Origin of the sequence: Enterobacter cloacae complex sp. SYL001 (assembly GCF_049237025.1) — a bacterium.
Lineage (GTDB): Bacteria > Pseudomonadota > Gammaproteobacteria > Enterobacterales > Enterobacteriaceae > Enterobacter > Enterobacter intestinihominis.
The window spans coordinates 112,880-170,550 of sequence record NZ_JBMKJI010000008.1; the positions used below are offsets into that span (position 1 = coordinate 112,880).

49 protein-coding genes (2 of these 49 running past the window's edge) are annotated in these 57,671 nt (G+C 56.8%); 22 read left to right on the forward strand and 27 right to left on the reverse strand.

Translation table 11 applies throughout. From position 1 onward, the window contains the following. A protein-coding gene (gene cecR, locus ACOTZP_RS10545) for a transcriptional regulator CecR (RefSeq protein WP_271074928.1) crosses the window boundary here: on the reverse strand, positions 1 to 667 show its 5' portion. 11 nt of this gene lie to the left of the window's left edge; only the first 667 of its 678 coding nucleotides appear in the window; the start codon lies at positions 665 to 667; the stop codon falls past the left edge of the window. A 204-nt stretch (positions 668 to 871) separates the two neighbouring features. Here cecR and rhlE point away from each other — a divergent pair, with 204 nt between their 5' ends. Both rhlE and dinG read left to right on the forward strand, forming a co-directional pair. Then, positions 872 to 2,254 (forward strand): ATP-dependent RNA helicase RhlE, encoded by a 1,383-nt coding sequence (gene rhlE / locus ACOTZP_RS10550; RefSeq protein ID WP_017693771.1) that lies wholly within the window; start codon positions 872 to 874, stop codon positions 2,252 to 2,254. A gap of 97 nt (positions 2,255 to 2,351) precedes the next feature. Further along, positions 2,352 to 4,529: an ATP-dependent DNA helicase DinG gene (gene dinG, locus ACOTZP_RS10555; protein ID WP_038415719.1), complete on the forward strand. Its 2,178-nt coding sequence runs from the start codon at positions 2,352 to 2,354 to the stop codon at positions 4,527 to 4,529. On the opposite strand, the gene ACOTZP_RS10560 is transcribed toward dinG, so the two are convergent. The 5 genes from ACOTZP_RS10560 to ACOTZP_RS10580 all read right to left on the reverse strand — a co-directional run bounded on the left by ACOTZP_RS10560 (position 4,516) and on the right by ACOTZP_RS10580 (position 9,883). Beyond that, positions 4,516 to 5,019: a fimbrial protein gene (locus ACOTZP_RS10560; RefSeq protein ID WP_271074929.1), complete on the reverse strand. Its 504-nt coding sequence runs from the start codon at positions 5,017 to 5,019 to the stop codon at positions 4,516 to 4,518. The two genes, dinG and ACOTZP_RS10560, sit on opposite strands and share 14 nt — an antisense overlap. Before the next feature lie 5 nt (positions 5,020 to 5,024). Beyond that, a complete protein-coding gene (locus tag ACOTZP_RS10565) occupies positions 5,025 to 6,014 on the reverse strand; it encodes a fimbrial protein (RefSeq protein ID WP_271074930.1) in 990 nt (329 codons plus the stop codon). Positions 6,015 to 6,036: 22 nt separating this feature from the next. Further along, complete coding sequence (locus ACOTZP_RS10570; protein WP_271074931.1) at positions 6,037 to 8,580, reverse strand: fimbria/pilus outer membrane usher protein; 2,544 nt, start codon at positions 8,578 to 8,580, stop codon at positions 6,037 to 6,039. 22 nt (positions 8,581 to 8,602) lie between these two features. Beyond that, complete coding sequence (locus ACOTZP_RS10575; protein WP_045308539.1) at positions 8,603 to 9,277, reverse strand: fimbrial biogenesis chaperone; 675 nt, start codon at positions 9,275 to 9,277, stop codon at positions 8,603 to 8,605. Between the two features lie 69 nt (positions 9,278 to 9,346). After that, the gene (locus tag ACOTZP_RS10580) at positions 9,347 to 9,883 is read right to left on the reverse strand and encodes a fimbrial protein (protein ID WP_022647516.1); all 537 of its coding nucleotides are present in this window, start codon (positions 9,881 to 9,883) and stop codon (positions 9,347 to 9,349) included. Positions 9,884 to 10,139: 256 nt separating this feature from the next. Here ACOTZP_RS10580 and ybiB point away from each other — a divergent pair, with 256 nt between their 5' ends. Continuing rightward, complete coding sequence (gene ybiB, locus ACOTZP_RS10585) at positions 10,140 to 11,102, forward strand: DNA-binding protein YbiB (RefSeq protein ID WP_271074932.1); 963 nt, start codon at positions 10,140 to 10,142, stop codon at positions 11,100 to 11,102. 116 nt (positions 11,103 to 11,218) lie between these two features. Here ybiB and ybiJ read toward each other — a convergent pair whose 3' ends face one another. The 3 genes from ybiJ to mcbA all read right to left on the reverse strand — a co-directional run bounded on the left by ybiJ (position 11,219) and on the right by mcbA (position 12,413). Then, positions 11,219 to 11,479, reverse strand: coding sequence for a DUF1471 family protein YbiJ (gene ybiJ / locus ACOTZP_RS10590; protein WP_003858474.1), 261 nt, complete (start codon positions 11,477 to 11,479; stop codon positions 11,219 to 11,221). 285 nt (positions 11,480 to 11,764) lie between these two features. Beyond that, positions 11,765 to 12,031 (reverse strand): DksA/TraR family C4-type zinc finger protein, encoded by a 267-nt coding sequence (locus tag ACOTZP_RS10595; protein WP_022647518.1) that lies wholly within the window; start codon positions 12,029 to 12,031, stop codon positions 11,765 to 11,767. Positions 12,032 to 12,149: 118 nt separating this feature from the next. Then, positions 12,150 to 12,413: a DUF1471 family periplasmic protein McbA gene (gene mcbA / locus ACOTZP_RS10600; RefSeq protein WP_022647519.1), complete on the reverse strand. Its 264-nt coding sequence runs from the start codon at positions 12,411 to 12,413 to the stop codon at positions 12,150 to 12,152. A 242-nt stretch (positions 12,414 to 12,655) separates the two neighbouring features. Here mcbA and rlmF point away from each other — a divergent pair, with 242 nt between their 5' ends. Beyond that, positions 12,656 to 13,567 (forward strand): 23S rRNA (adenine(1618)-N(6))-methyltransferase RlmF, encoded by a 912-nt coding sequence (gene rlmF / locus ACOTZP_RS10605; RefSeq protein WP_063841935.1) that lies wholly within the window; start codon positions 12,656 to 12,658, stop codon positions 13,565 to 13,567. Positions 13,568 to 13,610: 43 nt separating this feature from the next. Here rlmF and ybiO read toward each other — a convergent pair whose 3' ends face one another. The 6 genes from ybiO to rhtA form a co-directional block, all read right to left on the reverse strand. Then, positions 13,611 to 15,821, reverse strand: coding sequence for a mechanosensitive channel protein (gene ybiO, locus ACOTZP_RS10610; protein ID WP_022647521.1), 2,211 nt, complete (start codon positions 15,819 to 15,821; stop codon positions 13,611 to 13,613). 120 nt (positions 15,822 to 15,941) lie between these two features. Further along, positions 15,942 to 16,664: a glutamine ABC transporter ATP-binding protein GlnQ gene (gene glnQ / locus ACOTZP_RS10615; RefSeq protein WP_271074933.1), complete on the reverse strand. Its 723-nt coding sequence runs from the start codon at positions 16,662 to 16,664 to the stop codon at positions 15,942 to 15,944. Next, positions 16,661 to 17,320, reverse strand: coding sequence for a glutamine ABC transporter permease GlnP (gene glnP / locus ACOTZP_RS10620; protein WP_010428919.1), 660 nt, complete (start codon positions 17,318 to 17,320; stop codon positions 16,661 to 16,663). The genes glnQ and glnP overlap by 4 nt, the downstream gene beginning before the upstream one ends. A gap of 93 nt (positions 17,321 to 17,413) precedes the next feature. Continuing rightward, positions 17,414 to 18,157 (reverse strand): glutamine ABC transporter substrate-binding protein GlnH, encoded by a 744-nt coding sequence (gene glnH, locus ACOTZP_RS10625; RefSeq protein ID WP_003858455.1) that lies wholly within the window; start codon positions 18,155 to 18,157, stop codon positions 17,414 to 17,416. 361 nt (positions 18,158 to 18,518) lie between these two features. Then, on the reverse strand, positions 18,519 to 19,022 hold the full coding sequence (gene dps / locus ACOTZP_RS10630; RefSeq protein WP_000100801.1) for a DNA starvation/stationary phase protection protein Dps: 504 nt from the start codon (positions 19,020 to 19,022) through the stop codon (positions 18,519 to 18,521). A gap of 298 nt (positions 19,023 to 19,320) precedes the next feature. Then, a complete protein-coding gene (gene rhtA / locus ACOTZP_RS10635) occupies positions 19,321 to 20,208 on the reverse strand; it encodes a threonine/homoserine exporter RhtA (protein WP_023305742.1) in 888 nt (295 codons plus the stop codon). 355 nt (positions 20,209 to 20,563) lie between these two features. On the opposite strand from rhtA, the gene ompX reads away from it, so the two are divergent. After that, on the forward strand, positions 20,564 to 21,082 hold the full coding sequence (gene ompX / locus ACOTZP_RS10640) for an outer membrane protein OmpX (RefSeq protein WP_003858450.1): 519 nt from the start codon (positions 20,564 to 20,566) through the stop codon (positions 21,080 to 21,082). Between the two features lie 115 nt (positions 21,083 to 21,197). Here ompX and ACOTZP_RS10645 read toward each other — a convergent pair whose 3' ends face one another. Next, positions 21,198 to 22,781 carry a phosphoethanolamine transferase gene (locus ACOTZP_RS10645; protein WP_022647524.1) on the reverse strand — a complete coding sequence of 528 codons (1,584 nt, stop codon included), beginning with the start codon at positions 22,779 to 22,781 and terminating at the stop codon, positions 21,198 to 21,200. A 268-nt stretch (positions 22,782 to 23,049) separates the two neighbouring features. Beyond that, positions 23,050 to 23,178: a manganase accumulation protein MntS gene (gene mntS / locus ACOTZP_RS10650; protein WP_022647525.1), complete on the reverse strand. Its 129-nt coding sequence runs from the start codon at positions 23,176 to 23,178 to the stop codon at positions 23,050 to 23,052. Between the two features lie 182 nt (positions 23,179 to 23,360). Between mntS and mntR the strand changes: the two genes are divergently transcribed. The 9 genes from mntR (at position 23,361) to ACOTZP_RS10695 (ending at position 34,013) form a co-directional block, all read left to right on the forward strand. Next, positions 23,361 to 23,834, forward strand: a complete 474-nt coding sequence (gene mntR, locus ACOTZP_RS10655; RefSeq protein ID WP_022647526.1) for a manganese-binding transcriptional regulator MntR — start codon at positions 23,361 to 23,363, stop codon at positions 23,832 to 23,834. After that, entirely contained in the window at positions 23,831 to 24,940 is a 1,110-nt protein-coding gene (locus ACOTZP_RS10660; RefSeq protein ID WP_023299650.1) for an anion transporter, read from the forward strand. Before mntR ends, ACOTZP_RS10660 begins: the two co-directional genes overlap by 4 nt. A gap of 101 nt (positions 24,941 to 25,041) precedes the next feature. Beyond that, positions 25,042 to 26,136 (forward strand): HlyD family secretion protein, encoded by a 1,095-nt coding sequence (locus tag ACOTZP_RS10665; protein WP_022647528.1) that lies wholly within the window; start codon positions 25,042 to 25,044, stop codon positions 26,134 to 26,136. Next, the gene (locus ACOTZP_RS10670) at positions 26,133 to 27,704 is read left to right on the forward strand and encodes a DHA2 family efflux MFS transporter permease subunit (RefSeq protein ID WP_271086667.1); all 1,572 of its coding nucleotides are present in this window, start codon (positions 26,133 to 26,135) and stop codon (positions 27,702 to 27,704) included. Before ACOTZP_RS10665 ends, ACOTZP_RS10670 begins: the two co-directional genes overlap by 4 nt. Further along, positions 27,704 to 29,227: an efflux transporter outer membrane subunit gene (locus ACOTZP_RS10675; protein ID WP_271074935.1), complete on the forward strand. Its 1,524-nt coding sequence runs from the start codon at positions 27,704 to 27,706 to the stop codon at positions 29,225 to 29,227. Before ACOTZP_RS10670 ends, ACOTZP_RS10675 begins: the two co-directional genes overlap by 1 nt. A 102-nt stretch (positions 29,228 to 29,329) precedes the next feature. Then, positions 29,330 to 30,370, forward strand: coding sequence for an aldo/keto reductase (locus ACOTZP_RS10680; RefSeq protein ID WP_023299653.1), 1,041 nt, complete (start codon positions 29,330 to 29,332; stop codon positions 30,368 to 30,370). 161 nt (positions 30,371 to 30,531) lie between these two features. Next, complete coding sequence (locus ACOTZP_RS10685) at positions 30,532 to 31,908, forward strand: glycoside hydrolase family 1 protein (RefSeq protein ID WP_271074936.1); 1,377 nt, start codon at positions 30,532 to 30,534, stop codon at positions 31,906 to 31,908. 51 nt (positions 31,909 to 31,959) lie between these two features. Then, positions 31,960 to 33,282 (forward strand): PTS sugar transporter subunit IIC, encoded by a 1,323-nt coding sequence (locus ACOTZP_RS10690; protein ID WP_032624602.1) that lies wholly within the window; start codon positions 31,960 to 31,962, stop codon positions 33,280 to 33,282. A gap of 14 nt (positions 33,283 to 33,296) precedes the next feature. Then, on the forward strand, positions 33,297 to 34,013 hold the full coding sequence (locus ACOTZP_RS10695; protein ID WP_015571043.1) for a GntR family transcriptional regulator: 717 nt from the start codon (positions 33,297 to 33,299) through the stop codon (positions 34,011 to 34,013). Between the two features lie 41 nt (positions 34,014 to 34,054). Here ACOTZP_RS10695 and ldtB read toward each other — a convergent pair whose 3' ends face one another. After that, complete coding sequence (ldtB, locus tag ACOTZP_RS10700) at positions 34,055 to 34,975, reverse strand: L,D-transpeptidase (RefSeq protein ID WP_003858435.1); 921 nt, start codon at positions 34,973 to 34,975, stop codon at positions 34,055 to 34,057. Between the two features lie 222 nt (positions 34,976 to 35,197). Between ldtB and ACOTZP_RS10705 the strand changes: the two genes are divergently transcribed. Next, positions 35,198 to 36,793 carry an ABC-F family ATPase gene (locus ACOTZP_RS10705; RefSeq protein ID WP_022647534.1) on the forward strand — a complete coding sequence of 532 codons (1,596 nt, stop codon included), beginning with the start codon at positions 35,198 to 35,200 and terminating at the stop codon, positions 36,791 to 36,793. A gap of 92 nt (positions 36,794 to 36,885) precedes the next feature. On the opposite strand, the gene ACOTZP_RS10710 is transcribed toward ACOTZP_RS10705, so the two are convergent. Both ACOTZP_RS10710 and ACOTZP_RS10715 read right to left on the reverse strand, forming a co-directional pair. Next, positions 36,886 to 39,249, reverse strand: a complete 2,364-nt coding sequence (locus ACOTZP_RS10710) for a glycoside hydrolase family 31 protein (protein ID WP_271074937.1) — start codon at positions 39,247 to 39,249, stop codon at positions 36,886 to 36,888. A 17-nt stretch (positions 39,250 to 39,266) separates the two neighbouring features. Continuing rightward, a complete protein-coding gene (locus ACOTZP_RS10715) occupies positions 39,267 to 40,568 on the reverse strand; it encodes an MFS transporter (protein ID WP_023299659.1) in 1,302 nt (433 codons plus the stop codon). 285 nt (positions 40,569 to 40,853) lie between these two features. Between ACOTZP_RS10715 and ACOTZP_RS10720 the strand changes: the two genes are divergently transcribed. Beyond that, entirely contained in the window at positions 40,854 to 41,927 is a 1,074-nt protein-coding gene (locus tag ACOTZP_RS10720; protein WP_032676354.1) for a LacI family DNA-binding transcriptional regulator, read from the forward strand. On the opposite strand, the gene ACOTZP_RS10725 is transcribed toward ACOTZP_RS10720, so the two are convergent. The 4 genes from ACOTZP_RS10725 to ACOTZP_RS10740 form a co-directional block, all read right to left on the reverse strand. Further along, positions 41,924 to 43,180, reverse strand: coding sequence for a DUF1479 domain-containing protein (locus ACOTZP_RS10725; protein WP_022647538.1), 1,257 nt, complete (start codon positions 43,178 to 43,180; stop codon positions 41,924 to 41,926). The two genes, ACOTZP_RS10720 and ACOTZP_RS10725, sit on opposite strands and share 4 nt — an antisense overlap. A gap of 150 nt (positions 43,181 to 43,330) precedes the next feature. Further along, the gene (locus ACOTZP_RS10730; protein WP_023299662.1) at positions 43,331 to 44,146 is read right to left on the reverse strand and encodes a Cof-type HAD-IIB family hydrolase; all 816 of its coding nucleotides are present in this window, start codon (positions 44,144 to 44,146) and stop codon (positions 43,331 to 43,333) included. A 166-nt stretch (positions 44,147 to 44,312) separates the two neighbouring features. Beyond that, complete coding sequence (locus ACOTZP_RS10735) at positions 44,313 to 46,745, reverse strand: formate C-acetyltransferase/glycerol dehydratase family glycyl radical enzyme (protein WP_421633708.1); 2,433 nt, start codon at positions 46,743 to 46,745, stop codon at positions 44,313 to 44,315. Between the two features lie 4 nt (positions 46,746 to 46,749). Then, the gene (locus ACOTZP_RS10740; protein ID WP_271074939.1) at positions 46,750 to 47,649 is read right to left on the reverse strand and encodes a glycyl-radical enzyme activating protein; all 900 of its coding nucleotides are present in this window, start codon (positions 47,647 to 47,649) and stop codon (positions 46,750 to 46,752) included. A gap of 127 nt (positions 47,650 to 47,776) precedes the next feature. Here ACOTZP_RS10740 and fsa point away from each other — a divergent pair, with 127 nt between their 5' ends. Then, positions 47,777 to 48,439 (forward strand): fructose-6-phosphate aldolase, encoded by a 663-nt coding sequence (gene fsa, locus ACOTZP_RS10745; RefSeq protein WP_022647542.1) that lies wholly within the window; start codon positions 47,777 to 47,779, stop codon positions 48,437 to 48,439. A gap of 98 nt (positions 48,440 to 48,537) precedes the next feature. Here fsa and moeB read toward each other — a convergent pair whose 3' ends face one another. Beyond that, complete coding sequence (gene moeB / locus ACOTZP_RS10750; protein ID WP_271074940.1) at positions 48,538 to 49,290, reverse strand: molybdopterin-synthase adenylyltransferase MoeB; 753 nt, start codon at positions 49,288 to 49,290, stop codon at positions 48,538 to 48,540. A gap of 1 nt (position 49,291) precedes the next feature. Further along, on the reverse strand, positions 49,292 to 50,524 hold the full coding sequence (gene moeA, locus ACOTZP_RS10755) for a molybdopterin molybdotransferase MoeA (protein ID WP_193132125.1): 1,233 nt from the start codon (positions 50,522 to 50,524) through the stop codon (positions 49,292 to 49,294). Positions 50,525 to 50,713: 189 nt separating this feature from the next. Here moeA and iaaA point away from each other — a divergent pair, with 189 nt between their 5' ends. The 5 genes from iaaA to gsiD are packed head-to-tail and all read left to right on the forward strand — an operon-like array spanning position 50,714 to position 56,936. Beyond that, positions 50,714 to 51,652, forward strand: a complete 939-nt coding sequence (gene iaaA, locus ACOTZP_RS10760) for a beta-aspartyl-peptidase (protein ID WP_045308527.1) — start codon at positions 50,714 to 50,716, stop codon at positions 51,650 to 51,652. A gap of 11 nt (positions 51,653 to 51,663) precedes the next feature. Then, positions 51,664 to 53,535, forward strand: coding sequence for a glutathione ABC transporter ATP-binding protein GsiA (gsiA, locus tag ACOTZP_RS10765; RefSeq protein WP_271074941.1), 1,872 nt, complete (start codon positions 51,664 to 51,666; stop codon positions 53,533 to 53,535). A gap of 23 nt (positions 53,536 to 53,558) precedes the next feature. Then, entirely contained in the window at positions 53,559 to 55,097 is a 1,539-nt protein-coding gene (gsiB, locus tag ACOTZP_RS10770; RefSeq protein WP_271074942.1) for a glutathione ABC transporter substrate-binding protein GsiB, read from the forward strand. A 5-nt stretch (positions 55,098 to 55,102) separates the two neighbouring features. After that, entirely contained in the window at positions 55,103 to 56,023 is a 921-nt protein-coding gene (gene gsiC / locus ACOTZP_RS10775; RefSeq protein ID WP_006809475.1) for a glutathione ABC transporter permease GsiC, read from the forward strand. 1 nt (position 56,024) lies between these two features. After that, entirely contained in the window at positions 56,025 to 56,936 is a 912-nt protein-coding gene (gene gsiD, locus ACOTZP_RS10780) for a glutathione ABC transporter permease GsiD (RefSeq protein WP_032624585.1), read from the forward strand. Positions 56,937 to 57,055: 119 nt separating this feature from the next. On the opposite strand, the gene rimO is transcribed toward gsiD, so the two are convergent. Further along, positions 57,056 to 57,671, reverse strand: partial view of a 30S ribosomal protein S12 methylthiotransferase RimO gene (rimO, locus tag ACOTZP_RS10785; protein ID WP_252054940.1) — the 3' end only. It continues 710 nt past the right edge of the window; 616 of the gene's 1,326 nt are visible here — the last part of the coding sequence; its start codon lies beyond the right edge, outside the window — the gene reads right to left on this strand; its stop codon occupies positions 57,056 to 57,058.

The window sequence follows — 57,671 nt, forward strand, 5'->3', positions numbered from 1 at the left end:
GGCTCCTTTGCGTTAAGCCTTGCAGGATCAGATCAACGTGACAGGTAATGACCTGGCTAATTTGCGCGGCTTTATCCTCATCGAATTGTGTCCAGCCCGTACGTAACAGGATGGTCTCACGCCCCAGACGGAAGGCGAGCACTTCGCCCAGCAGGGCGTGGGTATGCAAAATGGTGTCCGTATCGCTGGCGTTCCGTCCGGTATAGGCGGCAATCAGCCGGGTCAGATGGCTATGCATCGGGGCGATCACCTGATCGTGCACCAGCTGGTACGCGGCAGTGGGGGAGAGCTGCTCGCGGGAGATAAATTTGCTCAGGTTCAGCGTATCGTCGTGCGTCAGCAGGCGGATCATGTTGTGACAGGCGTTAAGGATCAGCTGGCGGATGGCAACCCGGTCCGGCTCTGGCTGGCTGAACAGCGTGTTGGCTTCTTCCACGTGCGGGCGAAAGCTGGTGCCGATAAAATCCGCGGTCCACTGGGCGCAGGCGAGGTATAGATCCTCTTTTGAGCCAAAATAGTAGGTAATGGCCGCAATATTCTGCCCGGCCTGCGCGGCGATATCCCGCGTGGTGGCATGCAGACCATACTCGCCAAACTGCGCCAGCGCGGCGGCGATAAGCTGACTTTTCGCCTGTTCGCCTTTGGTTGTCGTTGGGGTTGTATTCATAGCAGCATTAAAAATTAATCAATCGATTGATTAAGATTATGCCTGATTTGCGCAAACGTCGAGTCATCGCCGGGGATATTTTATGCGCCACGTCACAAAAGCTGCTACACTCCGCTCCTTCGCGACATTGTGGTTTTTGTCCTTCTATTCGTTATATCTCCCTGAAAACTACACCTGTGATGGTCGGGGCGGTTCGGAGTTTTTATGTCTTTTGATTCCCTTGGTCTGAACCCGGAAATTCTGCGCGCCATCGCAGAGCAGGGCTACGTTGAGCCAACCCCTATTCAGCAGCAGGCTATCCCGGCCGTTTTGCAGGGCCGTGACCTGATGGCAAGCGCGCAGACCGGTACCGGTAAGACCGCGGGCTTTACCCTGCCGCTGCTGGAGCTGCTGGTAAAAAACCAGCCACACGCCAAAGGCCGTCGTCCGGTGCGTGCGCTGATCCTCACCCCAACCCGCGAGCTGGCGGCCCAGATTGGTGAGAACGTGCGTGAATACAGCCGCTATCTCAACATTCGTTCGCTGGTAGTTTTCGGCGGGGTAAGCATTAACCCGCAGATGATGAAGCTGCGCGGCGGCGTGGACGTGCTGGTGGCAACCCCGGGGCGTCTGCTGGATCTGGAACACCAGAACGCGGTGAAGCTCGATAACATCGAAATTCTGGTGCTGGACGAAGCCGACCGTATGCTGGACATGGGCTTCATCCACGACATTCGTCGCGTGCTGGCGAAGCTGCCGACGCGTCGTCAGAACCTGCTCTTCTCCGCGACCTTCTCCGACGAGATCAAGGCGCTGGCGGAAAAGCTGCTGCATAACCCGCTGGAAGTGGAAGTCGCGCGCCGCAACACCGCCTCCGAGCAGGTGACGCAGCACGTGCACTTTGTAGATAAGAAGCGCAAGCGGGAACTGCTCTCCCAGATGATCGGCCAGGGCAACTGGCAGCAGGTGCTGGTGTTTACCCGCACCAAGCACGGCGCCAATCACCTGGCGGAACAGCTGAATAAAGATGGCATCCGCAGCGCGGCCATTCACGGCAACAAGAGCCAGGGCGCGCGTACCCGCGCGCTGGCAGACTTCAAGTCCGGCGACATACGCGTGCTGGTGGCAACCGACATCGCCGCACGCGGTCTGGATATCGAAGAGCTGCCGCACGTGGTGAACTACGAGCTGCCAAACGTGCCGGAAGATTACGTTCACCGTATCGGCCGTACCGGACGCGCGGCGGCAACCGGGGAAGCGCTCTCTCTGGTTTGCGTGGATGAGCACAAGCTGCTGCGCGACATCGAACGCCTGCTGAAGAAAGAGATCCCGCGCATTGAAACCCCGGGCTATGAAGTTGACCCGTCAATCAAAGCCGAGCCAATTCAGAACGGTCGTCAGGGTGGCGGGCGCGGTCAGGGCGGCGGTGGTCGCGGTCAGCAGCCGCGTCGTGCCGAAGGCGGCGCGCCGAAATCTTCGGGCAAACCGCCGCGTCGTAATAACGACAGCAAACCGGCCGGTGAAAACCCATGGCGTAGCGGCGAAGGGAAACCGGCAGGCGAGGGACAGCGCCGACGCCGCCCGCGTAAGCCTGCTAACCCGCAGTAATCTGGAAGCCCGGTCGTAAAGCCGGGCTTTTCTTTTTGCGGCAGCGGAGAGAAAGTGCCACAATAGTGGCTGTTTATACAGTGTTTCAGGTTTTCCGATGGCTTTAACCGCTGCGCTCAAAGCGCAAATTGGCGCATGGTATAAGGCGCTACAACAGCAGATCCCCGATTTTATCCCCCGAGCCCCGCAGCGGCAGATGATTGCCGACGTGGCAAAAACGCTCGCCGGGGACGACGGGCGACATCTGGCGATTGAAGCCCCGACCGGCGTCGGGAAAACCCTGTCGTATCTTATTCCTGGCATTGCCATCGCGCGGGAAGAAGATAAAACGCTGGTGGTCAGTACCGCTAACGTGGCCTTGCAGGATCAGATCTTCAGCAAAGATTTGCCGCTGCTGCGCAAAATTATCCCCGATTTACGGTTTACCGCCGCCTTTGGTCGCGGGCGCTACGTCTGTCCGCGCAATCTGGCGGCACTGGCCAGCAGTGAACCCTCCCAACAGGATCTGCTCGCGTTTCTTGATGACGAGCTGACGCCAAACAATAAGGCGGAGCAGGAGCAGTGCGCAAAGCTGAAGGCCGATCTCGACGGTTACAAGTGGGACGGCCTGCGGGATCACACCAACCAGGCGATCGGCGACGACCTGTGGCGCAGGCTCAGCACCGATAAAGCAAGCTGCCTGAACCGTAACTGTCACTACTATCGCGAGTGCCCGTTCTTTGTCGCCCGGCGTGAGATTCAGGAAGCGGAGGTGGTTGTCGCCAACCACGCGCTGGTCATGGCTGCACTGGAGAGTGAAGCGGTCCTGCCGGAGCCCAAAAACCTGCTGCTGGTGCTCGATGAAGGCCATCATCTGCCCGATGTGGCGCGAGATGCGCTGGAGATGAGCGCGGAAATTACCGCCCCGTGGTTTCGCCTGCAACTGGATCTGTTCTGCAAACTGGTGGCAACCTGCATGGAGCAGTTCCGTCCGAAAACCACGCCGCCGCTGGCGGTTCCGGAGCGGTTGAGCGAGCACTGTGAAGAGGTGTACAGCCTCATCGCCTCGCTGAATAATATTCTTAACCTGTATCTCCCCGCCACTCAGGAGGCGGAACACCGCTTTGCGATGGGTGAGTTGCCGCAGGAAGTGATGGAGATTTGCCAGCAGCTGGCGAAGCACCTGGAAAAGCTGCGCGGGCTGGCGGAGATGTTCTTAAACGATCTCAGCGAGAAAACCGGTACTCACGACGTGGTGCGTTTGCACCGCATTCTGCTGCAAATGAATCGTGCGCTGGGGATGTTTGAAGCGCAGAGCAAACTCTGGCGGCTGGCTTCGATGGCGCAGGCGTCCGGCGCGCCGGTGACTAAGTGGGCCACCCGCGAAGTACGAGACGGGCAGGGACATCTCTTCTTCCACTGCGTGGGCATCCGCGTGGCCGATCAGCTGGAAAAGCTGATCTGGCGCAGCGTTCCGCACGTGGTAGTGACGTCAGCGACTCTGCGTTCCCTGAACAGCTTCTCAAGGTTGCAGGAGATGAGCGGCCTGAAAGAGAAAGCCGGCGACCGCTTTGTGGCCCTGGACTCGCCGTTCAACCACTGTGAGCAGGGAAAGCTGGTCATTCCGCGCATGAATTATGAGCCGCTTATCGATAACGAAGAGCAGCATATTGCGGAAATGGCGGCCTACTTCCGCGAGCAGGTTGAGAGTAAAAAATACCCCGGTATGCTGGTGCTGTTTGCCAGCGGTCGGGCGATGCAACGCTTCCTGGAGCACGTCACCGATCTGCGCTTACTCCTGCTGGTGCAGGGCGATCAGCCGCGCTATCGGCTGGTGGAAACCCACCGTAAACGCATTGATAACGGCGAGCGCAGCGTGCTGGTGGGGTTACAGTCCTTTGCGGAAGGGCTTGATTTGAAAGGCGACTACCTGACGCAGGTGCATATCCATAAAATCGCCTTCCCGCCCATCGACAGCCCGGTGGTGATCACCGAAGGCGAATGGCTGAAAAGCCTTAACCGTTATCCGTTTGAAGTGCAAAGCCTGCCTGCAGCGTCGTTTAACCTGATTCAGCAGGTCGGGCGCTTGATCCGTAGCCACGGCTGCTGGGGCGAGGTGGTGATTTATGACAAACGACTGCTCACCAAAAACTACGGCCAGCGGCTGCTGAATGCGCTGCCGATCTTCCCGATTGAGCAGCCGGACGTGCCGGAAGTAAAAAAACGCCCGACAAAACTGGCTGCCGGGCGTCGAAAAAGCTTCCGTGCTAAGGGGCGCGGTCCTACTGGTAAGTGAAGGTCACCTGGATCACGCTGCTGAACGTGCCGGCAGAGATGGGCATCGAGGTGGCGTAATAGCGTGCGGCCAGCGGGAACGTGGCCGTGTGGTCTGACGGGTTTATGGCAGCGTTAAAGGCGGCCTGCGGGGCAATCAGTATCTTGTCCTGACGATCTGCCAGCTCCAGTGCCAGCCCCTTTGCGCTACCGAGATTGGCAAATTTGGTGGGATGGGTGCTGTCGGCCTGACCGTAGAAAAAGGCTGTGGCAAGCGCCAGCGTGGCCGGGCAGTGCGACACCGAAAGGGAAAAGACCTTCCACTCGCCGGTATCGCCCACGTCTTTAAAACTACCCGATGCCGCCTGGCCTAAGTCCACCGTCAGGTTGCGGCTGGCACTGTCAATGACGCACGTGTTGGCGTAAATGTTACCCGTCATCTGGATCTGTATATCATCGGCGTGGGCCTGGGCGATCAGCCCCAGCGCGAGAATCAATGCGGTTTTTTTCATGACGTTCACTTATAAGCGAGGGTGATGGTTGCCACAGTATTGGCTGGCCCGGGGGTGACTACATTGCTGACCTGCTCGTAGCGAACCTCAAACGGGATCACCAGCGTTTCGTTGGCTATGGCCTGATTTTGGGTACTTACATAGGTACCGAAGGTGGCGAGATGGTCATCAAATAGCATTCTTACTCCGACGCCTGTAGCCATGCCGGTCTGCTGCGTGAGTTTGATCACCCCCTCAAATGCTGTGTCATATCCATTCGCGCTGGTGATTTTTAGCTCAGGCTGTACGGTTGTGTCACAGTTGACGGTGATATTAAATTTTTGAGCAGGGCTGGATAAAAAACCTACGCTGATGAAATCACTGACGGGAAAATCGCCCAAATTAACGGTGAGATTTTTCGGTAAAACGGAGCAGGTGACCTGATGAAGAATAACATTACCTGCATAGGCGATGTGGTTAGGGTTGCCGATCCCTTCATGGCCGAAAACGCCAATGCCAAATTCGGTTTGAGACTGCACCAGCGTACCGGATGTCACGGTGTCACTCGTTTTAACCAGCTCAAGCGTTATTTCAAAGCTAAAAGTCTGTGTTCCATCGGTAGAGACGTAGCCAACAGGCGTTCCACGTGAATCGCACTGCACGCCGCCAGCGCCGCTAATTCGCTGCCCGTGATCATTCATCAATGCTACGCCAATCCCCGGCACACCGGATTCGTATACCCCCCTGAGCCCTGGCATTTCCGTTCCGGTGCCGTAGTAGCAGGAGACAATCTCCAGGCCGCTGTCGGTACTCTGATCGCAATGCCCGGCAACATGAACGCTCTGCTCTGTACCCAGGATAGTTGCGCCAACTGCCAGCGTCGTCGGGACAGAAATGGATGCCACGTTGATCATTTTGGGGAGATCCGGCGTGGTGCAGGTCGCCTTCGCATGCGGCATGAATAACGCAGCGGTTCCCAGAATCAGTAAGAAAAAGCACTGTTTAATCATTTGCATAATGTTTTGCCTTTAGGGGAGATCAGTGACACTGCGCGGCAGCGTTAATGATGCTGGTTTTCGCTTTCTCATCCGTGAGCACATAGTCAGCGACGCAATGCTCGTTTGCCTCCTGTCCCCAGGAAACGCGGAGATGCCCTTGCTGTGGCAGACCCGAGAGATAGGTCTGGCCATCATTCCCGACGATAAATTCGCTGTCCTTGTCCTCGGTGGTAACCGTTGCGCCGAACGGCAGCGGTTTACCGTTTTGCGTGAGCGTCATCAGGACGCGATTGCCCACGCGCGTCGTGAAGCTGGCGCGCACAATGGCTCCGCGGGTTGGCGTCACAATTTGTGCCGCATGGGTGACGTCGGCGTCCTCCGGCAGCGTTTCCGTATCCAGCGCAATAGTGTTGTGGCGATACGCGGTGACGAACGGTACGACGGTGTAGCCGCGGAAGTCGGTTTCAACGCCGGTCTGGTTAGTGATATGCGTGCCGTGCGTACCCGGGGCTTTCACGAGCGCAATGGTCTCACCGAGCGGCTGGCTTAGCGTGATGCCGTTTGCATGGGCAATCACGCCTCCCTGCAAGCCGACGTTCAGTGTTTGCTGATATTTATCCTGACTGACGCCACCGCTCACTTCACCGTATGTCGCTTTGTAGTCGGCGTTAACGCTGGTGGAGTTACCGCTGCCGGTGCTGCTCAGCCCCTCCTGGAGATTCCAGTTCAGGTTGTCTTCTTTCAGGGCCGTACCGTTCAGGCCGATGTTCTGCGTGGTGCCATCTTTCGTGTTGTTCAGGTTGTACGTGGCCCAGGTGTTATGCATCCAGCGATCCAGCGGAACCGAAAAGCTCAGCGAGAACTGGTTGTCGTTCGTCACCGCATTACCGTCCAGATCGCTGTCGTGGGTGTTTTTGTTCATGCTGTAGCTAAGGCTGTAGCTAACGCCGTGCCAGCTGTTGTTGTAGCTGACGCTCATGGAGGTCATGTCCTGATTCTGGCTCCAGTAGGTTTCCTTCACCATGCTCAGCGTGACCGATCCCCAGCCTTCTGGTAGCGTCTGGTCGATGGTGGCTTCGGTACGGGCGCGGCGCTGCTGTGGCGCAGACCAGTTATCGGCGCGGGTATACGACTCCATGGTGTCGTCCAGGGTGTAAAACCCCTTGCTGTTGTAGCGATAGCCCGCAAGCGAAAAGTTGGTGCCTGAACCGGCGAAATCTTTGCTGTAGCGTACGCGCCACGATTTGCCTGTGCTGGACTGCTGTTTTTTCAGCAGGGCTCTGGCGCGAGTCACGTCAATGGAGAACGCCCCTAAATCGCCCATGTTTTTCCCGGCGCCTATCGCCTGCGACTGATAATGTCTGCTCTGCTGCACGCCGCCGTAGGCCGTGAAGCCGTGGGGTAAACCATAGATGGCGCTCCCCTGAGCAAACGGGGTCTTTTCAACATCTTTGTCATAAGAACGATAACGCCCGGCAGTTACGCTGTAGCGCAGGTTTTTTTCACGCTGCAATACCGGAACGGAGGCAAACGGCACCACGAAATGGCTTTCGCTGCCGTCAGTTTCTTTCACCGTGACCTGGAGGTCGCCGCTGCTGCCGGTGGGGTAGAGATCGTTAATTTCGAAGGCCCCCGGCGCGACCGTGTTCTGATAAATCACGTACCCGTTCTGGCGCACCATCACCAGCGCGTTGCTGTGGGCGGTGCCACGAATAATAGGCGCATAGCCTTTTTCGCTGTCGGGAAGCATGTCGTTATCGGATTTCAGCTCCACGCCGGTGTAAGGGACACTGTCAAAAACATCAGCAGGTGATGAGCTCTGGCCAACGGTGATATCGCTTTTCATCGCCACAATATCGCGTTGCGCATAGGTATAAACGGAGGTGAATTTCTGTTCCTCCTCATTGCCTGTGGTGCTGCGATTCCAGGTGGAATAGTTGCGAAGGCGCCATGCGCCAACGTTTAAACCCGGACGCAGGTTCACGTACTGGCTACTGCTATCCTCTTCACCCTGCTGGCGCGCATGGCTCTGGCTGGCGTTGACGCTGTAATTAAGCAGGCCCGCGTTGATCCCTTCGTCAAACTCTTTCGGGTCGATGTAACCGCGTGGCACCTGTCCGAGCGCCTTTTGCGGAATGCTTAGCAGCAGCTGCTGGTTGCGAACGTGAAAGATTGCAGATGAAGCAGGGATGACACCTAGATCGGCACACTGGCCTTTGGCCATTAGCTGAGGAAACTTTTGGGTCTTGATACCGAGGCTTTTTAATTCACCCATGCTAAAGCAAGGTTGTAACGTGTCGTTGCCCTGCGAATCTTTCTCAAGCGTAAAGGTCACGTTGCGGGTATCAATTTTATTATTATTGATAAACACCGCGACCTCATATTTCCCCGGTGCCTGGCCGGGACCTTTTTCATAGACGGACAGATCGGTTTTACCCTGCTGGGGATTATCAATATCCAGCAAGGCGGGGTTAAAATAATCATCAGCCATAACCTGCTGCGCAAAGATGGCTATTGCCAGGCCACAGAGAATGACCAGCAATGAAGACATTCGGCAGGTGAACGGCTTTTTGTGGCTGTACATGATTATTTTATTACCGGAACAATTAATGAACGGATTTCGACCAGGAATGGCTGATGCTGCCGTAATCATTAATAATGGAATACGTCACGTTTGAGCCCCCGACATTACCCGGTATGGCAAAATGTGTTTCTGATTTCGGAACAGCCCAGGTCGCTTTTGTGACTTTCTGACCGTTAAGCGTGACGGTCTGGAAATTCATATAGAAAGGCGTAGGGTTATTCACCACCAGGTCGTTACCTTCGCGATGCCATTCAAGCTTATCCGCCACATCTTCTGGTCGGCCTTTTACCGAGGACGGGCGATACAGTAATTTAATGCGGGTATTAATGGCAATTTGCAGCGTATTTACTCCCTCAACGTGTTTTGAGGAAGGGATCGCTTTGATATTCAACCAGTACAGAGATTCCCTGTCTTCCGGTAAATTTCCGCCCGTGCGTACCACGCGCAGAACGTTATCTTCTTTTGCATCCAGACGGAAAAGCGGCGGGGTGATCAGGAATGGGGCTTTGGCCGGGTTTTTACCGCCAGAATCGACCCAGGACTGTACCAGATAATCCGTCGTATCCGGGTTTGACAGGCCAAGAGATGATTCCTTTTTATCTCCTTGATAGACCAGCCGGGTACCATTAATCACGACACCCGCATGTGCAGAGGCTGCTATCAGTAAAAGAGTGCTCAGTAAATAACCGTGGCGCATAAAGATTTCTCAATAAATAGAAGAGATATTAATGCCCGCAAAAGCATTAATATCTCAGGATTGATAAGATCAGTTATAAATAACGGTGAAAGTCGATACAGAGTTGGCAGGGCCTGCGGTAATGGCGGCCTGAGTTTGAATATAACGCGCACCGAATTCCAGGTCGTTAACTGCCGTGCCGGAGGCTAAAGGATATTGCTGCGAAGGCGTATACAGAGTGACAGGCTGCCCGGAAGCATCCATCAACTGAATGGCTACACCGGTTGCCGCATCGGTATCTGGCGTTAATGCCAGCGCGGCATTATTATCCGCATCCGGGGTACCACCGAAGTTAATCGCAGCCGAGGTCACTGTTTCCGGACAATTGGTTAACTTAATATCAAACTTCGTTGATGTGCTGGTAGAGCCTGCGCCGGTAAATACCGTTTTAGACACCTTACCCAACTGAACGTTTAATGGATTACTTAATCCATTCACGACCTGGCAAGCAGAATCAATAATTTCACCGGTGAAATTAATCTGACCTTCACCGTTAGTTGCCGCAAATGCGGATGCAGAACATCCCACCGTTGCGGCGATAAAAAAACCTAATGCAACCTTGTTCATAGTTAATCCTGATGTGATTCTGGTAAAAGCGTTGCCTGGACGTTTTTACCGTTGACCCTTAATGATTTTTCGATGTTTATTTAATCAAAAAAAGGGTCGCTGCGGATCTTTTGTCCCAATCACAAATAATGTAAATAGTACTTGAGTTTAATTTTTTTATATGAAAACAGCAGGTTGATAATGATCACAAAACACTATCGGGTCTGTGTTCATCGGGCTATATTGTTAACAAGATAATGCAGTCAGGAGAAATGTCGTGGATTACCGCAAAATTATCAAAGAGGTAGGGCGTGGGAAAAACCACGCTCGCGATCTGGACCAGGAAACAGCCCGCGCGTTGTACACGCATATGCTGAATGGCGACGTGCCGGAACTGGAAATGGGCGGCATTTTGATTGCGCTGCGTATTAAAGGGGAAGGTGAGGCGGAGATGCGCGGCTTTTATGAGGCCATGCAGTCGCAGACCATGCGCTTAACCCCGCCCGTCACGAAGCCGATGCCAATTGTGATCCCGACCTACAACGGCGCGCGTAAGCAGGCAAACCTCACGCCGCTGCTGGCTATTCTGTTGCAGAAACTCGGTTTCCCGGTAGTAGTGCATGGCGTGAGCGAAGATCCGACGCGCGTGCTGACAGAAACCATCCTGGCGTTGTTAGGTATTGAACCGACCTTCCATGCCGGTCAGGCGCAGGCAAAGCTGGAGGGGAATCAGCCGGTCTATATCCCCGTTAGCGCGCTCTGCCCACCGCTGGAAAAGCAGCTGGACATGCGCTGGCGCATGGGCGTACGTAACAGCGCTCACACCCTGGCGAAGCTGGCGACGCCGTTTGCCGAAGACGCCGCGCTGCGTCTTTCCAGCGTCTCCCATCCGGAATACGTGACGCGAGTCGGGCAATTCTTTGCCGAAATCGGTGGACGCGCGCTGCTGATGCACGGGACAGAAGGCGAGGTTTACGCCAACCCGCAGCGTTGTCCACAGCTGATGCTGATTGAGCCCGCCGGGACGCGGGTCGTTGTTGAACGTGGGGAAGAGAACAGAGATGCGATCCTGCCTGAGTCGAAAGATCCGCAGGTCACCGCGCGCTGGATTGTGCAGTGTCTGGCCGGGAAGGTGCCGGTTCCGCAGTCAATCAAGCTGCAAATGGCCTGCTGCCTGCTGGCTGCAGGGGAAGTCGAGTCCGTGGAAGCCGGGTTGCAGCGCGTGGCGCAGTCATTTTAAGCAAAAAAAAGCCCGTCCAGTGGCGGACGGGCAAACAAGGGTAACAACAACAGGGTCAATGAGGGTTGGAGCATCTCACCAGAGGGTATGGCGAGGGTGGAGCATAATTTGTTCGATTACTTGTAGATAACCGCAGTACCGCTCAGTTTGTTATTACCGTTAGTGGAAGTGATGGTGTATCCACTTGCGCCCGCGGCGGCAGCTTTTTCAGCCAGTTTTGCTTCCAGACCGTCCAGCGTGGTCGCGCCTTCAGCACTCACCACACCGATTTTGTTCAGATCCTGTGCCTGAGTAGAGGAGACTGGCTCTACGGCGAAAGCGCCAAAAGACAGAGCGGACAGGGCAACAGCGGCAACAGCATATTTGATGGTTTTCATAGGTCAATTCTCGCAGGTTATTCTGTTAAGGGGACGATGTTCCGTCGATGTGATAAGTATCACGCTTTTTAGCGGAAGATAAAATCGAAGAGAATTGACGTGGTTGGTCAAAAAAATTGAATGACAAATAACTTATTGATTATTAATAAAATCAGAAGCGCAATTGACACTTCTTGCGGATACGCTTTACAGACACAATCAGAAGGGCACGTTTTGCTACGCGCTTCGCTGAAAGTCGTGAGCGTAAAGTAAACTGTTGGTGCGGTTAACTACGGTAAAGGAAAGTCAACGTAACTGGCTGTCTTTCGATCCTCTACGATTATATCCTGAATGTGAAGCATTTTTTGAATCTTTCTCCTGCTGACAGGTAATGCAAAGCCGTACTCCGGGAATGGCTTTACGTCGTGCCTCAGGAATGGGATCCCCGCACTCTTCGCATTCCGTCAAACTTTCGCCGCGCGGAATTTCACCGCGAGCACGCGCAACCGCATCTTCAATGGTACTGTTGATCTGTTCGTTAACGGCGTCGTCATTCGCCCAGCCGGAAGCCATGATGTTCTCCTGAAAGGATCAAGTCATGCATTTTAATATGGGGTGAAAAAACGCACAGTCAAGGCGCAGACAGAGAGAACTGCATCTGCCGGACAGATGCAGTTTGGAAGGCGGTAAGTTATTTATAGATAGTCGCTGTACCGTACATATGGTTATCGCCACCGGCGGCGTTCACCACGAAGCCTTTAGCGCCTTCCTGACGGGCTTTTTCGGCCAGCTTGTCCTGAAGGTCATCAAGGTTGCTTGCCCGGCTGACAGAGACCGTCCCGGCCGCGCGTAGCTGGCTGGTGTCGGTACTGTCGGTCAGAGGTTGAACGGACAAGGCAGAGAACGATGCGCCTGCCAGCGCACCCGCAATAATAAAGGTCAGATACTTTTTCATAATCACATCCTCAGGGGAAACAACAGGTGATTCCTGTTAAGTTTAGAAGCCCGATGCGTGTGATTTAGCGCAAAAATTTGATGATGATCTGCTTATTTTTTGAACGATAAATTCTGACAATTTGTTGACAGATCATAGACATACAGGTCGCTGATTTTTGTCGTTTTTTTGTGCGACTCAGACAGATATTTACCCCCGCGTCGTCACAGGGTATCTTACGCGGCTGTTTAAAGGAGAATGCCATGACTTCCCACAAGCCGGGATTGCACCCGCGTAACCGCCACCGTAGCCGCTACGATATGAAAGCCCTGTGTCTGAGCTGCCCTGAATTGCAGGGTTTTATCGTTCAGACACCAGCCGGTGAACCGTCGGTAAACTTTGCCGATCCGCTGGCGGTTAAAACGCTGAACAAAGCGCTGCTGGCCCATTTTTATGGTGTGACGCACTGGGACATCCCTGATGGCTTTCTCTGCCCGCCGGTCCCGGGCCGTGCGGATTACGTCCATCATCTAGCCGATCTGCTGGCGGATGACCACGATGGCGTAGTGCCGAAACAGGCTACCGTCCTTGATATCGGTACGGGCGCGAACCTAATCTACCCCCTGATAGGCGCACATGAGTACCAGTGGCGATTTACCGGCAGCGAGATCGGTGATGAGGCCTTCGCCAGCGCGCAGGCCATTATCAACGCTAACCCGGGGTTAAGCCGGGCCGTTCGTCTGCGTCGTCAGAAGGATGCCGCTGCTATTTTCACCGGCATTATTCATAAGAACGAACAATATGATGCCACCCTGTGCAACCCGCCATTCCACGACTCCGCCGCGTCCGCGCGTGCGGGAAGTGAACGCAAGCGGCGTAACCTGGGCCAGGCCGAAGATGGCGCGCTGAACTTTGGCGGCCAGCAGCAGGAGCTGTGGTGCGAGGGCGGGGAAGTAGCCTTTATTCTGCGCATGATTGCCGAGAGTAAAGGCTTCGGTCGTCAGGTGAAATGGTTTACCACGCTGGTCTCTCGTGGCGATAACCTGCCGCCGCTTTACCGCGCGCTGACCGACGTCGGGGCGGTGAAAGTGGTTAAAAAAGAGATGGCGCAGGGCCAGAAGCAGAGCCGCTTTATTGCCTGGTCCTTTATGGACGATAACAAACGTCGCAAATAATCGTTTCTCGGGCCGGGAAAGGCGAAGCCGCCACCCGGCTCGGTTACAGCGTCGGCTCCTGTGGAGGGAGCGGCGAAGCGGGCGGCGACAATACCTGATACGTCTGCACCGGCGCTCTCACGTTCGCCAGATCGAAGTGTTTTTTCACCATGCTGTCGAGAGCAAAGCGCACCGTCCACTGCTTAAGCGGCTGGGTGGTGAACGATACGCGCAGGGTAAAGGCAGTGTTCGTCAGCCCGACGATGCCCGCAAACGACGGCTCACCAATTACCAGCCCGCGAATATCCTCCATCTCCATCAGTTCGCTCACCGCATCCCGCAGCGCCTGTTTCGCCTTATCTGCATCTTCGTGACGATCGACATCATAATTCGCCACCACCGAACCAATGCCGCGCACAAAGTTGGCAAAGGTGGTGATCGATGACCACGGAATAATGTGGTACGCCCCGGTATCCTGACGTACGCCGACGGAGCGAATGGACATCCTCTCCACCGTGCCGGTGAGCGGTCCAATGGTCACAAGATCCCCGGTGTTCATCCCGTTCTCAAACTGGATAAAAATGCCGGTGATAATATCCTTCACCAGCGTCTGCGAACCAAAGGAGATCGCCAGTCCCAGGGCACCGGCACCCGCCAGCAGTGGGGCGATATTTACGCCGATTTCCGACAACACAATCATGATGGTAATGGTGCTAATGATCACCGCCAGCGCGTTGCGGAACAGCGTCAGCAGTGTGCGGGCGCGGGCGCTTGGCAGGGGCCTGCCGTGGACATCCGACACCAGACGGTTTTCGATAAGGCTTGCCAGCAGCGTCCAACCGACGGCGGAGAAGAACAGGATCAGCGCGATACGAATAAGAATATCGACGGTCTTTTCCCCGGCGCCGTTATGCAGCCAGTTCCAGAAATCAAACAGTCCCCACGCATTCAGCAGCAGCATAATTGCCACGCAGACCGTCAAAATACGCGCCACCTTCAGCGACACCGATGTCCAGCCATTTACCCGTTTTTGCAGCTCGGGGTAATTACGCTGAACCTGCGGCGACAGGGTGATCGTCTTCGATAGCCAGCGGGAGAGCAGGCCAGAAACAAAGGCCGCGATGCCGATAATCGCCAGGCTTTTGAACGTCGCCCCCATCATAAATTTCAGGCTGTTGCCCGGATCGAACAGCGAGAAGAAACACAGCACAATAAAATAGGCGCTGGCCAGCCAGTGCCACACCAGCGCAAAGGCGCGAATAAAGAGGCTGAAAAAGGAGAGGGAGCGATCGGCCAGGTGAAGCAGACTGTCGGTGATCGCTTTTTTATTGTGGAAGATGAGGTACAGCGCCCAGACGGTAATACAGAGCATGATCAGCACGTTCGCCAGGGCCCCGAACTGCACGTTAACCTGGTTGGAAATAATCGGGACGGCGACCAGCAGGCCATAGCCGATCAACCCGCTCAGCACGCTGAGCCGAACCGCCCAGTATTTGGCGCTCCGATCCGAAATGGCGAACGGGCGAAGTTCCGGCACGCGCGGACAGAATATTAACCGCAGGAGCGCCTTAAAGAACTCGATCAGGGCAAAGGCGTTCAGGAACAGCCCCTGCTGAAAGGCGATGGTTTTGTTCCCGGTATTAAGACGATCGGCCAGCATCTGGCCGACAAACAGCGTCAGCGCCAGCAGCAGCAAATCGATGATAAAGGCCCCGGTAATCATTGCCGGAAGATGCAGCCAGCTGCTTTTATGCTGATTCTTTTTACGTCCCCAGTGGCCCATCTTCCGGTAAAGCGGCCAGACAGACAGGCGCAACAGCCAGTAAAAAATGAATACCGCGGCGGCCAGAATAGAAAACTGGGTCGCGGCTGCAGAAAAGGTGTGGGGATTAAAAGGCTTATGCGAGGTACCAACAAGGTTGCGATAGAGCTGGGCAAAACGCGACGACAGGGCTTCCCCGTAGCGGCGACTGATATCGGTGACGTTTTCCAGTACCGTCTTTTCGTCTTCGACTTCCGGCGGCGCGATAGTCGGAACCGGATCCTGAGGCGGTGTGGCGGCCACTTTCCTCAGCTGATCGATAAGCTCCTGCCGGGACGTGTCGTTCTCAAGCACGTCGGCAAGTGCGCTGTAAGCGGCTTTTTTCTTTTCAGCGTCGGGTTCTGGCGGCGCATTTTGCTGGGTGGCGGTGGCTCCGGTGGTGACGCCGGGAATGGTTACAGCAAGTGATGGCGCGCTAAACAGGGTAAACAGTAGCAACAGGATCCACGGCACGGCGTCCTCCGACAAAAATATCGTGCAAAATGATAAGTATAGAGCGCGCGGAGCGGAGGGGAGTTTTTGGGAACAATCCGGCATAAAAAAGCCGGGCATGCCCGGCTCTGTGTATGGCTATCAGGAGACGTGTTGCAGGAACTCCTGGAGGCGCTGGCTCGGTGGGTTCGCAATCAGCGCCTGCGGATTACCGTCTTCCGCGATGCGGCCCTTATCAATGAAGATCAGACGGGACGCCACTTTTTCGGCAAAGCCGATTTCGTGGGTAACGATCACCATCGTCATGCCTTCTTCTGCCAGATCCTGCATCACTTTCAACACCTCGTGACGCAGCTCCGGGTCGAGTGCGGAGGTTGGCTCATCAAACAGCATCATCTTTGGCTTCACCGCCAGCGCACGGGCAATGGCCACGCGCTGCTGCTGGCCACCGGACAGCTCGGAAGGATAGTGGTGGGCACGCTCCGCCAGACCCACTTTCGCCAGCAGATCTTTTGCCAGCGTTTCTGCCGCCGCTTTGCTGGCCCCACGCACGCGCAAAGGACCGAACATCACGTTTTCCAGCGCCGTCAGGTGCGGGAACAGGTAGAACTGCTGGAACACCATGCCCGCTTCCTGGCGGATCAGGCGCTCGTCCACTTTCGGATCGTTCACCTTCAGACCATCGACGATCAAATCGCCGCTGGTGATCTCCTCGAGCTTGTTAATACAGCGCAGCAGGGTGGATTTTCCGGAACCCGACGGCCCGATGATCACCACCACTTCACCCTGCCTGATGTTCAAATCGATATTGTGCAGCACCTGGGTTGGACCAAAGTGCTTGGAAACATTTTTAAGTTCAATCACAGGATTTTCATCCTTCTTTCAAGACGACGCAGAACAAAGCTCAGGACAAGCGTGATAATCAGGTAGACAACGGCGACCGCACTCCAGATTTCCAGGGCGCGGAAGTTACCCGCGATGATCTCCTGGCCCTGACGGGTCAGCTCGGCCACGCCGATAACAATAAACAGCGAGGTGTCTTTAATGCTGATGATCCACTGGTTGCCCAGCGGCGGCAGCATGCGGCGCAGCGCCAGCGGCAGGATCACGTGACGGATCGTTTCGCGACGGGAAAGACCTAACGCCAGGCCAGCTTCGCTGAAGCCTTTATGAATCGACAGCACCGCACCGCGGGTGATTTCCGCAATGTAGGCGCCGGAGTTGATCATAATGGTGACGACAGCTGCGCTGAACGGGTCAATGCGCAGATCGTTGAAGGCCATCGGCAGGGCGAAGTAGATAAACATGACCTGCACCACAATGGGGGTGCCGCGGATCACTTCGATGAAAACCAGCGCGATGTGGTTTGCAATCCAGCCGCCGTAGGTGCGGGCGAAACCGGCCACCAGACCGATAATTAACCCGCCAACCAGACCGAGGACCGAAATCCACAAGGTCATTTTAGCGCCTTCAAGCAAGAGAGGAATGGCAGGCCAGATGGCGCTCCAGTCAAACTGCATGATGTATTCCTGTATACCGTGGTGAAAAACGAAAAACGTAGGCCCGGTAAGCGGTAGCGCCACCGGGCGTTACAAACCTGAAGTCAGGTGAAATTATTTAGGCTCGGTACCGAACCATTTTTTGTAGATTTCGTTATAGGTGCCGTTCTCTTTCAGGGTTTTCAGCGCGCCGTTAACTTTATTACGCAGGTCGTCGCTGCCTTTCGGGAACGCAATACCGTACTGCTGAGCTTCCAGGGAATCACCTACCGCTTTGAACTTGCCGTTACCGGCGGTTTTGATGAAGTAAAGGATGTTAGGCGTGTCATGCAGCACCGCGTCTGCGCGGTTGGTGCCCAGTTCCATGTAAGCGTTGTCGATGTTCGGGAACTGACGCAGGTCTTTGGTTTTGATATTGGCTTTCGCGTAATCAACGGAACCGGTGCCGCTCTTCACGGCGACCACTTTACCGTCGAGATCTTTCACGCTTTTCACGTCGTTGTTATCCGCTTTCACCATCACCAGCAGGCCGCTTTTGTAGTAGCCATCAGAGAAATCGATCGCTTTTTTACGCTCTTCGGTAATGGTGATGCCCGCCAGCGCCAGGTCAACGTTTTTGGTTTGCAGTGCCGGGATAATGCCGCTGAAATCCATTGGCTTCAGGGTGTAATCAAGTTTGAGTTCTTTTGCGACAGCGGCCCACAGATCAACGTCAAAACCAACGTATTTATCACCCTGTTTGAATTCAAACGGTACGAACGCCGTGTCAGTCGCCACAACCAGTTTGTCGGCAGCCTGCGAGGACACCGCAAACGCCAGGGTAAGTGCAGCCAGTGAAACTTTTAATACAGACTTCATAGCATTTCCTTTTATATCCACGGGGCGATCCCCTGCGAGAACCTCAGGCACAATGAAAAAATCGTGCCAGTTTTACAAGCTGTTGTTTTGCAAAGGGGATAATGTCACGCATTGCACAAAAAGCGTGGCAATTCTGTCAGGTTGCACCAGAATGGAGCACCGTTTTGGTGCGCTTCGTTAAGGTCTTCTGACAGGGGGATATTTAGCGCAGAATCTGACGAAAAAACAATCTTCCGTTAACGGTTGTGTGAGGTGATTATTACATTTTATTCACTTTTGCGGCCTTTGCGGACAAAAGTGTGCACCATAAATGTGCAAAACCCCCGCCAGGGGCGAGGGTTATTCAGACAATCCGCAGGGATTATTCGATGTTTGACTCAATGAACCACAGGAACTGATCCAGGTCGCGTGACGCGGCAGTGAAGATATCAGCGGTGTCTTCATCTTTTGCTTCGCCAATCGCTTTACGAACATCGTTCGCGACAATCGCATAACGGTCTGCCAGCTCTTTCAGGTGATCCTGAACGGTATGGATATCCAGCGGATAGCTTTTCAGTGGCGTTTTGCTGTTGATCACCTGCGTGGTACCCAGAGCCACACCGCCCAGCTGTACGGCGCGTTCGGCCATGGTATCCAGATGAGTCACCAGTGCTGTGCGGAAGCCATCCAGCATTTCATGAACGGCAATAAAGTTTGCACCGCGCATATTCCAGTGGGCCTGTTTGGTGATCAGCGAAAGATCGATGAACTGGACCACCTGGCGATTCAGCAGCTCAATGGTCGCTTTTTTATCGCTATCCGATACATCGTTACGGGTATAAAGCAGATTAGACGCTTTCGTTTTCACCAGTTTAGCGGTACTCATAATCTCATATCCTCTTGATTTTTGTGTCCCAGGTAATTACGGGATTAAGTATAGCACCGGATTTTTTCTCTGCGGTTTGGCGCTGCCTATCGGTTTAATAGCGAAAGGATAGTTGAAGTTTTAACTTAATGATTTTAAAGTTTTTTATATAAATTGATGCAGATCAATCTTAATTCGTTAAGTGACAAGGCGGGCAGGTGAAATATTTTGGCAATATAAGAGAGTTTGTAAGAAATTATTTGAAGGGCTGACGAGACCTATATTCTGCATGGCCGGTATGCCATGCAGAATTTAAGGGCTAGTTGAGGTCAATCTTATGTACTTTTGGTTCCGGGCGCATGGTCAATGTAGAGCCCATTGACGCCGCGATAATGGAACAGAGCGCCAGCGTCTGCACCAGTGTCAGGGTTTCGCCGAGGAACATCATTCCAGAGATGGCAGCCAGCGCGGGCTCCATGCTCATGAGCGTACCAAAAATACGCGTAGGCAGACGCGTCAGGGCGATCATCTCCAGAGAGTAGGGCAGCGCCGTGGAAAGAATGGCGACCGCCAGCCCAACCGGCAGGATTGACCACTGCCATATTGAGTCCGTTGCTTGTGCCATGCCGATCGGGACAAAGATAACCGCGGCAATCAGCGAGCCTAAGGCGACCGTCGCGGGGCCGTGCTCTTCGCCCGCACGCTGACCAGTGAGAATATACACCGCCCAGCACGCCCCTGCGCCCAGCGCCAGAGCGGCCCCTGTCAAATCGATTTGTGAAACGCTTTGGCCGAGCGGCAGCAGGAACCATAGCCCCAGCACGGCCAGTATGACCCAGATAAAGTCTACCGGGCGACGAGAAGAAAAGAGGGCAACCGCCAGCGGGCCGGTAAATTCAAGCGCGACCGCGATCCCCAGCGGGATAGTCTGAATAGAGAGGTAGAACATGTAGTTCATCCCTCCCAGCGCCAGCCCATAAAAAAGCAGAGGCAGTCGCTGCTCCTTTTTAAACCGTAGCCGCCAGGGTTTAAAGACAACCACGAGGATCAGGGTGCCTAATGCGATACGCAGCGCCGTGACGCCGGGCGCACCAATCAGCGGAAACAGCGATTTTGCCAGCGACGCGCCGCTTTGTATGGACATCATCGCGATAAGTATGACTGCCACCGGCATCCAGACCGACGATTTACGAGGTAAACCTGGCATCCTTTCTCCTGTCAATTTTTGTCAAAAGAGGTAAAAGTCGCAGTGTAATGGAAATAACCTGCAACGGTTGAGCTACTGTTGAAAAAAAATCCAGGGAAAATCCGTAAAATGAGAAAACGTTGCGGATTTTATCGCCTGAAAGATTAGGAATAATCTGGATGAACTAAATGGCGATGACGCGCACTATTAGCATTTACAGGTGAAAATCTGGAGTTATTTGAACGAGATAGCTGATGCTGGAAATGTTCTGTTACAGGAAAGGTCGCATTAGACATCGTGAATGACAAAGAGTTTCACAGATTTTTTTGATATATTTAAAACTTACGGACTTACTTGAAGCACATTTGAGGTGGTTATGAAAAAAATTGCATGTCTTTCAGCACTGGCAGCTGTTCTGGCTGTTTCCGCAGGTACCGCTGTAGCGGCAACTTCAACTGTAACTGGTGGTTACGCTCAGAGCGATATGCAGGGCGTGATGAACAAAACCAACGGTTTCAACCTGAAGTACCGTTACGAGCAAGACAACAACCCGCTGGGTGTGATCGGTTCTTTCACTTACACCGAGAAAGATCGTACTGAAAATGGCTCTTACAATAAAGGTCAGTACTACGGCATCACCGCGGGTCCTGCTTACCGCCTGAATGACTGGGCAAGCATCTACGGTGTTGTAGGTGTTGGCTACGGTAAATTCCAGCAGACCGAAAACCAGGGTCTGAACCGTACTGCAAGCAACAGCGACTACGGTTTCTCCTATGGCGCAGGTATGCAGTTCAACCCAATCGAAAACGTTGCTCTGGACTTCTCCTATGAGCAGAGCCGTATCCGCAACGTTGACGTTGGCACCTGGATCGCGGGCGTAGGTTACCGCTTCTAATCACTTCGGTGAGCCAGTAAAAAATCCGCCCAATGTGGCGGATTTTTTTGTTTGTACCCTCTCCCCGTGGGAGAGGGCCAGAGTGAGGGCATCAGCCTGCACGAGACGGCAGAGATCACTTACTCTTAATATCGAAAATATCCGTCCCCAGATGGTTATAGTCAACTTTCTGTAACCTGAAGTTGGTAATGTAAACTGGCGGGCCCTTCTTCCCGGAGATAAACGGGTAATCATTTTTTATCTCTTTCGCCTTAATCCCCGTCCACTGTGAGAAGAATTTCAGGAAATCGTTCGCGGAACGGCGCGCTTTGATGATGCGATGCGTTTTGTCATCACTCGACAGCACCATAAACGGTACCTGGAAGTTCTGCTGAAACTTGTCATCGTGGGCCAGATACTGCACCTCTTTACCGCGCTCCTTAAACGCCAGACCGTGGTCAGAGAAATAGACCATCGAGAAGCTATCGCCGCTGTTGCGCAGCTGCGCGTACAGCTTGCTGAGCAGATCGTCGGTTTGCGTCATGGTGTACAGATAACACGAGGTCTCTTTGGATTGCACAAACTCCGCATATTTTCCCCCGGTACGATCGCATGCCTGCGGGTGTGACCCCATCAGGTGCAGGACGATCAGCTGCGGCTGGGTGCGCTGAGTGGCAAAGACCTGCGCGGTCATTTTTAGCAACGCTTCATCTTTTGTGTTTTTATCGGCTTCGAAATCACCGCTTTTCAGGAACTGTACCTCGTCGGCACGCTTCGCGATGCTGGCAATGGCGGTATCATACTCGCCGATCTGCCCCTGGTTGGAGAACCACCACGTCTGAAAACCTGCCCGGTTGGCCAGGGTGACAAAATTATCCTGAAACTGCGGTTTTCCATCCACGACACGGTTGAGCGTCAGACCGAGCGATTTCTGCGTCGAGCCGCTGGCCGCCACGTAATCGGTAAACAGCGTACCGTTGACGGAGCTGGCAAACGGCGTGTTATCCCAGTGACCGCCAAACGCGCCGAGCGCATCGCGACGCGCGCTTTCACCGATCACCACCACATAGGTGTGATACTTCGGTTTCACCGCTAGCACGTTCCAGGTATCTTTCATGGTGGAAAGCTCGGCCATACGCGCCTGCTCGTCGAGCACTTCCTCGTTATTCACTACCACGTCTTTAACGAAGCGAAACACCGGATACCCGGTATCTTTAAGCTTAAACACGCCGCCCCAGGCCAGATTTTGTACCGGCGCAACAAAAAACGTCACTACGCTAAAGGCCAGGCACAGGCTTTCAATTTTACCCCATGTTTTTTTCCCGACCTGCTTACGGCGAACCGCAATCACGCCGAGAGCAAAAATGAAAAGGCCAACCACGTAGTTGTACCACGGGAAGATCGTCAGGATCTCTGTAGACTCTTCCATATTGGTGGAGTGGAGCGCCAGCAGGGTATTAAAGTTCGGCGCGCCATAGGCCTGGCCGAACGGGAAATAGGCGGCAGCCACCAGAGAACAGATCCCGATAAGCACTTTCTGCATGCGCGGTGCGCTTCGCCATAGCAGGTGAAGAATGCAGGTGAACCCGACGGCATAAAGCAGGCTAAAGGGGTAGCCAAGAGCAAAGTTAATCAACAGCGATTGCAAAAAATAAAATCCCGTCCACGGGCTTAGGGCCCGGCTGCGGGTAACAAGTGTATCAATCAGGGTTACGTTCATAGATCACTATCACGAAAACGCCATGTGCTCACCCTGGCGCCAAGGGTCAAAGCCTGCCGGACAGTGCGTGGAAAGGGAATGGAGGTCCGCTTCAGCGAGCCGCAAATTGTGCAGGGCTGCAAGAAGATAGTGCGAGCGTGAATTAAGGTCAACAGTTGCTAAACAGATGTTTTGCGAAGGGGGCTGCAAATCCGCAAAAATAATCAGGAAAAAGCGAGTTTACAACGAAAGTGTGACAGGAAAATGAAGCGGCGTGCCGCGACGCCGCTTAGTGAGAAGATTTGTCGTCCTGATGCGGTTTGGCGTTAAACATATCGCACAGCATGTTCAACAGCATTAGACGCACTTTAAAAGGAGAGTGGGTAAACACGTTCATACACCTCTTGAATTCATTCATAAGACCTCCTGATTCATGATCCCTTCGATCCGTGAAGGGTGACTGCATTACATACAGATATAGCACAGGCTATATTGTATAGCTATGGCTAATTCGTTAATTTTTTGTGCTTGTAGAGCTATGGTTTACAATGTGCGCTCCGTTACAGGGCGCTGGAAGCGTCAACCCATTGAGGAAGCACAATGAACCGTCGCGCAGGTAAGCCAACAACAAAAAAAACGACGCAACTGGTGAACGTTGAAGAGCATGTGGAAGGCTTCCGTCAGGTGCGTGAGGCGCACCGCCGGGAGCTGATTGATGATTATGTCGAACTGATCTCCGATCTGATTCGTGAAGTTGGAGAAGCGCGCCAGGTGGATATGGCCGCACGCCTGGGGGTGTCGCAGCCAACCGTTGCCAAAATGTTAAAACGTCTGGCGTCGGTCGGGCTGATCGAGATGATCCCCTGGCGCGGGGTGTTTCTCACCGCTGAAGGCGAAAAGCTGGCGCAGGAGAGCCGCGAGCGCCATCAGATCGTCGAGAATTTTTTACTGGTGCTGGGCGTCAGCCCGGAAATTGCCCGTCGGGATGCCGAAGGTATGGAACACCACGTCAGCGAAGAGACGCTGGTGAAGTTCCGCGAATTTACGCTCAAATATGGCCCCGCCGCTGAATGAACATCCCCGGCTTGCAGGCCCTGAAACGCGATCGTTTTTTCCATCTTTTACTTATCACTGGCGTTGGGCTCAGCGTCTTTGTGCCCTTCACGCCGCACACCTGGCCGGCGGCCATAGACTGGCGCACCATTATTACCCTGAGCGGTTTGATGATGCTCACCAAAGGCGTAGAGCTGAGCGGCTATTTTGACGTGCTGGGGCGCAAAATGGTGCGCCGCTTCGCCACCGAGCGCAAACTGGCTCTGTTCATGGTCTTTTCGGCGGCGCTGCTGTCGACGTTCCTCACTAATGACGTAGCGCTGTTTATCGTGGTGCCGCTTACGCTCACGCTGCGTAAGCTGTGCGAAATACCGGTTACCCGTCTGATTATCTTTGAAGCGCTGGCCGTCAATGCAGGCTCGCTGCTCACGCCGATCGGTAACCCGCAGAACATTCTGCTGTGGGGACGCTCCGGCCTGTCGTTTACCGCATTTACCTGGCAGATGGCGCCGCTGGCGCTGGCGATCGTGGCGACGCTGCTGGTGGTGGGCTGGTTTGCTTTCCCGAATAAATCGTTGCAGTACCACAGCGGTACCACCGGCCCCCAGTGGCAGCCGCGTCTCGTCTGGAGCTGCCTGGGACTGTATATCGTTTTCATTACCGCGCTGGAGTTAAACCAGGCGCTGGCGGGCGCGCTGCTGGTGGCGTGTGGCTTCCTGTTCCTCGCCCGGCGGGTGCTGGTGAGTGTTGACTGGACGCTGCTGCTGGTGTTTATGGCGATGTTTATTGACGTGCATCTGCTGATCCAGCTCCCGGTATTGCAGACCGTTCTCCATAGCGTCAGCGGTCTGTCGCAGCCGGGACTATGGCTGACGGCGATTGGTCTCTCGCAGGTGATCAGTAACGTGCCGTCCACCATTTTGCTGCTTAACTATGTTCCCCCAACGGTACTGCTGGCGTGGGCGGTCAACGTCGGCGGCTTTGGGCTGCTGCCCGGCTCGCTGGCCAACCTCATCGCCCTGCGGATGGCCAACGATCGCCGCATCTGGTGGCGCTTCCATTTATGGTCAATCCCGATGCTGCTCTGGTCTGCGGCGGTCGGTTTCGGACTATTCCTTCTCATATAGTGCGCAATTTGTCAGTTTTTCCTGGCAAATGTATAGCAACGTCCTAGCTTTAGTGAACGGCATAGTGTGATGCCGCTCACTGACAGGACCGTTGCTGAACTATGGCAGAAGATCAAAATCCACCTGCTGACGAGCAGGATCAAAACAATAACGAGCGCAAGCGCCCGGGCAAAAAACCGTTAATTATCCTTGGCATCGTGGTCATCGTGATGGTGATCGTGGCGCTGGTCTGGTGGTTTTTAACCCGTAACGAAGAGACCACCGACGACGCCTTCACCGACGGCGACGTAGTGACCATTGCCCCAAAAACGGCAGGCTACGTTACCGAACTTCGCGTGCGGGATAACCAGCGTGTAAAGAAAGGGGATGTGCTGGTGGTGATCGATCCGCGTGATACCACCGCCCAGCGCGATCAGGCTCAGGCCCAGCTTGGGCTGGCGGTTGCGCAGTTGCATCAGGCACAGGCGCAGCTGGCGCTCTCGAAGGTGCAATATCCCGCCCAGCGCGATGAAGCCAAAGCCCAGGTACTGAAAGCCCAGGCGGATATGGCCAACGCTCAGGCGGAGTACCGCCGTCAGCGCGGCGTTGACCCCCGCGCGACCACACAACAAAGCATCGATGCCGCGAACGCTCAACTGCGGAGTGCCCAGGCGGGTCTGGCCAGCGCGCAGGCGCAGCTGGAGGTGGCGGAGCAGGTCCAGCTGCAAATCCGCCAGCAGGAGACTAACGTCGAAGCCCGCGAACGGCAGGTCGATCAGGCCAGAGCGCAGCTGGAAACCGCCAACCTGAACCTCTCTTATACCGAAGTCCGCGCCCCGTTCGACGGTTTTGTCACCAAACGCAACGTCCAGCCTGGTACGCTGGTGCAGGCAGGCACGGCACTGTTCTCGCTGGTTTCCCCGAACGTGTGGGTGGTGGCGAACTTCAAGGAGTCGCAGCTTGAACGTATGAAGCCGGGCGACAAAGTGACCGTGTCCGTCGATGCCTGGCCGGATATGGCGCTCGAAGGCCATATTGACAGCATCCAGCAGGGCAGCGGCTCGCGCTTCTCCGCCTTCCCGTCGGAAAACGCCACCGGTAACTTTGTGAAGATCGTTCAGCGCGTGCCGGTGAAAATCGTCATTGATAAGGGGCTGGATCCGAACAAACCGCTGCCGCTGGGGCTGTCGGTTGAACCGAAGGTCACCGTGGAATGACGGACAGCAGCCACGAAAACTGGAAGCCCGCCAGTAACCCGTGGGCGGTGGCGATTGTGGTCACCCTGGCGGTGTTTATGGAAATTCTGGACACCACCATCGTCAACGTGGCGCTGCCCCACGTCGCGGGATCGCTCTCGGCCAGCTATGACGAATCTACCTGGGTGCTCACCAGCTACCTGGTGGCGAACGGCATCGTGCTGCCGATCTCGGCCTTCCTGAGCCGGCTGTTTGGCCGCAAGCAGTTCTTCCTGATCTGCATTGTGATGTTCACCATCTGCTCGTTCCTGTGCGGCATCGCCACCGAGCTTTGGCAAATCATCCTGTTCCGTGTGATGCAGGGCTTTTTTGGCGGCGGGTTGCAGCCCACGCAGCAATCGGTGCTGCTCGATTACTTCAAGCCGGAGGACAGGGGCAAAGCCTTTGGCCTTTCATCCATTGCCATTATCGTCGCGCCGGTACTTGGCCCGACGCTGGGAGGCTGGATCACCGATAACTACTCCTGGCGCTGGGTGTTCTTTATCAATATTCCGGTAGGGATTGTGACGGTGCTGGCCATCTATCAGCTGCTGGAAGATCCGCCGTGGGAGAAAAAGTCGGAAGAGAAGCTCACCGTCGACTGGACGGGGATCGGCCTGATCGCTCTCGGACTTGGCTGTTTGCAGGTGATGCTCGACCGGGGCGAAGATGATGACTGGTTCTATTCGAACTTTATCCGCACCTTCGCGGTACTGACGCTGGTCGGCATTATCGGCGCGATCTACTGGCTGATGTATGCCAAAAAGCCGGTGGTGGATCTGCACTGTATGAAGGACCGCAACTTTGCGATCTCCAGCCTGCTGATGGCGGGGATGGCGATGATCCTGTACGGCAGTTCGGTGGTTATTCCGCAACTGGCGCAGCAGGATTTGGGCTATACCGCCACCTGGTCCGGGCTGGTGCTCTCGCCCGGCGCGGTGCTGATTGTGCTGACTATTCCGCTGGTACTGAAGCTGATGCCGGTGGTGCAGACGCGCTGGATCATCGCCTTCGGCTTTACCTGCCTGGCGGTGTCGTTCTTCTGGTCCCGCACGCTGACGCCGGATATCGATTTCGAAACGCTGGTGCTGTTCCGCAGCGCCCAGTCGATTGGACTCGGGTTCCTGTTTGTGCCCCTCACCACCATCGCCTTTATCTCGATCCCGAGGCGGCTTAACGCCGACGCGGCGGCGCTGTTTACCATGTTCCGCAACGTGGCTGGCTCGATTGGGATTTCGCTCTCGACGGCGGCGATCACCGAGCGCTCACAGGCGCACAGCGCGCATCTGGCTTACCACGCTTCGCCGTTTAATGAGCAGTTCCAACTGGCGATACGCGAAAGCGCCCTGGCGATCCAGAACTTCACCACTCAGGTGGGCGATCCGACCGGCATTGCCACCGGGCGGATGTACCAGACCATGATCGAGCAGTCGCGCTTTCTGGCCTACATCGACGTCTTCACCATTCTGAGCGCGGTGGCCCTATTACTGATTCCGTTTTGTTTGTTGCTCTCGCCGGTTAAGAGCGAGGGGAGTGCAGGAGCACACTGATGATACACAGACGTTTACACCCCCTGATGATAATGACGCTGCTGGTGGGCTGCGCCGTCGGGCCGGACTACCAACAGCCTGCACCGCCCGCCACCACGCACTGGAACGATAAGGGCGACGGCGCGGTGAAATCGCAAACGTCCTCCGCCGCCACCAACCCGCGCTGGTGGAAAACCTTCGGCTCGCCGCAGCTCGACAGCCTGATTGAACGCGCCATCGCCGGAAATCTGACGCTACAGCAAACGGTATTGCGCATTGCCGGCGCGCGCGAACAGATTAACCAGGCCGGCGGGGCATTTTTCCCGTCGGTGAATGGCAATGTGCAGGCGACGCGCCAGCAGCTTGGGCTGGAAGGGGAGCTGAAATCCCACGGCGTGTATGACCAGTTGAATAATGTCGATCCGCAGTTGCGAAGCGCGTTAGGCCCGCTGACGCAGCCGATTAACCTCTATCAGGGCAGCTTCGACGCTCAGTGGGAAATCGACCTGTGGGGCAAGGTGCGCCGTCAGGTAGAAGCGGCCGAGGCGCAGCAGCGGGCGGCGATCGAGCAGCGTAACGATGCGCTGGTCTCGCTGGAAGCCGAAGTGGCGCGGGCGTGGCTACAGCTGCGAGGGGCGCAGAGCATCATTGCCACGCTTAATACGCAAATTCAAAGCGCGCAGCAGACGCTGGATCTGACCGAAAGCCGCCAGCGGGGCGGGCTGTCACCGCAGATGGACGTAGAAAACGCCCGGGCGCAGCTGGGCAATCTTGAAGCCCAGTTGCCGCAGTATCAGGCGCAGGAACGCCAGGCGATGAACGGGCTGGCCATTCTGCTCGGCAAACCGCCGGGGGCGCTGGATGCCGAATTACAATCCGTGCAGCCGATGCCAGCGTTGCCGGATATTGTGCAAACCGGCATTCCGTCAACGCTGGCGCGTCGTCGCCCGGACGTGCGCGAAGCTGAGGCGAACCTCCATGCCGCTACGGCGCAAATTGGCGTCTCGGTAGCCGAACTGTTCCCAAGCTTCACCCTCTCCGGGCAGTTTGGCCTGCGTAACAGCGAATCCGGCTGGCTGACCGACTGGAGCAGCCACTTTTACAGCTTCGGTCCGCAGGTCTCCATCCCCATCTTCCAGGGCGGTCGGCTGGTCTCCAGCGTCAAGGTGGCCCGCGCACAGCAAGGGGCGGCGGTGCTGGACTATCGTCAGACGGTGCTGACGGCGCTCGGCGACGTTGAAAACGCGCTGGTGAGCTATCGCACTGACCAGCAGCGTGAGGCGGGCCTGGCGAAAACCATCGACGCGCTGCAAAACGCTTTTGATCTCGCCAGCGACAGCTACCGACAGGGGATCGCCAGTTTTATTGACGTGCTGGACGCCCAGCGTCAGCTCGCTCAGGCCGAACAGCAGCGGGCGCAGGCGCAGGTGCAGAGCGCGCTTGACCTGGTGGCGCTCTACAAAGCCCTCGGCGGCGGCTGGGAGCCGTATCAGCAGGTTCAGCTGCCAGACTACAGCGTCTTTGGCGATGCCCCGCGCGGATAGATTCAGAGGATTGGGCAAGAAACGGACAGGAACGCCACATTCGCGATGGCTGGGGGGCGGGTATAACTAACAGACACCCAATCGACATGCGAGGAAAGCGTTATGCGTTATCAAAAACTGGGCAATACCGGACTGTTTGTTTCTGAACTCTGCCTCGGCACCATGACCTTCGGCGGCGAGGGCGGCATGTGGGGCAAGATTGGCCAGCTAAGGCAAAACGAAGCCGAGCAGCTGGTGGGCCGCGCGCTGGACGCGGGCATCAACTTTATCGACACTGCCGACGTCTATTCGGAAGGACGCTCGGAGGAGATCCTCGGGCAGGCGCTGAAAAACCTGAACGTTCCACGTGAAAACGTGGTGGTCGCCACAAAGGTGTTTGGTGAAACGGGCACGGCGGGAGTGAACTCACGCGGCGGCTCGCGCTATCACATTATCGACAGCGTAAAGGAGAGCCTGCGCCGCCTGCAGCTCGATCATATCGATCTCTATCAGCTGCACGGTTTCGACCCCGCGACCCCCATTGAGGAGACGCTTTACGCACTGGATAACCTTGTACAGCACGGTCACGTGCGATACATCGGCGTCTCGAACTGGACTGCGTGGCAGATTGCCAAAGCGCTCGGTATTTCTGAACGTCTTGGGCTGGCGCGTTTCGCATCGTTGCAGGCGTATTACACCATTGCCGGACGTGACCTGGAGCGCGAGCTGGTGCCGATGATGCAGAGCGAAGGCGTCGGATTGATGGTCTGGAGCCCGCTGGCGGGCGGCCTGCTGAGCGGAAAATACGGTCGTGACGGGCAGAGCGAAACCGGAGGCCGCCGTCTGGAATTTGACTTCCCGCCGGTGAATAAAGATCGCGCCTTCGACTGCGTGGACGTAATGCGCGTCATTGCCGAGCGTAGGGGCGTCTCCGTGGCGCAAATCGCGCTGGCATGGCTGCTGCATCAAAAAGCGGTGACAAGCGTCATTATTGGTGCGAAACGCGTCGATCAGCTGGACGATAATATTGCCGCCACCGGGATCCGCTTAAGCGAAGACGAGCTTAAACAGCTTGATGCCGTCAGCGCGCTGCCGCGCGAATATCCAGGCTGGATGCTGGAGCGGCAGGGGGAATACCGTCGTAGTCAGCTCGCGCAGCAGTAACCTTCCTTTTCCCCGGTGGCGCTTCGCTTACCGGGGCTACTATCTCTGGTCTTTATTTCAACCCACCTCACAAAAAATGCTCCTTCTCTTTGCCTGATGTTTCATCTCGATCTATATGACTAGTCATGAAATTTAAATGACTAGTCATATAGGGAGCAACCATGAACAAATCACTGCCAGCCAACTTTTTATGGGGCAACTCGGTATCCAGCATGCAGACGGAAGGGGCATGGAATGAGGGCGGGAAGGGGATGTCGGTATATGACATTCGGGAAGCAGGAGAAAACATCTCCGACTGGAAAGTGGCGACCGACTCCTACCACCGCTACCGGGAAGATTTCGATCTGATGCAGGATCTGGGCATGAGCTGCTACCGCTTCCAGATCTCCTGGAGCCGCGTCTGCCCGCAGGGTGACGGCGAGTTCAACGCCGAAGGTATCGCGTTTTACGACCGCTTTATTAACGATCTGCTCGCCCGCGGTATTGAGCCGATGGTCTGCCTCTACCACTTCGATATGCCTCTGGCGCTGGCGCAGGAGTACAACGGCTTCAACGACCGCCGGGTGATGGAGGCCTTTATCCGCTACGGCAAGAAGATGATCGACTGCTACGGCGATCGCGTGAAGTACTGGCTGACCTTCAACGAGCAGAACATTTTCCATATGCCGGAAGCTTTTCGCATTTCCGGTTACATGAAAGGTGAACAAACCCTGCGCGAGCTGTATGAGCTTCAGCACCATGCGATGGTGGCGCACATGACTCTGACCGAATACCTGCACCAGACTAAGCCAGGCAAGCTGATGGGCGGCATGCTGGCGCACCAGCTGATTTATCCGGCCACCTGCAAACCGCGTGATATCTTCTGCGCCCAGCAGTACGACGAATTCCTCAACCAGAACCTGCTGCGCGTCTTCGCGGGACAGGGCTACAGCCCGGCGGTGATGGCGGTGGTGGAGCAGGAGGGCTTCGGTGATATCTACCGCGCAGACGATCTCGCGCTGTTTGCGCGCACGAAGAACGACTTTATGGCCTTCAGCTATTACGCCAGCAAAACGCTGGATAGCGATGCCATCCCGGAAGGCACGCCGGTGAACCATTACCTGCTGCATGGCGAGAAAAATAACCCGTACCTGAAAGCCACCGAGTGGAACTGGCAGATCGACCCGCTGGGCTTTCGCACCATCATCACCCGCTATGCCAACGACTGGCGGATGCCGGTATTCCCGATTGAAAACGGCATCGGCGTGATCGAGTCCTGGGACGGGGTAAACCCGATCGAGGACACCTACCGCATCGACTACCACCGGGCGCACATCGAGGCGATGAAAGCGGCAATATTCGAGGACGGGGCAGAGGTAATGGGCTACCTCGGCTGGGGCTTAATCGACATTCTCAGCTCGCAGGGTGACATGCGTAAGCGCTACGGCGTGGTCTACGTCAACCGTGAAAATCACGATCTGAAAGACCTTAAGCGCGTGCCGAAGAAGAGCTACGCGTGGTTAAAACAGGTTATCCATACTAACGGACGCGAGATGTAAGCCGTACGCTGCCGGGCCGTTTTTGTGACTGATTGATGGGAATACTCCGCTATGTCTGAAACAAAAATAACACCGCACATGCAGTCTTTTGTCGATAAATTTGTTGAGTTCTCGGCGCGCCTGGCAAACCAGGTGCATCTTCGCTCCCTGCGCGACGCTTTCGCCACGGTGATGCCGATTTTCATCCTCGCCGGTCTGGCGGTGCTGGTGAACAACGTCGTGTTTCCATGGGTGCTGGAAGGCGACACGCTCACGCAGTTTAAGGTGTGGGGCGAGGCGATTATCAACGGCACGCTGAACATCGCCGCGCTGCTGCTGGCGCCGATGATCGCCTGGTCGCTGGCGCGCAACAAAGATTTCGACAATCCGGTCTCGGCAGTGGTTATCGCCGTCAGCAGCTTCATCATCATGATGCCGATGCGCTTACAGATTACGCCTGTTGGCAGCGACGCCACGGTAAACGTTACCCAGGTGCTGACGTTCGCCAATATCGGCTCCACCGGGATTTTCGCCGGGGTGCTGATTGGGCTGCTCTCAACCGAGCTGTTTATCGCCATTTCACGGCTGAAGGCGCTGCACATTTCGCTGGGGGAGAACGTGCCTCCGGCGGTGAGCAAATCCTTTACCGCGCTGATCCCGACGATCCTCACGCTCTCCCTGTTTGCGGTGCTGGCGGCCATACTGGCGAACGTTCTGCATACGGATCTGATCCATCTCATTACGACATTCATTCAGCAGCCGCTGCGGCTGATCAACACCAGTCTGCCCGGGACGATCTTCATTTACAGCTTCGGTAACTTCCTGTTCACGCTCGGTATTCATCAGTCGGTGGTCAACAGCGTGGTGCTGGAGCCGTTTCTGCTGATCAACACCAACGAGAACATGCTGGCCTTTGCCAACGGCCAGCCGATCCCACACATCATCAACAACATCTTTGTGCCGACCTTTGGCATGGTGGGCGGGACGGGCAGCACTATCTCATTGCTGATCGCTATCTTCATCTTCTCAAGACAGAAATCAGCGAAGCAGGTGGCGCGTCTGTCACTGGCGCCGGGTCTGTTCAACATCAACGAGCCGGTGATTTTCGGCCTGCCGATTGTCTTTAACCTGCCGCTGATGATCCCGTTTGTGCTGCTGCCCGCTATCGGGATTTACTTTGCGTGGCTCTGTACCACGCTGGGGCTCATGTCGCGCTGCGTGGTGATGATCCCGTGGACGACCCCGCCGATCCTCAGCGCCTGGCTGGCGACGGCGGGGGACTGGCGGGCGGTGGTGGTGCAGTTGGCAATCATCGTATTTGGTGTATTCTTCTACCTGCCTTTCCTCAAAGTTGCCGAGCGAGTGGCGTTGAAAAACAGCGGGACAGAACACTAATTTAAGGAAGGACGATGGCGGCGAAGTACATCACCATAGCGCGGGAAATTAAGAAACGCATTATCACCCAGCAGTACGCCGCCAATGAACCTCTGCCGGACCAGTTCGCGCTGGCGGCGGAGTTCAGCACCAGCCGGATGACCATTCAGCAGGCGATGCGTCAGCTGATCGTAGAAGGGCTGGTCTATACCCGACAGGGGCAGGGCACGTTCATCCGCAAAAATTTCCTCCAGCTTTCCCAGTGGGATCTCTCCGGCAGCGACTACTTCGGGGCGACCAAGACCTGGGAACATTTAGGCACGGTGACGAGCCAGGTGGTGCACTTCGAACTTCGCTTCCCGAACGAGAAAGAGCAGGCCTCGCTGATGATAAATCCGGATACGCCGATCTATGACTTCATCCGTCTGCGTTTACTCAACGGTGAGCCAATGTCCCTGGACGCCACGGTGATGCCGCTCAATCTGGTGCCCGGGCTGAACAAAACCCATCTTGAAAGTTCGGTATTCCGGTATGTGCAGGAGACGCTGGGGCTGAAGATCATGGGATCGTATCGTGTGGTGCGGGCGCTGAAGCCCAGTGCGCTGGATATGCAGCATCTGGTCTGTGAGCCAACCGACCCGGTGCTGGAGGTGGAGCAGGTGATCTATCTGGAAGATGGTACGCCGCTGGAGTACGCCCATTGTCACTATCGCTATGATCATGGCGGCATCGTTATTGTGAATAACGGATAAAAAAAAGCGGGCCTCGAGGCCCGCTTTGTTCGTGCTCGCGATTAGTTCAAACGCACCGGCATACCGGAACGGTTCTGAATCGCCTGGTCAACGATGGTCGTGTCAACATCCGCCTGAGAGGTAACGGACTGCACCGCGCTGGTCAGCTTAATCGGTACGATTTCGTTGTTGTTGATCTGATCTTCGCTGGTGGACAGCGGGTTATGCACTTCAATGTAACGGCTGCCGTCCGGCTCTGACGTCGCTTTCACCGGTTCGTTAATGAACTGCACGCGCGTACCGACCGGCACGTTATCGAACAGGAATTTGATGTCTTCATTACGCAGACGTACGCAGCCGTGGCTTACGCGCAGGCCGATACCGAAGTTGGCGTTAGTACCGTGGATGGCATACAGACGACCAATGTACAGCGCGTACAGACCCATCGGGTTATCCGGGCCAGCAGGCACAACGGCCGGCAGCGGTTCACCGGCAGCAATGTACTCAGCGTGCATTTTGGCGGTCGGCGTCCAGGTTGGGCCCGCTTTCTTACGCTCCACTTTGGTGGTCCAGTTCAGCGGGGTGTCTTTACCCAGCTGACCGATACCGATAGGCAGAACGATCACGGTGTTAGTGCCTTTCGGGTAGTAATACAGACGCATTTCGGCGCTGTTAATCACGATACCTTCGTGCACGGTATCCGGCAGGATCAGCTGCTGTGGAATGTTGAGTACGGTACCCGCTTTCGGCAGATACGGGTCAACGCCCGGGTTCGCTTCCAGCATGTTAGACAGGCCGAGCTGATACTGCGCCGCGAAGTATTCCAGCGGCTGAGTGTTACCTTCCGGAACCGTCACCACCTGGTTTTCACCCACCAGACGGCTTCCGTCTGTCGGCAGGGGATACGTCACCGCAGACGCGGTCTTACAAAAACCTACTACGGCTAACGCCGCCGCAAAAAGCGTTGTTAATTTCATGTTCATGTTATGCGAGGTATCTAAGCCATTCTGGCGATGAGTTGAGAAGTCTGAATCTGTAATGGGAGCGCATTATATGTGCATTCCCGTTAACTGGGAATTCAGATGTGTACGAAATCACATTTTTTTCGATTTTGTTAAAGTTTAGTGGATTACCGCAACACAGGATCTCAATTCGGAATTGTGGCATAATGCCGCGTTTATCACACTTTTCGCAGGAATCTCTCCGTGTTAGTTACCAGCAACGTCACTATGCAGTTTGGCAGTAAGCCGCTGTTCGAAAATATTTCCGTCAAATTTGGCGGCGGCAACCGTTACGGCCTGATTGGTGCCAACGGTAGCGGAAAATCCACCTTTATGAAGATCCTCGGCGGTGACCTGGAGCCGACGCTGGGCAACGTCTCGCTCGACCCGAACGAGCGTATCGGTAAGCTGCGTCAGGATCAGTTCGCCTTCGAAGAGTTCACCGTGCTCGACACCGTGATCATGGGGCATGCGGAGCTGTGGGAAGTGAAGCAGGAGCGCGATCGTATCTACGGTCTCGCTGAGATGAGCGAAGAAGACGGTTACAAAGTGGCCGACCTGGAAACGCAGTACGGCGAAATGGACGGTTATTCTGCGGAAGCGCGTGCGGGCGAACTGCTGCTGGGCGTCGGCATTCCTGTTGAACAGCACTATGGTCCGATGAGCGAAGTTGCGCCAGGCTGGAAGCTGCGTGTGCTGCTGGCGCAGGCGCTGTTCTCTAACCCGGACATCCTGCTGCTCGACGAACCGACCAACAACCTGGACATCGACACCATCCGCTGGCTGGAGCAGACCCTGAACGATCGCGACAGCACCATGATCATCATCTCGCACGACCGTCACTTCCTTAACATGGTGTGTACGCACATGGCGGATCTGGATTACGGCGAGCTGCGCGTTTATCCGGGCAATTACGATGAGTACATGACGGCGGCAACCCAGGCGCGTGAACGTCTGCTTGCCGACAACGCCAAGAAGAAAGCGCAGATTGCGGACCTGCAATCCTTCGTGAGCCGCTTCAGCGCTAACGCCTCTAAATCGCGCCAGGCAACGTCGCGTGCCCGTCAGATCGACAAAATCAAGCTCGAAGAGGTAAAAGCCTCCAGCCGTCAGAACCCGTTCATTCGCTTCGAGCAGGACAAGAAGCTGTTCCGTAACGCGCTGGAAGTGGAAGCCCTCACCAAAGGCTTCGATGAAGGCCCGCTGTTCAAAAACTTCAACCTGCTGCTGGAAGTGGGCGAGAAGATTGCTATCCTGGGTGCCAACGGCGTGGGTAAATCCACTATGCTGAAAACTCTGGTGGGCGAAATGCAACCGGATAACGGTACCGTGAAATGGTCTGAAAACGCGCAGATTGGTTACTACGCGCAGGACCATGAATATGAGTTCGAAAACGATCTGACCGTCTTCGACTGGATGAGCCAGTGGAAGCAGGAAGGCGACGACGAGCAGGCGGTACGCAGCATTCTGGGGCGTCTGCTGTTCAGCCAGGACGACATCAAAAAGCCCGCCAAAGTGCTCTCCGGTGGTGAAAAGGGCCGTATGCTGTTCGGCAAGCTGATGATGGAAAAACCGAATATCCTGGTGATGGACGAACCAACCAACCACCTGGATATGGAATCGATCGAATCCCTGAACATGGCGCTGGAGATGTATCAGGGCACCCTAATCTTCGTCTCTCACGACCGTGAGTTCGTCAGCTCCCTGGCGACCCGCGTGATCGAAATCACGCCAGAGCGCGTGGTGGACTTCACCGGTAACTACGAAGATTACCTGCGCAGTAAAGGTATCGAGAGTTAAAAAAATAGCCGGGTGGCGGCTTCGCCTTACCCGGCCTACGTTCTATCCCCTCTCCCTGTGGGAGAGGGTTAGGGTGAGGGCATCAGGCCGCACTAAACCACCCACTCGCCCCCTTCAACCCCGTTCACCCGCAGCGTACGTTTTTCCCCCGTCGGTAACGACACCTTCAGTGCCTTCCATGCCGGACGATAGTCGCCGCGCGCATTCACCTTCAGGTTGATACTTGCGCCGTCGCACACCATCTCCCATTCCACCCACAGCGCATTGCCGTTCAGGTAGCCCCAGCTTTCGCCGTCATCCTCAAACAGCAGCCCGGAGGTGGTGCCGACGCCTTTCACCGGGAACAGTTTTAGCTCGCGGGTATCGTCTTTATCGGCGCACACGTGACGGATGCGTTCGCTGAGCGGCAAACCGGCCCCTGCGCGCACCAGAAGCGGCAGCTTTTCCAGCGGCGCATCAAGGACGATCGATTGCCCGCCCGCATACCACGCGTGGGTGTAAAAATCGTACCAGCCGGTTTCGTTATCCGGCAGCCAGACGCGGCGCTCGCGCTGCCCGGCTTCGACGACGCTGGCCACCAGCAGGTCACGGCCCAGCAGGAAGTCGTCGCACTCTTCAAAGGTCTGCGCATCGTGCTCATGATCGAGGAAGGTCGGGCGCAGCATCGGCTCGTCGTCGGCGTGCGCCTGCCAGAGCAGGGTGTAGAGGTACGGCAGCAGGCGATAGCGCAGTTCAATGGCGCTACGAATCGCAGGGGTCACGCCCGGGTACATCCACGGTTCGTTCACGGTGCGATCGTCATTCCACGAGTGGATGGTAAAGCGCGGATGCATCACGCCGTTCTGTACCCAGCGCACGAACAGCTCGGCATCCGGCTTGTCGCCGGAGAAACCGCCGACGTCGTGACCGACGTTGAACAGTCCGGACAGGCTCATGCCCAGGCCCATGCGGATGTTGTAGCGCAGGGTGTCCCAGTTGGTACGGTTGTCGCCGCTCCAGGTCTGAACGTAGCGCTGCATTCCGGCACAGCCGGAGCGGGAGATCAGATACGGACGTTTATCCGGCGCAAAGCGCTGCTGTGCTTCCAGCGAGGCGCGCATCATCAGCAGCGGCATCACCGGGCGAATATGCTTGATGGCGATCTCCTGGCCGAAGCCATAGCAGCGCGCTTCCCCGTCCCACACTTCATACTCGTTGTTGTCGTTCCAGGTGGAGTCGATGCCCATCTCCAGCAGCTGCGTGGTCACGCCGTTCTGCCACCACTGCACCGTCTGCGGGTTGGTGAAGTCGAGATGCGATCCTTCGTCATCCCAGAAGCTGGAACGTTCAGGCGCATCGGTTTCTGAATCGCGAATGAACAGGCCGCGTTCCGCCACTTCGCCGTAGCGGGGATGATCCTGCAACAGGCACGGCTTGATGTTTGCCGCAAGCCGCAGCCCCGAGTCGTGGAACGCCTGGCTCATCACCTTCGGCTGCGGCACTTTGTCGTAGTTCCAGTTAAAAACGTAGCGCTTGCCGTTAATCGAGGTATAGCCGGAGGAGAGCTGGAACGAGTCGCACGGAATGGCATGCTCATCGCACAGGCGGATGAAGTTCATCAGCTGGTCCTGCGCGTCCGGCGCGTCGGTGTAGTGCATGGTTGAGCCGCTGTAGCCCAGGCTCCACTTCGGTCCGAACAGCGTTTTCCCCGTCAGGCGCACGAAGGCTTTCGTCACGTCCAGCACGCGCTTGCCGGTGAAGAGGTAGTAGTCAATATCGCCCGCTTCCGCCTGCCAGCGGCGGTAGGCGGTGTGATAGTTGTCGATCTCGTTACCCAGATCCAGCCAGCAGCTGCTCAGGTTATCGTAGAACAGGCCGTAGCTCACGTCATCGCGACGGGTGAGGGTGAACGGGATGTGCTTGTAAAGCGGATCGGTGCTGGCGGCGTTATAGCCCATCGCGTCCAGGTTACGCATCTCATAGCGTTTGCCGTTACGCTGTAAATCCCCCGCTTTCTCACCCAGACCGTAAAAACGTTCATCCTTGCGACGGCTGAGATAGTGCGCCACGCCGTCACCGTGGGCATTGAGCAGGTAGGCGCTGGTGGGACGGTCGTTAACCAGCGGCTGCCACTCGCCCGCTTCATTGCGGTAGTGCCACTCCAGCCACAGGGGCTGGTGGACGGTGACGCGCAGCTGTTCGGTCGCTACGGTTAACGCATCGCCCAGCTGCGTCAGTGTCCAGGCCGGGCAGGTGAAGCCACTGACATCGTCACGACGGCGGCCTTCCCACGGTACGTCTTGTTCCGGCGCGATGCTCCAGGTGCGGTCCAGCGCCAGCTGGCCTTTACGCTTGATCAGCACGCGGAACAGATTCTCTTCCAGCACATACAGGCACAGACGGTGCTGGTTATCCACCAGCAGTTCCAGATGATTCGCCGACTGCGTATCGATGGTCCAGTTTTTCAGGGTTTTCATATGCAATACATCCACTATCAGGCGCGCTTGGCGCGACGTTCAGCAATAAATGCCACCAGGAAGAAAGCGCCAATCAGGTCAAAGAAGCCCATGGCGATAAAGAGCGGGTTGAAGCCGATTTTGTCGGCGGTCACCCCAATCAAAAGAGAGAACAGGAAGCTGGCGATCCACGCCGCCGAGCCGCGCATGCCGTTAACCGTCGCCATCTGGCCCTTGTCGAACGACTCCACGACCAGCGCGCTCAGCATGCAGGAGATAATCTGGTGGCCGAAACCGCCGATGGAGATCAGCACGATGGTGATATACGGGTCGCGGGTCACGGCCACAACGGCCAGAGAAATCATCAGAAACGCGCCGGTCACTGAACTTGCCACCACCGAGTTGACGCGGGTGCAGCCGAACCAGCGGGTGTAAAGCCGGGTGAGGTAGCCACTCGCCACGCTGCCGAGGTCGGCGGCGAGGAACGGCAGCCAGGCAAACATCGCGATCTGTTTCAAATCCATGCCGTGCTCTTTGGCGAGGTAAAGCGGCACCCAGAAGCTCAGCACCGCCCAGGCGGGTTCCGCCATAAAGGCCGGAATGGCGATACCGTAGAACCGTTTGTTCTTCGAGACGGTTTTCAGCGCGGTCAGAAAGGGCAGCCTGACCGGTGCGGGTTCGTTATCCTGTTTGATAAACGCCAGCTCGTCGCGGCTCAGGTTCGGGTGCTGCTCCGGGTTGTGATAGAAGATCCACCACAGGATCACCCACAGCAGCGCCAGCACGCCGGTAAACATAAACGCACCCTGCCAGCCGAACGACGCATGAGCGAAGTAAATGATTGGCGGAGCCAGCATCGCACCGATGGAGAAGCCCACGCCCGCCCAACCGGCGGCAACAGGACGCTCTGATTTCGGGAACCATTCACCGATGGTTTTGGCGTTCGCTGGCGTGGCGGCGGCTTCGGACGCGCCCATAAAGAAGCGAAGGATCGCGAGATGCAGCCAGCTCCCGGCACCTGCGTGGAAGATACACATCAGCGCCCAAATCCCGGCGCAGACCATAAAGCCAATCTTGAGGCCGATAACGTCAATCAGCCAGCCGCAAAGGGGCTGGAAAATGGTATAGGCGATCTGGAACGCGCCGACGATCCACGAGTATTGCTCGGTGGTGATACCAAGGCTCTCTTTCAGCTCGGGGGCGAGAATACCTAACGAGTTACGGGTGATGTAGTTTACGGTCACGCCAAGAAGAAACAGCACCAGTACGTACCAGCGCAGATTCTTAATGACGCGACGGGTTTTGCTTGTCGCAACGGTGTTGTTGATGTCCTGACTCATTTTCTTCTCCACAAGACGGACGGTAAGGGACAAAGGTTCAGGTGTCACACAGCGTCAGGCGTTTGAAAGTTATCTGTTTTAGAGTGCTAAGCTGCTATACAACTAGTATGGAAGTTGTGTGACAGGTTCACCTTAAGAGAGAAATTGAGCAGGAAATAGTGGATTTTGTGCAAACTTTCTCATAACCGAGGTTTAATTTTCGGCATTATGGCCTTCTCGCAAGTTATTACCTGATAAAGATGTTGTGAAAATTTTTTCATTTCACATCCGGAGCCAGATCACAAAATGGATAAAAGGCTTAAAATCACCGAAATCGCCGCCCGTACCCGGCTCTCCATCAGCACCGTTTCCCGCGTGCTGGCGGGGAAGGCAAACACCAGCGAAAAAGCACGGGCAACGGTGCTGGCATGCGCGCGGGAGCTGGGGGTAATAGAGGGCATGGCGGCGGGGCGTCTGTTGCTTAACAGCCTGATGGTGTTTGCCCCGCAGCGGGCGTTTGACGAGCGGTCTGACATCTTTTACTACCGCGTCATCCAGAGCGTGAGCAAAGGGCTGGCTTCGCACGAGGTTCGCCTGCGCTATTGTGCGCTGGAGGAGAACGACAGCGACGCCCAGCTGTTTCTGGCCCGCATGAACGAAGTGGACACCCAGGCGGCGATCCTCCTCGGTATCGACGATCCGCATATCCACGATCTGGCGGTAGACGTGGGCAAACCCTGCATGCTGATTAACTGCCGGGACCGCCACATGCGCCTGCCCGCCGTCGCGCCGGATCACCGCGCCATTGGCGAGCGGGCGGCGGAGTACCTGTTCGAGATGGGGCACCGGGAGGTGATGAATGTGCTGTGTTTGCGTCGCTATACCATGGAGCTGCGCCTGTCGGGGATCCGCGACGCGTGGCACGGCCATAACCTCAGGTTTAGCGACCGGCGCGATCTGCTGATGGTGCCAAGCTTCAGCGCCAAAGAGACGGAGCAGCTGGTGAGTGAGTGGCTTCACCAGCAAAAAGGGAAAGATCTGCCGACGGCGTTCCTGGTGGGCGGCGACTTTATGGCGGCGGGGACCATCAGCGCCCTGCAAAAACACGGTCTGCGCGTGCCGCAGGATGTCTCGGTGATGAGCATCGACGGCTTTAATCTCGCGGCGATTCAGGATGTGCCTCTGACGGCGGTGCATGTCCCGCGCGATGAGCTGGGAACAGAAGCGGTATATATGCTCCAGCAGCGGCTGATGCGCCCGGACGCGCCGGTCGGAACATTGCTGCTAAACGGCACGCTGGCCGTGCGGGAATCGGTACGGCGGATACGTCAGGGAAAACGACGCACCGCCGTTGAGCGGGAAGGGCTTTACGACAGTTAAGCCATGCCCAGCGCGCGCTTGCCGTGGATGTTCAGATCGTTCACGGTGAAACGGTCCTGCCAGCTTTTCTCATAATCCTCGCGCGGGAAATCTCCCGGTGACGCGCCGGTTTCCAGCGCTTCCTTGACCTTTTTCGCGTAGGCGAGGTTTTTCTCGCACATCGGCGCGGCAGGAATATACATCACGTTGCCCCAGCCCTGTTGGTTTTCCACCGGCGCGACCGAGTGGATCACATCGCAGTGCCACCAGACAGAATCACCGGCTTCCAGCGCGGGAATGCTGGTCAACGCTTCGATGAGCAGCGGATGCCACTTCTCAGAAATCGGCAGCACGCGCCCCGGCGCCACGCCGCACAGTTCGTCTTCCGGCACGTCGTCCAGCAGCGGACGCAGCAGAATGTAAGCCATCGCTTCCGGGATCGGCACCACGTGCAGCAGCCCCTGGCCGGGGATCATGTCCGACAGTGCCGTCCAGCCCTGGAAGGTGCGGAACACGGAGCATTTGGTGGTGTTATCCACCGTGTACTCTTCCACCTCGGTACGGTGCGCAGCATTCCACGGATCGTATTTTTCAACGTTGCCGTCAAACACGCGGGCAAAGACCTGCTGATAAGCGGGCAGCAGCCAGCGCTCCAGCGCGCCGGAATCGGTGTGTGCGCCAAGGCCTTTCGAGGTTGTTCCTGGTGGGCGGCGGCGAATGCGGTCCGGATAAATTACGCTCACGTCCGGGTCGAACCACTGCTTACCGTTGCTCTCAAATGTCCATAAACGGTTCAGGAACGACTGTACCTGTGCCATCTCTTCACTCTGGCGCGCCTGCATTTGCGCCTGAGACCAGTAGATCGGATAAATCTCCGGGCGAGAGGCCGTTAAGGTGCCGAAGAAGTTATCGCCGGGTCCTTTGTAAACCTCGTCAAACTTATTCAGATCGAGGTAGTCGAGCATCGATTGATCCCATGCCAGCGCCTGCTCGCGCGGGAAGTGGCTTTTGATCACCGCGCAGCCGCGACGTTTAACCGCTTCGCGCTGTTCGGCGGTGATCGTACCGTTTTTCACATCCGTAAAGGGGATTACCGGCCATACGGATTCACCTTTATTTTTAAGGGCATTAATTTCCGCCACGCGGGCGGCGATTTTGTCGCTAAGCCGGTCGAACACTGCCTGCACGTCACCGATCTGGGCCCGTAGCGCGCGTTTCATCTGACGAATTGCCGCTTTGTGGTCCGCTGGCAACGTTTCGCTGGTAAAGGTCATAACTGCCTCGCATCTTTCATTCGAAAGTAAAAGTGTCTACAAGTGATACTTTAAGTTAAAAATAAGTTAATGCAAGTTTAAAACCTTGACGGGCGACACAGGATGGAAAAAGAGTGAAGGGGCCGGAGTGAGGCTCCGGCAGGTAGGGGATCAGACGTCGAACGGGGAGTGGGCGTCGAGCACGGCCTGAATCACATTCAGCGCGCCCTGATGGTTGTTATCGTCGGTAGTGTAACGGCTGACCGCTTTAATGCTTTCTGCCGCATTGCCCATCGCAAATGAATATTTCACCAGCTTCAGCATTTCCGCATCGTTGCCACTGTCGCCAATGCCGACGCACGCCTGCGGGGAGACTTTCCAGCGTTTCAGCAGACGACTGATGCCGTTGGCTTTGTGCAGGCCCGGGATAATCAAATCGACAAAACCGAAGCCGCTGGTAACCGGCTTCATGATGCCGTCCAGGGAGACATGCAGTTTATCGACCAAATTCGGGATATCGCTGTCCGGCAGGTTCAGGGAGAATTTAAACAGCACGTCGTCAATGTCGCGGTAATCGCTGATGGGTTTTAAGCGATGGTAGTGTTTCGACATCAGCTTCACGAACGCTTCTGGAGCCTTATCGCTGACGTACGCGCTCTCCAGCCCGCATGCCACAAAGTTCAGCCCTTTGTCTTTCAGTAGTTCACCAATGACGATCTGCGACTCATGACGCGTTAGCTCACCGTGGAAAATCTGTTCGCCGTGGTCGAACACCAGCGCGCCGTTTTCCGCGACGAAGGAGATCTGATCTTTCAGCTCCGGGAAAAAGGAGATGAGCTGGTAATACTGGTTGCCGCTGGCGACAACAAATTCGATGTTACGGGCTTTAAGCTGCTCAAACTGTGCCTGGAAGCGGTCACGATCGTACTGCTTGGCATCATCAAGGAAAGTTCCGTCCATATCGGTGACGATAACTTTTACGGTCATACTGTGCTCCTGGGTCACTGCGTTTTGAAACATTCTAATAACAAGGTGACGGGGAGCACAAATTTAATTTCGAATGAAAGTCAGAAAGCCGGGTGGCGGCTTCGCCTTACCCGGCCTAAGGGGAGACAATGTAGGCCCGGTAAGCGAAGCGCCACCGGGCGTTTTTTTACAGTGTATGCTCGGTACGGGCAATAATATCGTCCTGCGCATCCGGTGACAGGGCGGTGAAGAACGCCGAGTAACCCGCGACGCGCACCACCAGGTCACGATACTGATCAGGGTGTTTCTTCGCTTCCAGCAGCGTTTCGCGCGAGACAATGTTGTACTGAATATGCCAGCCTTTATGCACCTCGAAGAAGGTGCGCAGCAGCACCATCAGCTTCTGGCGATCGCTGTCGTTTTCCAGCGTCGACGGATTCAGCTTCTGGTTAAGCAGCACGCCGCCGAGGATCGCTTCCGTCGGCAGTTTACCCACGGAGCCAATCACCGCCGTCGGGCCGAGGTGGTCGGTACCGGAGGCCGGGCTTGCCCCTTCCGCCAGCGGGGTGTGCGCTTTACGTCCGTCCGGCGTCGCCATGGTTGCTACGCCAAACGGTACGTTTGCGGAGATAGACGACGTGCCCGCGTAGTAGTTACCCCCAATTGGGCCACGGCCATAGCGTGGGTTGTGATACTGCTTCAGTTCTTCAATGTAGGTTTCGTAGGCACGGGTCAGCAGCAGGTCCACGCTGTCGTCGTCGTTGCCGTACTTCGGCGCGCCGTTGATCAGGCGCTGGCGCAGCTGCTCGTGGGTCAGCCCCTCGAAGTCATCCGCCAGCGCCGCCGCCAGCTGTTGCTGACCGATAACGCCCTGGTCAAACACCAGCTTCTTCACCGCGGCCAGGCTGTTACCGAGGTTGGCGATCCCCACCTGAAGGCCGGAAACCCAGTCATACTTCGCGCCGCCCTGCTTAATGCTTTTCGCGCGTTCGATGCAGTCGTCCACCAGCGCCGAGCAGAGAATATCGTGGACGTTCTCTTCCAGCATGGTGTCCACCACGTACTCGATTTCAATAGATTTGCGGGTGTAGTAGCGGATCTGGTTATCCCACGCCGCCATCACTTCGTCGAAATTGCCGAAATTACCGGCCGAAAGCGCTTTTTCCTGCGGCAGGAATACCTGGCCGCTGGTGGCATCGCGACCGCCTTCCAGCGCTGCCAGCATCACGCGGGCGAAGTTGATAAAGCTCATGCCGGTGCAGCGATAGCCCCACTTTCCGCCGACGGCGGTTTCGATGCAGCCAATCGCCGCATAGTCATACGCGTCCTCTCGTTCCACGCCGAGTTTGATAAATTCCGGGATGACGATTTCATCGTTGTTAAACGCTGGCATCCCGAAGCCGCAGCGGATCACCTGCACGCAGGCGTCGAGGAAGTCGTTGCTCATGCCCGCGTGGTAGCGCACGCTCAGGTTCGGCTGGGTGGAGCGCAGGCGACCGCAGGACTCCAGAATCGCGTAGGAGAGCGGGTTGACCGCGTCCATCGGCTCACCGTTGACCAGCTTCTGGCCGCCGATGGTAACGTTCTGATACAGCGGGCTGCCCGCAGAGGCTTTGGAGTGCGAGCCGGAGCGGATTTTGTTCACCTCCAGCAGCTTCAGCCAGCAGCTGTGCAGCAGCTCAATGGCGTGCTCGCGATCCAGACTCTGGTCCAGCTCCACGTCGCGGCGATAGTACGGGTAAAGGTACTGGTCCATACGGGCAAAGGAGACGGAGTGACCGTTGGACTCAATTTGCAGGATCAACTGAATGAAGTAGCACAGCTGTAGCGCCTGCCAGAAGGTTTTTGGCGGCTGGTGGGCGATGATGTCGCAGTTTTCCGCCATCGCCAGCAGCTCGTCGCGGCGGCTGTCGCGGGTTTCGCTGGCGGCCATCTCACGAGCCAGATCGGCGAAGCGCCTGATGTGCAGGCTTACGGCTTCCAGCACGATATCAATGGCTTTCAGGAACTGATCGCCGTGCAGATCGTCCAGTACCGTCAGGTTGATGCGCGAGCGGCGCTCGGCTACTTTCGCGCGCAGGCCGTCGAGCCCTTTCTCCAACACCAGCGGGAAATTCACCGCCAGGTGTGCGTCACCGGAGGTCATGTTGCCTTCCGCTTTGATGATGCCGGTTTCCAGCAGGCCCTTCTGCTCGTCGGTAAACATACCGTAGCAGCGATCCTGTACCGTCTGGCCGCGCCACCACGGGCAGATTTCATGCAGAACGCGTTTATTCTCTTCGCTCACCGCAAAGCCTGCACCTGGACGGTCCGCCAGATCGTCAATCTCTTTCTCAATCCAGGAGACGGTATATTCCGGGAAGATCGGCGCGGCACGCACTTCGCTGGCCTGGTTACCGATAATCAGCTCGTCGTGCTTGATCCAGATGGTACGTTTTGCCAGGTGGTGGGCGAGGGCCAGCGCGCGACGTACCGGGATCGGCTTGTCCAGATGCTGCTGATACATTTCGGTATAGTGCTGCGCGCGTTCGGTACAGACCGGCGGCTTAACGATATGCACCAGAGCCGTTTTGTGCGCCTTGATGCGCTCGCTGAGGGTGTTGAGATTCAGGGTGGTCATAAGTTTATCCTCGTAAGGTCGCGGTTAACCCTTTCTGGCAGGCATACTGCTGCGCGAAGTCCAGCAGGGCAGGGTTATCCAGCGGTTTGTCAGGGGCAGAGTAGGGTTGGCCGAGCAGGGTGTATTTGTTCATGCCCAGCGTGTGATACGGCAGAAAATGAATATCATCGACGCCGAGTTCATCGGCGGCGAAGTTGGTAATGGCGGTAACCGACGCTTCATCGGCGTTAAAGCCCTGGATCAGCGGCACGCGGATGGTGATCTTCTTCCCGACGGTAGCCAGGCGCTTCAGGTTGTCCAGGATCCGCTTAGCAGAGCCATCGGTCCACTGCTTGAACACCTCGCCGTCGACATGTTTCAGGTCCGCCAGGAACAGATCGACATACGGCAGTGAAGGCTCGATATAATGCCAGGGTACGTGAAGGCAGGTTTCAACCGCGGTATGAATGCCTTGTTCATGGCTGGCTTTAAACAGGGCGTGCGCCAGGTCAGGATTCATAAACGGCTCGCCGCCGGAAAGGGTGATCCCGCCGCCGCTGCGGTCGTAGAAGGGCTTGTCGCGCAGCACGGTGGCCATAATCTCCTCCACCTGCTTCTCTTCACCGCAAACGGTAAGCGCCTGCGTCGGGCAGCAGTCGGTGAGGGCAGTGAGCGTTTTTTCACTTAATTTTTCACGATGGATGATCAACCCGTTCAGGGCGCGTTCAACACACCCTGGCGCGGCCTGCTGACACAGGTCACAGCCGTCCAGACACAGACGGACGTCAAACAGGACGTCCCGCGTGCGGGAGCGGCTTTCCGGGTTCTGGCACCAGCGACAGCCCAGCGAGCAGCCTTTCAGGAACACCACGGTTCGAATACCGGGGCCGTCGTGGGTGGAGTAACGCTGTATGTTGAAGATCATTTTTTTGCCCTCTAATTACATATGAAGATTAAATTACTTTCGAATGAAAGTTATCTTGATATGGGTCAATTCATGAGCAGGTTTTCTCGTGATAGGGTAAATGCAGGCTAATTTTGAGGGTGACATCATGGAACTTTATCTCGACACATCTGACGTTGCGGCAGTCAAAAAGCTGGCGCGTATCTTCCCGCTGGCGGGCGTGACCACTAACCCAAGCATTGTGGCGGCGGGTAAAACCCCCTTGGAAGAGTTGCTGCCCGCGCTGCACGACGCGCTGGGCGGCAAGGGCCGGCTGTTCGCTCAGGTGATGGCGAAGACCGCCGAGGGGATGGTGGAAGACGCACGTAAGCTGCGCGCGATAATCGATGACCTGGTGGTGAAAGTGCCCGTGACCGCTGAAGGGCTGGCGGCGATCAAAATGCTGAAAGCAGAAGGGATCCCGACCCTGGGTACCGCGGTATACGGCGCAGCGCAGGGGATGCTCTCCGCGCTGGCGGGTGCTGAGTATGTGGCCCCTTACGTGAACCGCGTGGACGCGCAGGGCGGGGACGGGATCCAGACGGTGATTGAACTGCAACAATTGCTGACGCTGCACGCACCGCAGTCAAAGGTGCTCGCCGCGAGCTTTAAAACCCCGCGCCAGGCGCTGGACTGCCTGCTGGCAGGGTGCGAGTCCATCACGCTGCCGCTGGACGTGGCGCAGCAGTTTATTACCTCTCCGGCAGTAGATGCGGCAATTGTGAAGTTTGAGCAGGACTGGCAGGGGGCGTTTGGGCGGACGTCTATTTGATGCTGTTGCCGGGTGGCGCTGACGCTTACCCGGCCTACGATTTTCTCCCTCTCCCTGTGGGAGAGGGCCGGGGTGAGGGCATCAGGCCGCAGCAGGGTTTAACCTCCGCACACCTCACACCCCGGATTACGCATCAGCTTCATCTCGCGGAACTGACAGGTCATCGCGTCATACATCACGATTTTGCCCGCTGCGGGCGTGCCGTAATTCGCCAGCACCTTGATCGCCTCCATGGCCTGCAAGGAACCGATAACCCCAACCAGCGGCGCCATCACGCCCGCCTCGACGCAGGTCAGCGCATTCTCGCCAAACAGACGGCTCAGGCAGCGGTAGCAGGGCTCTCCCTCAGCGTAGGTGAAAACGCTGATTTGACCCTCCATGCGGATGGCCGCGCCGGAAATTAGCGGCGTTTTATGGGCAAAGCAGCCCGCATTGAGCTGGTTGCGAATGGCGACGTTATCGGTGCAGTCCAGCACCAGGTCATGCCGTGCAATCTGCGCAAACAGCGCGTCGTCATCCAGCATCGCGTCAATCAGGGTGAACTGAACGTTGGGGTTAATTCGCGCCAGCGCCGTGCGCGCAGATTCCACTTTCGGCTGACCAACCGTCGCGTCGCTGTGTAGCGTCTGGCGTTGCAGGTTCGACACCGACACGGTATCGAAATCCAGTAGCGTCATGCGGCCGACGCCCGCCGCAGCCAGATATTGCGCCGCCGCGCAGCCCAGCCCGCCAAGGCCGACAACCAGCACGCTGGCCGCCTTGAGCGCTTCCTGACCCTCGAAATCAAACCCGCGCAGCACGATCTGGCGGTTGTAGCGCATCATCTCCGGGTCGCTCAGTTCCACCGTCATGTCAGCCTCCGAAAAGGTGGTTAAAGCGTTCCACTTCAACCCATTCGCCCGCCTCAACGTGGCCGCGATCGCGCTCCAGCACGATAAAGCAGTTACCCTGGCTGAAGGAGCTAAAGATGTGCGAACCCTGATGCCCGGTGGTGCTCACCTCCAGCTCGCCATCGGCGTTGCGCGCCAGAATGCCGCGCTGGAAATCGAGACGGCCCGGAGATTTTTTGAGGCGCGTTGCCGCCCGCACGCGCACACGTTCCGGCAGCGGGTCGGCATTGTTGCCTGAAAGCTTCGCCAGCAGCGGGATCACCAGCTGGTAGAAGGTCAGCGCGGCAGAGACCGGGTTACCCGGCAGGCCACAGAACCAGCTGTGCGGAAGTTTGCCAAACGCGAACGGTTTGCCCGGTTTAATCGCCAGCTTCCAGAAGGCGATTTCACCCAGCTCTTCAAGCAGGGTTTTGGTGTAATCCGCTTCGCCAACCGATACGCCGCCAGAGCTGATCACCACGTCGGCAGAGGCGTCCGCGTCGATAAACGCCGTGCGCAGTTTCTCCGGATCGTCAGGAATGATGCCGAGGTTAATCACCTCGCAGCCCAGTTGCTCAAGCATCAGGTGCACCGCCAGACGGTTGGTGTCGTAAATCTGCCCCTCGTTCAGCGGCTGACCCGGAAGCTGTAGCTCGTCTCCCGTTGAGAACACCGCCACGCGTACCTTGCGGACAACGTCAATCTCCGCGATGCCAAGCGATGCCAGCACCGGCAGTTCGGCGACCGTCAGTTTTTGCCCGGCGGCAAAGACCGTTGCGCCGAGGGTAATGTCTTCCCCGATGTGGCGGATATTCTGTCCCGCTTTGACGCTGGCGGTAAAACGCACGCCGTCGTCCGTTAGTTCGGTCTCTTCCTGCATCACCACGGCTTCACAGCCCTTTGGCACCGGCGCGCCGGTCATAATGCGCACGCAGGTGCCCGCTGGCCACTCACCGTTGAACGGCTGCCCGGCAAAGGCTTTACCTGCCACCGGCAGCGGCTGACCCGTTTGCAAATCCGCCAGACGTACGGCATAGCCGTCCATCGCCGCGTTATCGAACCCCGGCACGTTCAGCGGCGAGACGATATCGCGCGCGGCAATACGGCCAAAACAGCGCACAAGCGACAGCGTCTCAACGTCGTGCAGGGGAGTAATACGATCAAGCATCTGCGAGAGTGCCGTCTCAAGCGGCATCAGTCCGGCGGTAAAATCCATGGTGGGCTCCTGCGGAGTAACAACGAAAGCGCTCATTATGGCAGAAAAGTGTGGCTAACTGTATGACCCGATGGGTGTACGCTTTACATCACAGTTGCGTCTTTCTATATTCAAAAATCATCTGAAGATTCGTCGACGATAATGATATTTATAGAAAAAGCAGCCAGCCAGGCTGATGGGTGATGCGAAATGAGTAAAGCGGTTATCGCAATTCATGGCGGTGCCGGGGCAATCACCCGTGCACAGCTCAGTCCCGAGCAGGAGAAGCGTTATATTGATGCGCTGAACGCCATTGTGGAAACAGGCCAGCGCATGCTGGAAGCGGGCGAAAGCGCGCTGGACGTGGTGACCGAAGCGGTGCGCCTGCTGGAGGAGTGTCCGCTGTTTAATGCCGGTATTGGCTCGGTCTTTACGCGCGATGAAACGCATGAACTGGATGCCTGCGTGATGGACGGTATCACCCTGAAAGCGGGGGCGGTGGCAGGCGTCAGCCGACTGCGCAATCCCGTGCTGGCCGCGCGTCTGGTGATGGATCAAAGCCCGCATGTGCTGCTGACCGGTGCGGGGGCGGAGAAATTTGCCGTCGAGCACGGGATGGATACGGTCTCGCCCGATCTTTTTTCCACCGAGGAGCGTTACCGGCAGTTGCTGGAGGCCCGTACAGCGGGGATGACGCAGCTGGACCATGCCGCGCCGCTCGATGAACGCAGAAAAATGGGCACGGTAGGCGCGGTGGCGCTGGATAAAGCCGGTAACCTCGCCGCCGCGACGTCGACAGGCGGTATGACCAACAAGCTTCCCGGACGCGTCGGCGACAGTCCGCTGCCGGGGGCCGGGTGTTACGCTAATAACGCCACGGCGGCGGTGTCATGCACCGGAACCGGCGAAGTGTTTATCCGCGCGCTGGCGGCCTACGACATTACCGCGCTAATGGATTACGGCGGATTAAGCCTGAGTGAGGCCTGCGAGCGGGTAGTAATGGAGAAACTGCCAGCCCTGGGCGGGGAAGGTGGCTTAATCGCGGTGGATCGGGAGGGCAACGTGGCGCTGCCGTTCAACAGTGAAGGGATGTACCGGGCGTGGGGGTATGCCGGCGATGCGCCCAGCACAGGCATTTATCGTGAATAAGGGGGCATTGCGTGCCGCACAGTGAAGAGCTGGACAACTGCGAAGTGCTGGCTGTCCACCAACTGAATATTGCCTTTCAGGAAGAGCGGCAGTTCATCCCTGCAGTACAGAATTTATCGTTTTCGCTCAGGCGCGGCGAGACGCTGGCGATTGTCGGCGAGTCCGGATCCGGTAAATCGGTTACCGCGCTGGCGCTGATGCGTCTGCTTGAGCAGACGGGCGGGCAGGTCACCAGCGAGCGGATGCTGTTGCGCCGTCGCAACCGTCAGGTTATCGATCTCAACGAGCTGAGCGCGTCCCGGATGCAGGGGGTGCGCGGGGCGGATATTGCGATGATTTTTCAGGAGCCGATGACCTCCCTGAACCCGGTCTTCCCGGTGGGCGAGCAGATTGCCGAATCTATCCGCCTGCATCAGGGACTGAGCGGTGATGAGGCGCTCAATGAAGCAAAACGGATGCTGGAGCTGGTGCGTATCCCTGAGGCGCACGCGATTTTGTCCCGCTATCCGCATCAGCTTTCCGGCGGCATGCGCCAGCGGGTGATGATTGCGATGGCGCTGTCGTGCCGTCCGGCGGTGCTCATTGCGGACGAACCCACCACGGCGCTGGATGTCACCATTCAGGCCCAGATCCTGCAACTGATTAAGGTGTTGCAGCAGGAGATGGAGATGGGGGTGATTTTCATCACCCACGATATGGGGGTGGTGGCGGATATTGCCGATCGGGTGCTGGTTATGCATCAGGGCAATGCCGTGGAAACCGGCACGGTGGAGCAGGTCTTTCATGCGCCGGTGCATCCTTATACCAAAGCGCTGCTGGCGGCGGTCCCGCGTCTGGGGGCCATGAATGGCAGTGATTTTCCGCGCCGTTTTCCGCTGATCTCACAGACCGAACAGGGCCAGCAGGAAGACGAAACCGAGCAGGATACGGTAGTTCCCGGCAGGCCAATTCTCGAAGTGCGTGACCTGGTGACCCGTTTCCCGCTGCGTAGCGGGATCCTTAATCGCGTAAAGCGCGAAGTGCATGCGGTTGAAAACGTCAGTTTTGATCTCTGGCCGGGCGAAACGCTGGCGCTGGTGGGGGAGTCCGGCTGCGGTAAATCCACCACCGGGCGGGCGCTGCTCAGGCTGGTGGCGTCGCAGGAGGGGAGCATCACCTTCAACGGTGAGCGCATCGACACGCTCCCTAACAGTAAATTGCAGGCGGTGCGCCGGGATATTCAGTTTATATTCCAGGATCCTTATGCGTCGCTCGATCCGCGCCATACGGTGGGGTACTCGATTATGGAGCCGTTGCGGGTGCATAACCTGCTCGACGGTGAAGCCGCGCAGCGCCGCGTCGCGTGGCTGCTGGAGCGCGTGGGCCTGAAGCCGGAGCATGCCTGGCGCTATCCGCACGAATTTTCTGGCGGTCAGCGTCAGCGTATCTGCATAGCCCGGGCATTGGCCCTGAATCCGAAAGTGGTGATTGCGGATGAGTCCGTGTCAGCGCTGGATGTTTCTATCCGCGCGCAAATCATCAATCTCCTGCTCGATTTACAGCGGGATTTGGGCATTGCGTTTCTGTTTATCTCCCACGATATGGCGGTGGTGGAGCGGATCAGCCATCGCGTGGCGGTGATGTACATGGGGCAAATTGTTGAAATCGGCCCCCGTCGGGCGGTGTTTGAAAACCCACAGCACCCGTACACCCGCAAGCTGATGGCCGCCGTACCGGTTGCCGATCCTGAGCATCGTCACGCCCAGCGCGTGCTGTTGCAGGACGAAATGCCGAGCAATATTCGTAAACGGGGCGAAACCCTGGAGCGCGTGGCGCTGCGTGAGGTGGGTCCCGGTCATTTTGTCGCACCACCGCGTCAGGGCAATGCATTCTCGCGGTTATAACTTACAACAGGCAGGAGAACACAATGGTTCCTTTTGTTGCTCGTAAATGGCTGCTGGCCGCGAGCGTGACGGCTGCGCTGGCCGCCGCCCCCGCGTTCGCAGCGAAAGACGTGGTGGTGGCTGTGGGGTCTAACTTCACGACGCTGGATCCGTATGACGCTAACGACACCCTTTCTCAGGCGGTGGCAAAATCCTTCTACCAGGGGCTGTTCGGCCTGGACCGCGAGATGAAGCTGAAAAACGTGCTGGCGGAAGGCTATACCGTGTCGGACGACGGGCTGGTCTATACCGTTAAGCTCCGTACCGGCGTGAAGTTCCAGGATGGCACCGACTTCAACGCCGAGGCAGTTAAGGTCAACCTGGATCGTGCCAGCAATCCGGAAAACGGTCTTAAGCGCTACAACCTGTATAAAAATATCGCCCGTACCGAGGTGGTTGACCCGGCGACGGTGAAGATCACCCTCAAAGAGCCGTTCTCGGCGTTTATCAATATCCTGGCGCATCCCGCGACGGCGATGATTTCGCCCGCCGCCCTGAAAAAATATGGCAAAGAGATTGGCTTCCACCCGGTGGGGACCGGACCGTACGAACTGCTTACCTGGAACCAGACCGATTATGTGAAGGTGAAAAAATTCGCCGGATACTGGCAGCCGGGGCTGCCGAAGCTGGATACCCTCACCTGGCGGCCGGTCGTGGACAACAATACCCGCGCCGCGATGCTGCAAACCGGCGAAGCGCAGTTTGCCTTCCCCATCCCGTACGAACAGGCGGCTCTGCTGGCGAAAAACAGCAAGCTGGAACTGGTGGCCAGCCCGTCGATTATGCAGCGCTACATCAGCATGAACGTCACGCAGAAACCGTTTGATAACCCGAAGGTGCGTGAAGCCATCAACTACGCCATTAACCGCCAGGCGCTGGTGAAGGTGGCCTTTGCCGGCTACGCCACCCCGGCGACGGGCGTGATGCCGCCAACCATTGAGTACGCGCAAAGCTATCAGCCGTGGCCGTATGATCCGGCGAAAGCGCGGGAACTGCTGAAAGAGGCGGGCTATCCGAACGGCTTTAGCACGACGCTGTGGTCGTCGCATAACCACAGTACCGCGCAGAAGGTGCTGCAATTTACCCAGCAGCAGCTGGCGCAGGTGGGTATTAAAGCCAGGGTTACGGCGATGGATGCCGGACAGCGCGCGGCGGAAGTGGAAGGCAAAGGACAGAAAGAGAGCGGCGTGCGGATGTTCTACACCGGCTGGACGGCTTCAACCGGTGAAGCGGACTGGTCCCTGTCGCCGCTGTTTGCTTCCCAGAACTGGCCGCCAACGCTGTTCAATACCGCGTTCTACAGTAATCCGCAGGTGGATAAGGATCTGGCCGATGCCCTGAAAACCACCAAACCGGAAGAGAAAGCGCGCCTGTACAAAGAGGCGCAGGACATTATCTGGAAAGAGTCGCCGTGGGTGCCGCTGGTGGTGGAAAAACTGGTCTCAGCCCACAACAAAGCGCTGACCGGTTTTTACATCATGCCGGATACGGGCTTTAGCTTTGATGACGCGGATTTGAAATAATACTCATGCTGAATTATGTGTGTAAACGCCTGCTGGGGCTTATCCCGACGCTGCTGATTGTGGCCGTGCTGGTGTTTTTGTTTGTCCACATGCTGCCCGGCGATCCGGCGCGTTTGATTGCCGGACCGGAAGCGGATGCCACGGTTATCGAACTGGTGCGTAAACAGCTCGGTCTTGATCAGCCGCTGTATCGGCAATTTCTGCGCTACATTGGCAATGTCCTTCAGGGCGATTTCGGCATCTCGATGGTGTCGCGTCGTCCGGTGTCGGAGGAGATTGCCAGCCGCTTTATGCCCACCTTCTGGTTAACGATTGCCAGTATGAGCTGGGCGGTTGTGTTTGGCCTGGGCGCGGGAATCGTTGCCGCCGTCTGGCGCAACCGCTGGCCGGATAAGCTCGGTATGGCGCTGGCGGTCACCGGTATCTCTTTCCCGGCGTTTGCGCTGGGTATGCTGCTGATGCAGATTTTCTCCGTCGAGCTGGGCTGGTTGCCCACCGTCGGGGCCGACACCTGGAAGCACTACATTCTGCCCTCTATGACGCTTGGCGCAGCCGTTGCGGCAGTGATGGCCCGTTTCACCCGCGCTTCGTTTGTCGACGTGCTGAGCGAAGATTACATTCGCACCGCGCGGGCAAAAGGGGTGAGTGAGAAATGGGTCATTCTGAAGCATGGTTTTCGTAATGCGATGATCCCGGTGGTCACGATGATGGGGCTACAGTTCGGCTTCCTGCTGGGCGGCTCTATCGTGGTTGAGAAGGTCTTTAACTGGCCGGGGCTGGGGCGCCTGCTGGTCGACTCGGTCGATATGCGTGACTACCCGGTGATTCAGGCGGAAGTCCTGCTTTTCTCGCTGGAATTTATTCTTATCAATCTCGTGGTGGACGTGCTGTACGCCGCCATTAACCCGGCCATCAGGTATAAGTAAGATGCGATTACTGAACTGGCGTCGCCAGGCCATTTTAAACGCTATGCCGGGGATCAGGCCGGACCATATTCGCACCCCGTGGGTTGAGTTCTGGCGTCGATTCCGTCGTCAGCCCGTCGCTATGGTCGCCGGGTTGTTTGTGTTACTGCTGATCCTGGTGGCGATTATCGCCCCCTGGATAGCCCCGTTTGATGCGGAAAATTACTTCGATTACGACCGGCTGAACGATGGACCGTCGATGATGCACTGGTTTGGCGTGGACTCGCTCGGGCGCGATATTTTCAGCCGCGTGCTGGTAGGGGCGCAGATCTCGCTGGCGGCCGGGGTCTTTGCGGTGCTGATGGGCGCAGCGATTGGCACCGTGCTTGGGCTGGTGGCCGGGTACTATGAAGGCTGGTGGGACCGCATCATCATGCGTATCTGCGACGTGCTGTTTGCCTTTCCCGGTATTCTGCTGGCGATTGCCGTGGTGGCGGTGATGGGCAGCGGCATGGCGAACGTCATCATCGCCGTGGCGGTATTCACGATTCCCGCTTTCGCGCGCCTGGTACGTGGCAACACGCTGGTGCTGAAGCAGCAGACCTTTATCGAGTCGGCCCGCAGCATGGGAGCCGGCGATGCCACTATCCTGTTCAGCCATATTCTGCCGGGAACGGTCTCGTCTATCGTGGTCTATTTCACCATGCGCATAGGCGTGTCGATTATCTCGGCGGCCAGCCTGTCGTTTCTGGGGTTAGGCGCACAGCCGCCGACGCCGGAGTGGGGCGCGATGCTGAACGAGGCGCGGGCGGATATGGTGATCGCCCCGCACGTGGCGATCTTCCCGAGCCTGGCGATTTTCCTGACCGTGCTGGCGTTTAACCTGCTGGGGGATGGGCTGCGCGACGCGCTGGATCCGCGGATTAAGGGGTAGGTTTTTGCAGGAACTTACCCCTCACCCTAACCCTCTCCCCTGAGGGGAGAGGGGACTGCTCGGTGCGGTCTGTTCCCCCTCGCCCCTTTGGGGAGAGGGCCGGGGTGAGGGGTTAAAGATTAAACCCGGCTGCCCCACAAATCATACTCGTCGGCGTTTTCAACCTTCACGCGAATAATATCGCCCGGCTTAACGTTGGTTTCTCCGTTCAGGTACACCGCGCCGTCGATTTCAGGCGCATCCGCCATGCTGCGGCCAATCGCGCCTTCTTCGTCCACTTCGTCGATAATGACCAGAATTTCGCGGCCCACTTTCTCCTGCAAGCGTTCAGCAGAGATCTGCTGTTGCAGCTGCATAAAGCGGTTCCAGCGTTCCTCTTTGACTTCTTCCGGTACCTGGTCCGCCAGCTCGTTGGCCGTTGCGCCTTCAACCGGGCTGTACTTGAAGCAGCCCACGCGATCCAGACGCGCTTCTTTCAGGAAGTCGAGCAGCATCTGGAAATCTTCTTCGGTTTCACCCGGGAAGCCAACGATGAAGGTGGAGCGCAGGGTCAGATCCGGGCAGATCTCGCGCCACTGCTTGATGCGCGCCAGCTGGCGGTCAACGGATCCAGGACGCTTCATCAGCTTCAGAATGCGCGGGCTGGCGTGCTGTAACGGGATATCCAGATACGGCAGGATTTTGCCTTCCGCCATCAGCGGAATCACGTCGTCAACGTGCGGGTAAGGGTAGACG

What these genes read in the sequence shown, in the direction of transcription:
- rhlE (WP_017693771.1), top strand. Translation starts at nt 872, where the DNA reads ATGTCTTTTGATTCCCTTGGTCTGAACCCGGAAATTCTGCGCGCCATC.
- dinG (WP_038415719.1), top strand. Translation starts at nt 2,352, where the DNA reads ATGGCTTTAACCGCTGCGCTCAAAGCGCAAATTGGCGCATGGTATAAG.
- ACOTZP_RS10560 (WP_271074929.1), bottom strand. Translation starts at nt 5,019, where the DNA reads ATGAAAAAAACCGCATTGATTCTCGCGCTGGGGCTGATCGCCCAGGCC.
- ACOTZP_RS10565 (WP_271074930.1), bottom strand. Translation starts at nt 6,014, where the DNA reads ATGCAAATGATTAAACAGTGCTTTTTCTTACTGATTCTGGGAACCGCT.
- ACOTZP_RS10570 (WP_271074931.1), bottom strand. Translation starts at nt 8,580, where the DNA reads ATGTACAGCCACAAAAAGCCGTTCACCTGCCGAATGTCTTCATTGCTG.
- ACOTZP_RS10575 (WP_045308539.1), bottom strand. Translation starts at nt 9,277, where the DNA reads ATGCGCCACGGTTATTTACTGAGCACTCTTTTACTGATAGCAGCCTCT.
- ACOTZP_RS10580 (WP_022647516.1), bottom strand. Translation starts at nt 9,883, where the DNA reads ATGAACAAGGTTGCATTAGGTTTTTTTATCGCCGCAACGGTGGGATGT.
- ybiJ (WP_003858474.1), bottom strand. Translation starts at nt 11,479, where the DNA reads ATGAAAACCATCAAATATGCTGTTGCCGCTGTTGCCCTGTCCGCTCTG.
- ACOTZP_RS10595 (WP_022647518.1), bottom strand. Translation starts at nt 12,031, where the DNA reads ATGGCTTCCGGCTGGGCGAATGACGACGCCGTTAACGAACAGATCAAC.
- mcbA (WP_022647519.1), bottom strand. Translation starts at nt 12,413, where the DNA reads ATGAAAAAGTATCTGACCTTTATTATTGCGGGTGCGCTGGCAGGCGCA.
- rlmF (WP_063841935.1), top strand. Translation starts at nt 12,656, where the DNA reads ATGACTTCCCACAAGCCGGGATTGCACCCGCGTAACCGCCACCGTAGC.
- glnP (WP_010428919.1), bottom strand. Translation starts at nt 17,320, where the DNA reads ATGCAGTTTGACTGGAGCGCCATCTGGCCTGCCATTCCTCTCTTGCTT.
- glnH (WP_003858455.1), bottom strand. Translation starts at nt 18,157, where the DNA reads ATGAAGTCTGTATTAAAAGTTTCACTGGCTGCACTTACCCTGGCGTTT.
- dps (WP_000100801.1), bottom strand. Translation starts at nt 19,022, where the DNA reads ATGAGTACCGCTAAACTGGTGAAAACGAAAGCGTCTAATCTGCTTTAT.
- rhtA (WP_023305742.1), bottom strand. Translation starts at nt 20,208, where the DNA reads ATGCCAGGTTTACCTCGTAAATCGTCGGTCTGGATGCCGGTGGCAGTC.
- ompX (WP_003858450.1), top strand. Translation starts at nt 20,564, where the DNA reads ATGAAAAAAATTGCATGTCTTTCAGCACTGGCAGCTGTTCTGGCTGTT.
- ACOTZP_RS10645 (WP_022647524.1), bottom strand. Translation starts at nt 22,781, where the DNA reads ATGAACGTAACCCTGATTGATACACTTGTTACCCGCAGCCGGGCCCTA.
- mntS (WP_022647525.1), bottom strand. Translation starts at nt 23,178, where the DNA reads ATGAATGAATTCAAGAGGTGTATGAACGTGTTTACCCACTCTCCTTTT.
- mntR (WP_022647526.1), top strand. Translation starts at nt 23,361, where the DNA reads ATGAACCGTCGCGCAGGTAAGCCAACAACAAAAAAAACGACGCAACTG.
- ACOTZP_RS10660 (WP_023299650.1), top strand. Translation starts at nt 23,831, where the DNA reads ATGAACATCCCCGGCTTGCAGGCCCTGAAACGCGATCGTTTTTTCCAT.
- ACOTZP_RS10665 (WP_022647528.1), top strand. Translation starts at nt 25,042, where the DNA reads ATGGCAGAAGATCAAAATCCACCTGCTGACGAGCAGGATCAAAACAAT.
- ACOTZP_RS10670 (WP_271086667.1), top strand. Translation starts at nt 26,133, where the DNA reads ATGACGGACAGCAGCCACGAAAACTGGAAGCCCGCCAGTAACCCGTGG.
- ACOTZP_RS10675 (WP_271074935.1), top strand. Translation starts at nt 27,704, where the DNA reads ATGATACACAGACGTTTACACCCCCTGATGATAATGACGCTGCTGGTG.
- ACOTZP_RS10680 (WP_023299653.1), top strand. Translation starts at nt 29,330, where the DNA reads ATGCGTTATCAAAAACTGGGCAATACCGGACTGTTTGTTTCTGAACTC.
- ACOTZP_RS10685 (WP_271074936.1), top strand. Translation starts at nt 30,532, where the DNA reads ATGAACAAATCACTGCCAGCCAACTTTTTATGGGGCAACTCGGTATCC.
- ACOTZP_RS10690 (WP_032624602.1), top strand. Translation starts at nt 31,960, where the DNA reads ATGTCTGAAACAAAAATAACACCGCACATGCAGTCTTTTGTCGATAAA.
- ACOTZP_RS10695 (WP_015571043.1), top strand. Translation starts at nt 33,297, where the DNA reads ATGGCGGCGAAGTACATCACCATAGCGCGGGAAATTAAGAAACGCATT.
- ldtB (WP_003858435.1), bottom strand. Translation starts at nt 34,975, where the DNA reads ATGAACATGAAATTAACAACGCTTTTTGCGGCGGCGTTAGCCGTAGTA.
- ACOTZP_RS10710 (WP_271074937.1), bottom strand. Translation starts at nt 39,249, where the DNA reads ATGAAAACCCTGAAAAACTGGACCATCGATACGCAGTCGGCGAATCAT.
- ACOTZP_RS10715 (WP_023299659.1), bottom strand. Translation starts at nt 40,568, where the DNA reads ATGAGTCAGGACATCAACAACACCGTTGCGACAAGCAAAACCCGTCGC.
- ACOTZP_RS10720 (WP_032676354.1), top strand. Translation starts at nt 40,854, where the DNA reads ATGGATAAAAGGCTTAAAATCACCGAAATCGCCGCCCGTACCCGGCTC.
- ACOTZP_RS10725 (WP_022647538.1), bottom strand. Translation starts at nt 43,180, where the DNA reads ATGACCTTTACCAGCGAAACGTTGCCAGCGGACCACAAAGCGGCAATT.
- ACOTZP_RS10730 (WP_023299662.1), bottom strand. Translation starts at nt 44,146, where the DNA reads ATGACCGTAAAAGTTATCGTCACCGATATGGACGGAACTTTCCTTGAT.
- ACOTZP_RS10735 (WP_421633708.1), bottom strand. Translation starts at nt 46,745, where the DNA reads ATGACCACCCTGAATCTCAACACCCTCAGCGAGCGCATCAAGGCGCAC.
- ACOTZP_RS10740 (WP_271074939.1), bottom strand. Translation starts at nt 47,649, where the DNA reads ATGATCTTCAACATACAGCGTTACTCCACCCACGACGGCCCCGGTATT.
- fsa (WP_022647542.1), top strand. Translation starts at nt 47,777, where the DNA reads ATGGAACTTTATCTCGACACATCTGACGTTGCGGCAGTCAAAAAGCTG.
- moeB (WP_271074940.1), bottom strand. Translation starts at nt 49,290, where the DNA reads ATGACGGTGGAACTGAGCGACCCGGAGATGATGCGCTACAACCGCCAG.
- moeA (WP_193132125.1), bottom strand. Translation starts at nt 50,524, where the DNA reads ATGGATTTTACCGCCGGACTGATGCCGCTTGAGACGGCACTCTCGCAG.
- iaaA (WP_045308527.1), top strand. Translation starts at nt 50,714, where the DNA reads ATGAGTAAAGCGGTTATCGCAATTCATGGCGGTGCCGGGGCAATCACC.
- gsiB (WP_271074942.1), top strand. Translation starts at nt 53,559, where the DNA reads ATGGTTCCTTTTGTTGCTCGTAAATGGCTGCTGGCCGCGAGCGTGACG.
- gsiC (WP_006809475.1), top strand. Translation starts at nt 55,103, where the DNA reads ATGCTGAATTATGTGTGTAAACGCCTGCTGGGGCTTATCCCGACGCTG.
- gsiD (WP_032624585.1), top strand. Translation starts at nt 56,025, where the DNA reads ATGCGATTACTGAACTGGCGTCGCCAGGCCATTTTAAACGCTATGCCG.